Source organism: Massilia sp. Leaf139 (assembly GCF_001424165.1).
Classification (GTDB): Bacteria; Pseudomonadota; Gammaproteobacteria; order Burkholderiales; family Burkholderiaceae_D; genus Telluria.
This window is the reverse complement of sequence record NZ_LMOJ01000005.1, coordinates 1-44,769: the sequence shown is the minus strand read 5'-3', so window position 1 is coordinate 44,769 and position 44,769 is coordinate 1. Positions and strand designations below refer to the sequence as shown.

7 protein-coding genes are annotated in these 44,769 nt (G+C 67.2%); 1 reads left to right on the top strand and 6 read right to left on the bottom strand.

Annotated features, from left to right (window positions below):
- Nucleotides 1–736: 736 nt before the first annotated feature.
- The 6 genes from ASF77_RS24155 to ASF77_RS07845 form a co-directional block, all read right to left on the bottom strand.
- On the bottom strand, nt 737–1,096 hold the full coding sequence (locus ASF77_RS24155) for a hypothetical protein (RefSeq protein WP_156648797.1): 360 nt from the start codon (nt 1,094–1,096) through the stop codon (nt 737–739).
- A gap of 533 nt (nt 1,097–1,629) precedes the next feature.
- Entirely contained in the window at nt 1,630–35,841 is a 34,212-nt protein-coding gene (locus ASF77_RS07865) for a CARDB domain-containing protein (RefSeq protein ID WP_056337288.1), read from the bottom strand.
- A gap of 230 nt (nt 35,842–36,071) precedes the next feature.
- Entirely contained in the window at nt 36,072–38,063 is a 1,992-nt protein-coding gene (locus ASF77_RS07860; RefSeq protein WP_056337285.1) for a preprotein translocase subunit SecA, read from the bottom strand.
- Nucleotides 38,056–40,203: a biotin/lipoyl-binding protein gene (locus ASF77_RS07855; protein WP_056337282.1), complete on the bottom strand. Its 2,148-nt coding sequence runs from the start codon at nt 40,201–40,203 to the stop codon at nt 38,056–38,058. The genes ASF77_RS07860 and ASF77_RS07855 overlap by 8 nt, the downstream gene beginning before the upstream one ends.
- Nucleotides 40,204–40,209: 6 nt before the next feature.
- Entirely contained in the window at nt 40,210–42,087 is a 1,878-nt protein-coding gene (locus ASF77_RS07850; RefSeq protein WP_056337279.1) for an HlyD family efflux transporter periplasmic adaptor subunit, read from the bottom strand.
- Nucleotide 42,088: 1 nt separating this feature from the next.
- Entirely contained in the window at nt 42,089–43,456 is a 1,368-nt protein-coding gene (locus ASF77_RS07845; protein ID WP_162244840.1) for a TolC family protein, read from the bottom strand.
- Nucleotides 43,457–43,680: 224 nt separating this feature from the next.
- On the opposite strand from ASF77_RS07845, the gene ASF77_RS07840 reads away from it, so the two are divergent.
- Nucleotides 43,681–44,526 carry an efflux RND transporter periplasmic adaptor subunit gene (locus ASF77_RS07840; protein ID WP_082493651.1) on the top strand — a complete coding sequence of 282 codons (846 nt, stop codon included), beginning with the start codon at nt 43,681–43,683 and terminating at the stop codon, nt 44,524–44,526.
- The last annotated feature ends 243 nt before the right edge of the window (nt 44,527–44,769 follow it).

Here is a 44,769-nt window from a genome sequence, read left to right as displayed (position 1 = left end):
CTGAGCCAGGATCAAACTCTTCAGTTCAATCTCTGTTTGTTGGCATTGCTGCCATCCTGATTTCTCAGGAGTCGCTCACTCAAAATACTGACCGTCATCCCATTGCTGAGACAACGTATTTCTTTTGTGYGAACATTTGATAATTTAAGTAATCAGCTGAACTAGTCAGCTGGCACCTTCATCAAACGCCCACACTTATCGACTGTTAATTGTTAAAGAACTTATTCGGTACTGCATGCTACTTGTCGACAAATCGTTTTGTTTGTCAGCAGCAGAGAAGTGAGATTATGCAGCGTTTCGTTTGCGTCGTCAACTTCTTTTTTTCCACCGCGTCGCTCGTTGCAAAGAAATTACGAATCTAACTACTTGATTTCGTTAACGTTTTGCAGACAGCGCCGAAGCGGAGGCGAATTATAGCCAANTTCCACCGCGTCGCTCGTTGCAAAGAAATTACGAATCTAACTACTTGATTTCGTTAACGTTTTGCAGACAGCGCCGAAGCGGAGGCGAATTATAGCCAAGCTCGACAGGCTCGCGCAAGCCCTTTTGTTCATGGGTTTACGTCTGACGGGAAACGACCGAGCGCTGCAAGCTTGTGTGCGAACTCGTCTGCGCACTACCAGGCGATACCCTTGCGCCCCAGCTTTCGCCACGTCTTTCCGCCGTCATCAGACCGGTGGATCGCAAGTCGCGTAACGACGAAGATAGCCCCATGCAGTCCAGCCTGTATGTCTACTCAGCTACCGTAATCGATGGGAGGATTCATGTGTTCTGCAAGCTTACCGTCTACGCTTCGGTACAAGGCCGGCTGCTGGCCTGGCACATTTTTCTCAGCTGCGAAGAAATATACGGTGTCCTGCAAGACGCGTTCCATACTAAATGTGTGCCAGCTCTCCGGAAGGCCGAACGTTTGACGCCGCCAAGTGCGGCCGCCATTGACGCTCATTCGGATCGACAAGTCCGATGTCGAACTCTCGATTGCCGTAGCAAACAAGACACCGCGTGATCCAGACATCGCTCCAATCATGCGGGTGTCTTCGTCCGAGGCAGTCGTCGCACCGCAGTAAAGGCGACTGGCAATTGGAAGTGCATTCATGCCCGTGTTTTTCCAGCTCCTGGCGCCATCCCTGCTGATAGCAGTGCTACTGGTATCACATTTGTATAAATTGCCCTCGCGGTCTACGCCGTGTACATCCTCTGAGATTCCCAGGCACGTCCAGACGGCACCGAAATCACGCGGTTTGCAGATCTGCCTACTGGATCGAGTCCGCTGTTCAGCAGCTTGCGGAAGTCCGGCGTGTCTGCGATCGGTTTCAGTGCTGTCCACCATCGCTGCTACGGAAGAATCCAGCAGGCTCAGCTCCAACTACTAGTGCGCCTGACGGTTCCACATAAAAACTGCTGAATAGTGGTTGCTTTGGACGCTCTGGCGGCATAGCGCGGGTCTCGACAGTAGTTGAGATCATCAATAAACAGGCAAAGCTGGTACGAGAAAACATTGCAAATCCAGATAAAGAGATAAACATCAACAAACAACGAACCGCTGGATGAGAAAAGGGCTTCCCTTAAATCAGACCGTGCATCATTTGAGCAGTTACCCAAATGATGCAGCTTGCCTTACCGCCTGTGTCAAGGCAGCTCTGCTGCAGGTTGCTGACCGAGTGTCACCGTCAAGCCCGTCAAACTGCCCAAATCCTCCCCTTCCAGACCAGCCCCCAGGAAGTCGACCACCCAGTACTCGTCCGTACCCGCACTTTCGTCGTCCGGATCGCGCGGCAGCTGCAGCGAACCAGACCAGTCGATCACCGGCAATTCGGAGATCGACACGGCTTTGATTTCGCTGCCGTTGGTGACGTAGACGGTCTGCGGCGCCGGTGCGCTTTCCGTCACCGAGCCGGCGGACACGACCGACTCGAACGACGCAAGCGATTCGAGCGACTCGACACTGCTCTCCACCGACGCGCTCGCCTCGAAGCCGTTTTCCGTCGTCGCCGCCAGCCCTGCCGCCATCGTGGCCTCGTCGAATTGCGAAGTGATGGTGATGCTCGCGCTCGACGGGAACAGCAGCGACAGCAGCGGCTTGACCGACACCACCAGGTCGCGCGTGGTCGTCGCCTGGGCGCCGGTCGCGCTTTCGGTGGCAACCGCTTTCACCTTGAGCGTCATGCTGCTCGCGCCGAAGAGCGGCGTGACGATGCACAGGTTATTCAGCTTCCAGTTCGTCACGTCGACCGAATTGACCGACGCCGTGGCCGTGAAGCTGCGGTAGCCGTCGGTCAGGCGGGTGCCCGCCGGCAGCGCCTGGATCAGCAGCGCCAGCTGTTCGGAGCCGTCGGTATCGCTCAAGGCGGCCGACATCGCGGACAGCTTGATCGGCAGGCCGGCATAACCGGTGTTCAACGGCCACCCTTCGGTCAGCACGATGTCGTCGATCATCGCGCCGCGGCCATTCGCCGTGGTATAGCTTGGCTCGGTGACGATCCGGATCGTGCGCGCCCGGCCATTGCCGGTGAACTGGAAGGTCAGCGTCTCCCAATCGAGTGCCGTGCCCGAACCCGTGTCGCCATGCGCGCCCAGTTTCACGCCATCGACATAGACGGCGACGCGGTTCTGGTTGGCGTTGGTGCCTGGCTGGGCGGCATAGTCGAAGCTCAGCGTATAGGTCGCGCCGATCTGCGTCGTCACACTGCGTTCGATACCTAGCGTGTCGTGTCCGTTGCCGTTCCCGTCGTTCAGGCTCAACCAGTTCTTGCCGTTGCCGTCCCCTGCATACACGACGCTCGGGCCACCCTGGCCATCGGGCATCTTGTCGCCGCTGCTCCAGATTTCGAAGACCTGCCGGTTATTGCATTCGTCGATCAGGCTCCAGCCCTCGAGCTGGCTGGCCTTGACCAGGGCGAAGACCGGATTCCGGTTCGGCACACTCTCCCAACTGGTGCGGAACAGCTCGGACACGCCACCGCATCCGTCGTCCGCCGCACCGATCTGCACGATCGGCGCATCGGCCACCGGCACGATATCGATCGTCATCGTGGTCGCTGCACTGCGCAGCAGGCCGTCGCTGACCTGGTAGCCGAACTGCGCATAGTGCTGCTTGCGGTTGCCGATACCGATGCCGGCATAGGCGAGCGAACCCGAACCATTCGCCGCCGGGACGAAGCGCAGGCGGCCGGCCTCGATGTCGGCGCGGGCGATGCTCTGCCCGGCCGCCATCGCCGTCCAGCTGCTGCCGGTGAAGCGCTGCAGCTGGCCCTCGGCCGGCAGGGCAGCGATCACCAGCGCGAGTGCGTCGCTGGTGTCGGCGTCGCTTGCGCGGAAGTCGCTCCAGGCGAAGAAGTAAGGCGTGTCTTCGCTGCCGCTGACCGTCGACGCACTCGCCTGCGGCGCATCGTTGCTGCCGGTGACCGTCACCGTCACGCGTGCGGTGCTGGTTGCGCCTGCCGCGTCGCGCATCACATATTCAAAACTGTCGACCAGCTGCTCGCCCGCGGCCAGCTGCTGGAACTGGCCACCCATATCGTAGACGACCTTGCCGTCGACCAGGCGCACCTGCACGCCATGGGCCGAATTGCCGACACTGACGATCTCCTTGCTGTCGCCGGCGTCCGCATCGGTATCGTTGGCCAGCAGCGCGGCGCCATCGAGCACCAGGGCCGCGCCGTCTTCGACCGCGGCGGCACTGTCGGCCTGCGCCTGCGGGCCGTCGTTGGCGCCGCGGATCGCAATCGTCAGGCTCGACGGCGTATTGGCGATGCCGTCGGTGACCAAGTAGCCGAACACCTCGCTGACGACTTCACCCGAGCGCAGTGCCTGCACGGCGACCGAATCCCTGGCCAGCGTGTAGACATAGCTGCCGTCGGCGCTCATTGCCAGCGTGCCGAACTGGCCGACATACTCGCCAGGCGCGGCGACCGCCAGGACAGTGCCGGCGTCGGCATCGCTGTCGTTCGCCAGCAGATTGCCGCCGGCGACCGTGACGCCGTCTTCTTCCACCGCGGCCATGTCGGCCACGACCCGCGGCCCGTCGTTCGCGCCCGCTATGCGCATCGTGACGGTGGCGGTGCTGGTCGCGCCGGCGCCATCGGCGATGGTGTAGGTGAAGGTGTCGAGCGCTTCCTGACCGGCGGCCAGGTGCTGGAACAGATTGCCGACCGAGTAGACGATGCGGCCGTCGACCAGCGCCACCTGCGCGCCGGCCGCCGAGGCGCCGACCGCGACGATGACGCGGGTGTCGTCCGCATCGGCATCGCTGTCGTTGCCTAGCAGGGTGTCGGCTTCGAACACGACGTCCAGCCCGTCTTCCTGCGCGCTGCCGGTATCGGCCTGGGTCACCGGCGCATCGTTCACCGGATTGACCGTCAGGCGCACGGTCGCCAGGCTTGATTCGACGCGGCCGTCGCTGAGTCGATAGGTGAAGCTGTCCTCGCCGAACCAGTCGGCCTGCGGCACGAAGCTGAAGCTGCCGTCGGCGTTCACCGTCACCTGGCCATGGGCCGGGCCGTCGACGATCACCGGAACGAAGCCGGGCTGGCGCGCGTCGAGGTCGTTGGCCAGGGCGTCGATGACCGCTGGCGTGTCCTCGTCCGTGGAGACGACGTCGTCCATCGGCTGCGGCACGCCCAGGCGCAGGTCGCGCACAGTGACCTGGCTGCCGGTGGTGGCCGCCGTGTTGCCGAAGCCGATCAAGTCGAAGGACAGGGTGACGGCGGTGCCGGCGGCGACATGCGACAGGTCGACCAGGTAAGTGCGGCTGCCGTCCGCGTTCAGGACGCGGGTAATGCCCTGTGCCTTGAACTCGTCTCCGTTCGTCTGCAGGTTGAGGCTCGCATCGTTGCGGCTCAATCCGGTGCCGCCGAACAGCGACCGGCCGGTCGCCGCATCCAGCAGGGCGACCTCGAAAGCATCGTCCGGGCCTGCCTGGTCGTCCAGGGCGATGCCGTCCAGGGTGAAGCTCAGGAAGCGGTCGTGCTCGCCCAGGAGGAAGGTCTGGTTCAATCGGGTTTGATACGCCGTCGATTCGGACAAGGTTGCCGCGCCATCCGCGAAGGTAACGGCGCCGCGGGTCAGCCATCCGTCGGCCTTGCTGAAATCGGCATTGGTCAGCACCGCATTGCCGGCAACCTGGCGATCCGCCGCGGTGGCGCCCGGCGTGGCTGCCGATCCGCCCGAGGTGACGACGCTGCCGAAACCATAGGTCATTTCCCCAGCCCCGACAGCAGGCAAGCGGCGCTGCCCCGGCGTGACGGTGGCGGCCATGGCATCGGCCGCGTGATCCGAGTGCTCGAGTCCCAGCACATGGCCGAGTTCGTGGATCAGCACGCCGAGCAGGTCGATCTTGCCGGCCGCTTCGCCGCCCGCCTTGGCGAGGTACTCCAGCGATGTACCGGACTGCTCGAACTCTTCGTTCAAATCAGGCGTCCTGTCCATGAACCAGCCCCAGCCGCCAGCATCGGCCGACAGGGCGATGTTCCCGCCCTGCGTTTGCGCCACCGCGGTGCCCGCCAGTTCGCCGATGCTCCAGCTTGCTTGAGCGAGCACGCTCGCCAGGGCACCATGGTCGATCCAGAACTGCTTGGCCTGGGCAAACAGGGCTTCCACCGCATCGGCCGTCAGGGCAGCACCGGGGACGCCAGGGCCCTCGTTCTCGACCTGCTGCAGGTTTGGTTCGCTGCTGCCGAAGAACTTTTTGATGGAATCGATGACGCTGGCACCTTTGTCCATCGGTACCAGAATGTCGCTCTTGCGAACCGGAATGAGATCCAATGCCGCGATATTGCCGTCGGCATCCAGCTTCTTCTCAAACCCCAACAAGTTTTCGGACAGCACGCGCCTCGAATCATCCGCTGTCTTGGAACCAATGGTAAAGAAGATGTCCTTCGACAGCCAGTCCTTACCGAAGACCGAAGTGACCCGTGGGTCGTTCAATCCCTCGTTCTGCAGGAATTCGATGACCGCCTTCATGGTCGCTTCGTTTTCGAACTCGAGTACATGGCTGAAGCCCGGGTTCTGCCTGAGCGCGGCGCTCGTGCGGCCCAGCGAGTCGAGGATGGTCGCCTGGGCCGCCGCCTTGGCTTCGTCATCACCAGTCAATCCTCGATAGGCATGCCATGACTTCGCATCGATGGTCGTTTTCGACAGGACTTTGGAACCATCGGTGCCGCGGATATAGGCTGCGCCATCGCCCAGGCGGATGTGGTCGGCACCGCCGGTCTTTGGATTCTTGAACAACAAGGTGCGGGCCAGGAAGAACGACCCGTCCTTGGCGGCCAGGCCGCCCTCGACGCCGTGCTGGTACTTCACCCACGGGAGGAACTTGTTCGAGATTTGCTCGATGACCAGCAACATGCCCTTTGGTTGCGTCAACTTCGCCGTCATGGCGGCAACGTCCGAGTCGGTGGCATAGACCTCGATGTCGGGCGAGGTCAATTTGCCGTCGCGCTTGAATGGCTTGAACGCATTCTCGAAGCAGTTGGTGTTGTGTACCCAGATCCCTGCTTCGCCGACGTAATAGGTGTGGAAGTCCTCGACCTCAAAGTTGTAGACCGCCGTTTTGTAGGCCCACTTGTCGGCCGTCTCTTCGTCCTCGTAGCGCCAGTTGAAGTCTTCGACGCCAAGGAAATCGGCCGTGATGCCCGCACCGAACGTCTGTTCGATCCTGCCGTCACGCATGTCGATGAGGTCGCCCATCTCCTGGTCGCGCGGCGCGATGAAGCCGACGCCGTCGGTCTTGGTGCGCCAGATCGGATCGACCATCGAAATGCGCATGCGCTCGCCGCTTGCCAGTTCGACAATTGCGCCATATTGCAGCCAGTCGGCCCGCACCCAGCCGGTCGGCATGCCGGCATAGGTTTCCGGATCGCCGAAGATGTCGGCGACGTCGTAGCCATGCACGAAGAACGGGTGGTTGCCGGTGACGACCAGCGTCTCTTTGCGCGCCGGCTGGTTGGCCAGGGAGGTACAGCGCACCCGGAAGACGGCCTTGCTTTCGAACTGGACGGTACGCACGACGCGCTTGAGCGCCCGCTCGCCGGTCGCTTCCGGCTGCGACAGGATCCAGTCGCCGGTGTTGATTTGCTCGATCGGCACCAGGCCGTCCTTGGCGTGCACCAGGGTGCCGGCGGCAAAGCAGAAGCCTTCCTGATTGAGCAAGTCGGTAATGTCGTATTTCCCCGCGAGCTCGTCCTGCGCGTCCTGGATCACGCGCTTGTACAGGGCGTCGCCGGCATAATCGCCCGAACGCGCAGCCAGCATCTCTTCGTAGGTGCGCGTCGGCCTGCTGATGCTCAGCTGGGCTGCCGCGTTCGCATCGTCCATCGCGTTGCGCGCGCTAAGTACCAAGTCGTTCTTGAGACGTACCGCCTGCGCAGCCTGCTCCCGCAGAGAAGCCTGGCTGTTGAGCATTCCTGGCAGTTCGCTCGCCAGCGCGCGCTGCCATGCAAGCGCTTCCGCATCCGTCAGGGAGGCGGTCTTCGGCAGTGCGATCCGTTTCAGTCCCGGGGTCACAAGCGAACCGCTGGCATGATTCAGGATGCTGCCGCTGGTATCGGCCAGCGAACCAAGCAGCGGCGACGACTGGGCGATCGGCTGCACGATCCTGAATCGCGTCGGGTTGAGCGTGTTCGGGCTGTTCCAGATCACCTTGGCGGCGTTGCGCCCCTGACCGCTCATGAGGCCGCCAATCAGCGGAATCCCGGCGCCGAGTGCCGTGGCCACCGTCAATTCCGTCATGGCCGCCTTGTAGTAATCGCTGCCCAGCTTGCCGGGATCGGTGATCTGATAACTGATGATCTCGCCTTCTTTCATGATGATGGTGGTCAGCCCGGCTTCCGCCGCACCGTCGGCCACGGCGCCCCACATGCCGGGGCCCACGCGCGAAGCGGCGCCGCTCGCAATCCGCCCGCCCACGGCAATGCTGGCGATCGATGCCACACCGTCGACCGCGCTCGCCGTGTAATAGCTGGTGGTGCTGATCTTGCCGTCGGCGAACTGGTTATAGCGTTCGGACTGCTTGTCCAGGAAGCCCAGCGTGAAGAAGTTCCAGCCGTTGTAGAAGAGGCTCTTCGACAGGTGCTCGAAGGCCGAATAGGTGCCGTCTTCCTTTTGCTGCGCGATCTGCTTGTCGGTGATGCTGAACATGTCCTTGTAAATGTTCTCGCCATCCTTGGCTTCCCGTGGCGGGTAGACGATTTGCACCTTGCCGACCTGCGCGAAGCGGCCGGGAACGGCATACGCCCCGATACCGTAGGTCCAGCCGAAGTTCTGGCCGTCGCCACGCTGATCGTAACGCTGCGAGATCGCCGGCGTGCGTTGTCCCGCGACGCCCAGCTCGCCCGCGAAGCGGTCGATCGGCGTCGACGTTTTCTGCCCATCCTTTCGTGCATCGAGCGCGGACTGGATGAGGCCGGCGGTGTTCCAGACGAAGAGCGAGGTGAATATGCGGTCGCTTTGGAACGGATCGTTATACATCAGCACGTCGGCATACAGCTTGCCGTCGGCGCCCAGCGTCAAGTGGTCGACCGCGCCGCCGACGATCGGGGTAGTGGCGCCCAGATAGACCGGATTGCCGAACGGGTCTTCGATCACGCCGATCTTGCCGCCGATTTGCTTGCCCACGCTATCGAGGGAGCCGTGATGCGGATCGTTGAACTCGAAGTTGTAGTCGGCCACCAGCGCGTATTGCTTGCCGTCGTATTCGACGAGCACCGTGCCCTGCGCGCGCTGGATATCTTGCTGGAATTTACCTTTCCACCAGGACGAATTCGACAGTGTCGGCGTCAGCGTCAGGGTCGTGGTGCTGACCTTGCCGTCGAGGTTGCCGCGGGTGTCGACGCCGGCCTTGATGCCGACCAGGCCGGCATCGTAGTTCTGCGAGGCCGACAACAGGAATTCGCCATTGTTCTCACCGCTCGTGATGAAGCTGGCGAAGCGACCCTTGCCGCCCATCTTGTTCGCATCGACCGTGACCACGGTGCCGAGGTATTTCCCGTCCCGGTCGATCTTGCCCAGGTCGAGGATATAGACGTTCCCGGCCGGCGCGGTCGCCCCCTGCTTGTATAGAGAATCCGCGCCGAGCGGTGCGGTAAGCGCCAGGTACGAGCCATTGTTGATCGCCATGTCCTGGAAGCCGTAAGGCGCGGTTCCAGCGAACTTGACGGTCTGCCACTGCTCCAGGAACCGGCTTGCAAGCGCGTCGATATTGATGCGCAGGAGCCGGCCGCCGCTGGCGGCGTAGCGGTCGCCCTCGACCGCGTACAGCCAGCCGTCGGAGACGGCCAGGCTGCGCAAGGCCGTGGAGGACGTGGCGCCCTCCAGCACCATCGTGTGCACGATGTCAAGGGTCTGCATGTCGACCACAAAAATCTTGTTCCCCGTTCCCGCGACGAAGGCGAGCGTGCCGTCTCCGGAAAACACGATCTGTTCGGTGTAGCGGCCGTGGAAATCGATCGGATGGCCTTTTTCGTCCTTGGTGATCTGTCGGATCAGCACCTGGTTACCGGTGGCGTCGGTGCGATACACCCCGATCTGCGCCGCCGTGGTGATCAGCACATTGTTCGTACCCAGCGTCCATGACTGCACCGGAACGCTGTCGACCGCGATGCTGCCCGCCTTCTTGCCCTCGACCGCGAAATTGGCCTTGCGTTCGACATAGATGCTGTGCATCGACAGCGCCACGCCTTCCGGCAAGGTGATTTCCAGCTCGGTGGCCGAAATCACGGTGGTCTCGAAACCTTGCCAGACGAGACCACGCTCCGGCGCCGTCCCCGCCAGGCCTGGGCGATGCAACTGCTCGCCGCGCGGAACCAGCCACAGCTTCAGATCGAAATTGCCGGGTGCCTGCCCTTGCGGGATGAAATCGACGCCCGTGACCTTGAGCACCCGGGTTGCGGGGTTGTAGTTCGTGCCCGTGATGACCGGCGTCGCAAGCCGGCTCGGCGCCACTTGCGGGAAGGTCGTCGTGATGTTGGCCAGTTCGAATGCCGATGCGGGAATCTCTTTCTTGAACGCGCCTTCCAGCGTGTACTGGATGGCACTGACCGCATACGGCATGGTGCTGAGCAAGCCCAGCGCGCTGCCCGCCATGCTGGTCATCGGCGAAATCGCCATCAAGCCCATCTGCACCCAAATGGCATTGAAATTGACGGCGGCGCCGGCGATTTTCACCTCGCCGGTGTTCGGGTTGCTGTCGCCGGCGATTCTCGTCACGACGAAATCGCCGCCGCCGCCCTGCACGCCGGTGTAAGGCGGGCTCGCGGTACGGGCGACGCCATCGCTGCCGATGAAGCCGTTATCGACCAGCCACCAGGTATCGTGCAGACTGCCGTCGACATCCTGGATCGTGCCTTTGCGCCAGAACATGACCTCGGTGCCGGCGGCCAGCGGCTGCGGCTGTCCCGTCGCCGGGTCGAGCGGGCCATTGACCTGGATCGCCAGTTGCAGCGGCAGTGCCGATTCGGCGCCGCCGAGATCGATCCGGAAAGCGCCCAGGGCGTCCAGCAGCGCAGGCGCCGGCAAAGGCATTCCCAGCTCGTCGAACGCACGGGTGCTGACCGACACGACGGTGCCGGCCGGCAGCGCGCCAGGCGGCACCATCAGCACGTTGCCGTCGGCGTCCTGCGCGATCGCGCCGGCCTTGTCGCGCACGGTCGCAGCGCCCAGTTCGGGTTCCTGCACGCGCAGCACGATCTCGTGCTGCATGCCGCCGTTAATCACGCTGATGACGACCGTGCCGGCAGCCTTCGCCAGGATCAGGCCATCGGCGCTGACTTCGGCAATGGAGGAATCGCTGACGAAGTAACGCGTGCCCTGTGCCGCCGCCGAGATGTTGGTGCGATCCGGCAGTGTGACTTTCAACTGCCGTTGTCCCGCTGTCGGCAGGATGATCGCACGCGGGTACACGTCGACTTCGAAGCCGTTGGCATCGAGCAGCGGACGGTCTTCGAGCGTACCCACCGTGAACGCATTGACGCCTTCGATGCCGCGTGCGCGGTAGCTCACGATGGCGGTGCCTGCGACCAGCCCGCGTACGGTGCCGCCGTCGCCCACCTGGACGACGCCTGGATTGGTCGACGCGAACTGGACAAAGTCGCCGCTCAGCAGCACCCCGGTCTCGTCCTCGAAATCGCCGATGACGGTCATCACCGCGGTGCTGCCCGGTGCCAGCAGTGCAAAGCGCTCCATGCGCAGGCTGATCAGCTTGGCGCCGCTGACGTTGATCAGGATGTCGATCGGCGCGGCGCTGGCGTAGCCGTCGTCGGCCTGCAGGCGCACCCGCGCCTGGCCGCTGAATCCGGCCTCGGGCGTGAACCAGAGCGAAGCGCCATCCGGGCTCAGCCGAGCAGTGCCGTGTTCGCTCTCGAGCAGGCGCCAGAATACCTGGTCGCCTTCAATGTCGATCGCCACCGACTCCAGCCCAAGCTTACGTGCAAGGTCGGTATGGGTCTTGGCCGCCGCCGCGCCCGCAACCGCCAGCGGCGCCTGGTTGGCGCGCCAGCCGTAGTTGGCATACAGCACCTGGCGATCGGTCTGATCCACGGCGCCGTCACCGTTGAGGTCACCGCTTGCCTCCGCCAGCGCCCGGCTCTGCTCCCAGGCCGCCGAGTCGGCGCCATCGACCGCGCCGTCGCGGTTGAGGTCACCGGCCACCGTCACGCGCACCGAAGCGGCGCCGCTGCCGCTTACGCGGATCAGCTTGAGGCCGGCCTCGGAAACCCGTACCAGGATGGTCTTGACCGAGCCGTTCATGGCCGTGCCGATCACGGTCGCACCCGTCACCTCGACGGCGGCATCCGCCGCGCCGACCTCGATGGCGACGATGACCGCACCCTGCGCGCCCGGCACCTTGACGGTGGACGCGATTTCGCTCTCGCGCACGCTGAAGGCGAGCGTGGTCGTCGCGGCCGGCGTCAATTGACCGCTCCAGCGGTTGACATCGGCCCCGGCGCGCCAGTCGACCGCCGCGCCGAGATTGGCACTGATCGTGTCACCCAGCAGCACGCCTGACGCATCGTAGGCGTAGGCCGTGCCCATGCCGGCGGCGAGGATACTGCGCGCCAGCACCAGGCGGCCCTCGGCGTCATAGCGGTACACGATGGTATCGGTCACGCCGTCGTCATTGGTTGCGGCGACGCGCTCGATCCGGCCCTGCTGGTCGCGCAGGAATTCCACGCGCCCGTCCTGGCCGACAACGGCGATCCCCCCATCCGACACCAGCCACTGCACGCCGTCGGTAAAGACGACCGCGCCGAGCCGGCCCTGGGCGTCGAGCTGGTAGCGGGTGCCGTCCGGGCCCGTCAGCGTGTACGAGGCCGGCACCCAGGGCATGCCGCTGACCTGGCTGTACAGGCGGTTACCCTGGCGCTGCAATCCCTCGGGCGCATCCGGCCCCGCGAACAGCGCGTCGGAATGGGCTTCGAGGCGCCAGCCCTGGTCGGAAGTGAAGACCGGATAGTAGACCGCCGGCGCTCCGGGAACCGTGCTCAGCGTCTGTTTGCTGGTGGCGAGGGTGAAGCGCAGGGACTGCGGTGCGCCGCTGCCGTCGAAGGCGGCCGGCGCCTGCAGCCAGACCCGCGCGCCTTCCATCCACGGCAGCGTCATGCCTTGTGCATCCGTTCCGAGCTGGTCGGTACTGAGTCCGAAGTCGAGCAGCGGCATGCTCCAGTTGCCGAAATCGTCAGGCGCGCCATCCACGGCCACGCCCTGTCCGCCGCTGGTGCGCACCAGTGCCAGCGCATGGCCGCCCAGGGTGTAATGCGCATCGCTCACCTGATGCGATGCGATGTGCTTGTCGGCGCTGTCGATCACGATGCGGGCTTCGATCTCGGTGGTGCGCCCCACCAGATCCCATGCCGACAGGCGCAGCTGATACACGCCGTTGGCGAACAGCGCAGGATCGATGTTCGCCAGCGCCAGTGCCGCGTCGATGTTCTCCGCCGCGGCCGTCTGCTCGGCCAGCGTCGTCCATCGGCCGGAGTTGGCCGGCGCGATCTCAAGTTTATAGCCGAGCAACTGGCGTTCGGTCAGTTGCGCCGTGACCGGCATGGTGCGGTCGAACTCCACTGGCGCCGTGGCCACATTGGCGCCGCGCAGCGCTCCTTCCCAGACCAGGAAAGGCGCAGCCGTGTCGGCCGGATCCTTGACCCGCACGCTGTGGATGCGGGTCGCACTGAAACCGTCGACATCGACGGCGGTGACCTCGATGTCGAGCAGGCCGGCCCGCGTCGGCGTCAGGCGCAGGCGCCCCGCGCTGTCGAGCGCCACCGATTGCCATGCATCCTGCCCCATCCCATGCCCGATGCCGGCGCCACGCACGCGCACCGACAACGATGCGATCGCGCTGAAGCTGTCGGCGCGCACGGTCGCCAGCACCAGCTGGCCAGGTACGACCGGGGTGGATGGCGTTGTCGATACCAGGATCGCCGGCGCATTCGCGCCGGCGTCGGCCACACTGCGCAAGGTGAAGGTCTGCACCGCGGTGTTGCGGCCATCGCTGACATGGGCGGTGACGATGAAATCGCCGACCTGTCCAGGGCCCGGCGTCCAGTTCAAACGACGTGCCTGCGCGTCATAGCGTGCGCCTTCCGGCAAGCCGGTAAAGCCGACCGTCAGCGCTTCGGTCTGGGCCAGGCCGTCGTCATCGGTGGCGACGATGGCGCCGGCGCCGGCACTAGCGCCGCTGCCCAATTGCACCGGCAGGCTGAAGCTCTGGCCCACCACGATCGCGTGATTGCCGGCCGACAGGCGCGGCACGCGGTTGGCGTCGAGTACGCGTACCTGGACGGTACGCTGGCTGGCGGCGCTGCCATCGGTGGCGCCGAAGGTAAAGGTGAAGAGCTTGCTGTCCTCTCCGGCGTTGTCGACGGCGTCCTGGCCCGGCGTCCACTCGAAGTAGCCGGTGGCGGGATCGAAGAACACGCCGGCCGGGGTCGTAGTGTCATGCAGCAGCGCCAGGCGCACGGCATCGTTGTCGGCATCGGCCGCCGCGACGTTGAAGCCAAGCGTATCGCCCTCGTTCACCAGTTGCAGCGGCAGCGGCAGGATGGTCGGGGTCTGGTTGACGTTGGCGACGCTGATCTGGAACGTGCGCGTCGCGACGGCCGCGCCGTCGCTGGCCTGCAGGGTAAAGGTGTACAGCCCCGGCGTGGCGCCGCTGCCGCCCTGGGCGGCGAACAGCCCTGGCGTCCAGCGCAGGATCGCGTGCGGGGAACCGGCGGCCGGCACTTCCAGCACCATTCCCGGCGGCAGACCGGTTGCGGTCCAGGCCAGGACATCGAGATCGGTATCCAGCCCGAAGACGTCGATGCTCAAGGGCGTGCCCTCGGTCGCGCCGAGCGCCGTCATGCCGCCGCTGTCCGGCACCGCCTGGCCATTCGCCTGCGCGCCCAACAGCAGCGGCGCGGCGTTCTCGTTGCGCACCACCACGCGGATCGTGTGGCGTACCACGTTCGGCACGCGCGGCTGCGACGGATCGAGGGCGATGCCGGCATCCTGGGGCGGCAAGCCGCTGTCGGTGATCACCAGTTCGATGTCGCGTGCGCCAACGTCGCCGGCTTCCGGCGTCCAGTTCAGCAGCACCTTGCCGTATTGCGCCTGGCTGACGAGTTCAGCACCCAGCGGCAAGCCGTTCGCGGTGATGGTCAACGCGTCCTGGTCGGCGTCGTACACCCCGATCGGCAGACTGAAGGCCTGGCCGACCAGCGCCACCACCTGGTGCGGCGCGCTGACGACCGGCGCTTCGGTGACGCTACGGGCCGTGATCACAAAACTCTTGAATTCGGTCAGCACCTTGTTGGGGTCGCCGCCGCCATTGTCCTGCACCATTACGGTGATCGTGTAGTCGCCGCGGTCGCCCGCGCCAGGCGTGAAGCTGAGCATGCCCGTTCCGGTGCCCGGAACGGCGGACGGATTTTGGGTGTACGTGGCGAAATGCGGCAAGCCGATAAAGCTCAGCTGCAGCGGATCGCCGTCGGCGTCGAAGGCATTCACGGGAATGTTCAGCGTCGTGCCCTTGTCGACGAACGCATTGCTCAGGTCGCCGATTTGCGGCGCCCGGTTGGCGTCGCTGACCACGATCGGCAGCGTGATCGCGCTGATCGCCGGCGTCCCGGTACCGTCGCCGTCGTCGATCGCGGTTACGTGCACGTGATAGGTACCAGCCTGTTGGTAGCCCGGTGCCCACACGATTTCAAGCGTCTCGGCGTCGAAGCTGGCGCCCGCCGGCAAGCCGCTGACCTCGTAGCGGACACTTGGTGCGCTGCCGTCGGGGCCACTGGCCGGCAAGCCCGGCGCCAGGCGGAATTTCGGCTCGAATCCCGGGTTGTCCGGGTCAAAGGCGAACACGCTGATGCGCAGCGGCGCCCCTTCCAGCACCTGCCATGTCTCGGCCGGGACGAACTGAGGCGCGCCGTTCGCGTTCTGTACCTTCAGCACCAGATTGGCGCTGACGCTGGTCGTGACCGTGCCGGAACCCCCGGCCAGGGAATACGTGGCGTTCAGCGTCACTGGCACGACAAGGTCGCCGTGCTGCGCAAATCCCGGCGTCCATTCGAACCAGCCGGTTTCGCTGTTGAGCGTTGCGCCGGCGGGCAGCCATGGCGCCGAATAGCTCAGCTTGATCGTGGTGCCGTCGGCCTGGGACAGACCGCCAGGCATGCTGCCTGCCAGCTGCAGCGAGAACTTGTCGCCCTCGCGCAGGATCTGCGGGACGACCGGCGCCAGCCGCGGTGCGGCGTAGCCCTGTTCGACGACGATGGTGAAGTGCTCGCGCACGGTCGACTTGCCGTCGCTGACGACGACCATGATGTTCTCGTAGATGCCGGTCTGGTCATACCCCGGCGTCCAGGACAGCACGCCGGTGCCGGCGTTGTAGACCGCGCCGGACGGCAGGTTACTCACCAGCACCGTCATGCGGTCGCCATCGGCGTCGGCGGCGATCACCGGCAAGGCCAGCGCTTCGCCTTCGCGCAGGATTACAGTTGGCAGCGGATTGATGACCGGCGCATGGTTGGCGCCGGCGACCGCCACGGTCAGGCGGCGCAGGGCGCTGCCGCCGCGGCTGTCCAGCACCCGCACCACGATCTCGGTGTCGGCGCGGTCGCCTGCCGTCGGCGTCCATGTCAAGGTGGCGCGGCCGTGGTAGCCGTCGGCGGCCGCATGTACCTCAGTGTCCGCGCTCAAGCGCATTCCCGCGGGGGCCTGCACCAGTTCCCAGAACAGGCGGGTGCCGTCGCGATCGAGTGCGTCGAGTTCGGCCGTCCATGGCTGTCCAACGGCGGCGGTGGGCAGTGCCGCTTGCCAGAACATCTCGGCCGTCAGTTCAACCGCTTCCGCACCGACAGGCACGATGCTCATCACCGGCGGCAGGTTCGCCATCGGCACGGCATAGATGCCATGGCCGAGGTTGAACTTCACCAGCGGCGCCGACGCGGGATCGGATCCCAGCCAGGCTGCCGGCATCACGCTGACCGTCTGGTTCGCCAGCGTCGCGCCGGCCGCCAGACGGCCGCCCTGCGCCAACAAAGCGGCGCTCAGGTCGACGATCCACAGGTCGGACTGGACGCCGCTGCCCTGCGCGGCGCCATCGACGCGATCCTGGAAATACAGGCCCGGGTCGAGCAGCAGCATCAGCGGGCCGCGCAGATCGTCGGTGCCGATGTTCGTGATTTGCACGTCGTAGCTGATCGCGCCGGTCGCGCGGTCGGCCCTGGTATTGGTGAATGCCAGTTGCAGCTGGCTGCTCATGTCGAGCACCGCGGTGAACTGGCTGACGTAGGCCTGGCCGATCCGGGCCTGGGCTGCGCTGCGCAGGTTCGCTGCGATCTCGAGCTGATACTGGCCGGCCGCCAGGCCGCCCACATCGAGCACCGCGGTACGCGTCGCCGCGTCCCAGCTGACGCTGCGCGGCAGCACGATGACGCCGTTCATACCGATCGCCGTCAGCCGGAAATTCTCGGGATTGAGTACGCTCGACAAATCCGCGGAAGGATTGCCGTCGTTGGCAGCGCCCAGCCACATCGCCTGATCGAAACTCACCGAAATCTGGTTCACCGGCAGCGGCAGCAAAGCCCCATCCGGCACGCTGACCGCGGTCACGCGCGGCGCATGCAGCGGCGCCACCTCATCGATCCCCGCCGTCTGCGCCACCAGGATGCGGCCGTCGCGGGTGGCGACGATGCTCTCGCCGCGGGTGCCGCCCTTGGCCAGCTGCAGCACGCGGCGCGAGTTCAGTTCGATCATCCACAGCGCCGCGCCGTGCGCGGCCGAGACCAGGGCGGTATCGGCCACCGGGCGCTGCGCCAGGTTGCTCGAGGCCAGCAGCAGGCCGGCCAGCGGGGTGCCGGCCGCGCCGAAGGCGATGCTGTCGATGCTGCCGGCCAGGCGGTATTCGAGCTCCGCTCGGCCGCTGCTGCGGCCGGCCATCGGGAAGCTGACGATGTCGGTGCTCGTGCTTGCGATCGCGCCGCCGCTCCAGCGCACCCCCCACAGGCGGCCGTCCGGCGCGAAGGCCAGGTCGCCCATGCGTTCGTTGCTGAAGTGCTTCCAGGCCTTGGCCGGGTCGCTCTCGTTCGGGCGGAAGATTTCCACGCCATTGCCCGAGGTGACATAGATGTCGCCCGTGCCGGCCTGGATCGCCAGGGCATGCGTGAGCGGCTCCTGGCCCGGGCCGGTGATGCGGCGCAGGATCGCGCCGCTCTCGGCGTCGACCTGCAGCAGTTCGCTGCCGGTCATGACCCACAGCTGGCCGACGGCGTCGAGCGCCATGTCGAGCACCGGCGCGTCCAGCGTGAACAGCGGCGTGGTGCTGCGGCCGCCCTCCTTACTGAAGCGGAAGACCTCGTTGCGCAGGCTGCCGGCGCTGGCCAGGATGGACCCGTCGGCCAGTTCCACCAGCGCCAGTGCGCCGATGTCGCCGGCGCTCGCCATGAAGCCCTCGGCGAAGCCGCGCAGCATGAACGGGGCCAGCACGCTTTGCAGTTCGGCCGGCTGGGCCGGCGCGACGAAGCCCGGCAGCAGCTGGGTCGACTGCTCGAACAGGGCGTTGGCCGGATAGCTGCGGTCCGGCGCCGCCAGCGGCAGTTCCGGGGTTTGGGTCAGCGTCTCGTTGGCGCCGAGGCCGTCGAGCACGGCCTGGCGGCTGCCGTCGTCGGGCAGGATCGCGTTCGCGACCGAGGCCGCTTCGCTGTTGCCGGCCTTGTCGGTCGCCACCGCCAGGAATTCATAGGTTTTACCGGCCTCGCCGGTGAACACCGCCTGGGTGGTGCCGGCCACGACCTGGCGCAGCCAGATGCGGAAGTCGCCGCCATTTTCGGCGACGTACACCGTCACGTGCTGCACACCGCTGGCGTCGTCGACCGCGTGCCACTGCACGTCGAAGCTCGGCGCACCCTGGGCGTCGGTGCCCAGCATGGTGGCGGCGATGCTGGTGACCGGTGCGGCGGCGTCGAGCACATTGGCGACGCTGGCGCTGTCGATCGGCGGGGCGTCGTCGAAGAAGACCCGGGCCGAAGCCGAGATTGCGGCGCCGGAGGCGGCGCCACCATCGCTATGCACGGTGTAGCTGACGAAGCCATTCTTGGCCGCGCCGGCGCCGGCCTTGTTTGGCTCGTCCGACGGCGCCAGCAGGCCTTGCAGGCCGTCGCGCATCACCTCGCCGGTGTCGGGGTCGATCGCCTGCAGCAGCCAGGTGGCGACCCGGCTGGCGGCATCGATGCCCGCGCTCACGCGCAAAATAAATCCTTTGCTGGCGCTGAAATCGAAGTCGGCCTGGAAGCTGGCCTGGCCGGCCGGCACGTGGACGTTGATGTCGCCTAGTTTCAGGTCGCCCAGGCGCAGGCTGCGCGGATCGAGGGCGGCATCAAGTTCGGTGACGATGCGGATCTGGCCCAGCGCCTGGCCGGTCGGATTGGTGAAGGCCACGCTGTACGGCAGCGGTGTGGCGGCCGGCAGGTAGCTGCTGCCCTTGCCGTCCGGTGCGCCCTGCGGCCCCTGCATGCGCACCGTGCCCGCGGCGGCGGCGCTGTCCTGCGCCCCCTGCAGGTAGCGCACCAAGTTCAGGTCGGCCGCGTCGCGCGGGCGGAACTCGTCGTCCAGCACGCCGATGCGGCGCAGGTATTCGAGCTCGGTGCGGGCGCCGGCGAAGACGTTGAAGTTGACGAACTGCGTGTCGGCGCTCGCGCCGCGGTCGTAGTCGGCGCGGTCGGCCAGCACCGGCACCGGCACCGTGACTTCATTGCCGTACTGGTCGGTACGGGTTTCGTAGTACTCGACCGGCGCGTCGAGCGCCGCCAGGTCGCCGGCGTAGCGCGCGCTGTCGCCGTACCATTGCTGGACTTTCGAGAAGAAGCCGAGGATGTCGGCCTGGGTGCGGTAGCTGTCGCCGCCCTTGCTCAGCAGGATGCCGGCGGCCAGGGTCGCGTTCAGGCTCATCACCTTGGCGTGCTCGCGGATCGGCGGCGCCTGGTCGAGCGGACGCAGCATGCCGCCCGCCTCCAGCGCGCCGAGCCAGCCGGCCACCCAGCCGTCCTGGTCGGCCGCCAGCACCGCCAGGCTGGCCGGCGCGGCGGCATCGGCCAGGATCGCGGCGCGCAGCTGGCGCGCATACACGCTTTGCTCGGCGATGAATTCGGCGCGGGTCAGCGGCGTGGCCGCGCCGCTGACGTTGAAGCGGAACGGCATCGCCAGCGCTTCGAGCTTGCTGACGTGGACTTCTTCGTCCGTGGACAGGAAGCGGTCGGCCAGGCCTTCCGCGATCTTGTCGAGGTCGCGCACGCCGCCGGCCAGCAGGCCCTGCGCCTGCCAGTCGGGACGCGCCGCGTACAGCTTGTCGCGCAGGCCTTCGAAATCGTAGGCCAGCCACTCGGCCAGGCCCGGATAGGTCTGCACATTGAAACTGACGCCGGCGAAGCCGCCGGCGGCCAGGTCGAAGGCATAGCCCGGCGCCAGGTTGAAGCCGGCCGTGTTGGCGGCGCCGTCCAGGCTGGCCCAGGGCACATCGCGGCGTAGGGTGCCGTCGGTCGGGGTCGGCCCGTAGGCCTGGGTATTGCCGCCGGCGTCGAGCGTGACGCCGTCGGGCTGGCCGCCGACATTGGTGCCGAACACGACGTACGGCAGGTTCAGCCCGCCCAGCACGTCCTTGCTTTCTCCCATTTCGGGCACGCCGAAGTCGAAGCGCACGTAAGGCGTGTCGACGTTGGTCAGGCTTTGCAGCGTGACGCTGTAGACGCCGCTGGCGCCCGGCTCGAGTTCGCGCGGGCCGCCGATGCCGACCGTGACCTCGGCTTCGATGCTGCGCTCGACCAGGTAACGCACCGCCTCGGTGACGCGCTGGCCGTCCGGATTGATGACGGACAGGTCGTACAGGCCGTGCGGCGCCGCGCTCAGGTCGAAGATGGCGCGGATGTGGGTGGCGTCGAGCACCTGCCAGCGGGCCGGCTCGATTTCGGCCACGCCCGGGCGTCCCAGCTTGACCAGCGCGCCGGCCTTGAAGTGGGAACCGCGGATGTCGACCGTGACCCAGCGGTGGTCGGCGTCGCCGGTGCCGCCCTGGTCCGGCGTGACCGCCGTGATAGACAGCGGCAGCAGGTCGGCGCGCAGCGTGACCGGCGTGTTGGCCGCGCCCTGGCGCGATTTCACCAGCACGTAGTAGTCGCCGGCACGGGTACTCGCGACCAGCGCCTGCTGATCCGGCGCCACGGCGTCAGTATAGGCAGCGTCGAAGGCATACGCGGTCGGGACATCGCCGTAACGCACGTAGATTTCGTTGGCGCCGTCCTGGGCCAGGCTGTCCAGCGCGATGCGCAGCGTTTCGCCGGCGGCGACGCTGACTTTATAGACGCGTGCCTGGCCGCCCGAGAGCGTCGTCTGCAGCGGCGCGCCGACGGCGAGTGCCGGCACGCTGACCTGCAGCGTGGCGCCGGAGGCTTGCCGGTTGTTGGCTTCGCCCGGCGGCAGGTTCAGGCCGGTGGCGGTGTAGGCGATGCGGCCCTCGAACACCTCGTTGTACAGGTCGGGACGCACGACGATGCGCCAGTTGCCGTCCTTTAGCGGCGGCAGCATGGCTTGCAGCGTGGCGCTGTAGCTGGCGTTACCGGCCAGGTCGCCCACGTGTTCGACCTTGCCGAGCAGGATGTCGCCCAGATCCCAGGCGTTGTCGGCCGACAGGTAGAGCGCGTCCGTCCAGCGCCCGTAGGCGGTGTACTGCGAGCTGTTCTGGATCGTGTAGTCGATGCGCACCGGGTCGCCGACGGCGGCCTGGGACGGCAGCACCACCTGCGCCACGGTCAGATCGGCCGGCGGCGGGGTTTCGACCAGCATCGGCTGGGCGGCGGCGGTGGCGTTGTTCTGCTCCTTGCCGAATTCGCGCACCTGGCCGGCGTCGCCGCTGCCAAAGGCGCGCGCCGGATCGGCCACCACAAAGACGTAATACGCCCCTTCCAGGTCGCGCGGCGCCGTCAGGCGCAGGCTGGCGTCATAGCTGGCGCCGGCGGCCAGGCCGCCCGTGTGGGCCAGGTAGCCCACATAGCGGTCCTGGTTGACGTCGAGGAAGCGGTCTTTCGACAGGTAGACCAGGTCGTTCCAGCTGCGGCCGTCGGCCGGGGTCGCACCGCCGGCGTTGAGCACCTGGTAGCGCACCTCGAAGGCCTGGCCGGCCAGTACCGACGGCGGCGCGGTCACGTGCGCCACCTGCAGGTCGGGCGGCGTGGCCAGCGTGATCGGCAATGCGATCGCCTTGACGTTGTTGCCCTCGTCGCGGAATTCGCCGACGCTGCCGGCGCCGCTGCCCTCGAGCACGTACAGGCCGTCGCGGATGGTGCTGGCGATCAGCGGATCGGTGTCGCGGAAGGTGGCGGTATCGGCCTTGACGATGATCTGGAAGTCGCCGCCGATCGATTCCGGCAGGGTGAACGTCGCCGAGTTGGTGTACGACTCGCCTGGTTTCAGGTACGGCGGGGCGCCGGCGCCGACGGCAGTCTGGCGCACGCGCAGCAGGGCTTCGGCCTGGCTGCCGCGGTCGACCAGCGGATAGTCGGCGTCGTCGAGCGAACCGTCGCGCGACAGGTAGACGCCGTCGAACCAGGCATTGGTGCGCACCTCGCGCGTGCCGCGGTTGGTGACCGTCCAGGTGACCGTGATCTGCTGGCCGGAAGACGGGTTCGGATCCGAGACGGTGACCGTATCGACCTGCAGGTCGGGCTCGCGGTAGGTGACGTTCAGGGTGGCGCGGCCGAGGTTGTTGTCGTTGCGCGCGCCCTCGAAGACGCTGTTCTCGTACAGCCCGAGCGCCTGGTCGTTGGTGCCGCTGCGCGCCAGTTCGGCCTGCGGCGCATAGGCCTGCGGGCCGGTCGGCGCCATCGCGTCGGTGATGACGTAGATGTAGTACGGGCCGTCGGTGCCCTGCGGCAGACGGATCTTGGCCGACGCGTTGTAGCTGGCGCCGGCGGCCAGGCCCGCCGCGTTCGCGTGGATCACCGAACCCATGACGGTGGCGCGGCTGGCGATGAAGGTCGGATCGGGGCTGAAATAGACGGTGTCGCGCCAGCTGCGGGTGCCGGCCCAGACGTCGGCGCCCAGGTTCGTCACCGTCCAGCTGACGGTGGTTTCCTCGCCCGAGAAGCTCTCCGGCTCGGTGCTCACGGCCGTCACCTGCAGGTCGGCCGCGGCGACGGCCGGATTGGTGGCGCCGGCGCGGGCGTTATTGTCCTCAATGAGTTCGCGCAGGTTATTGTTGGCGTCGCTCTTGACGATCAGGTAGCGGCCCGTCACCGACGGCGCCAGCTGCACCATCTGTTCGACGGTATAGCGTTCGCCGTTGGCCAGGCTGCGGTTTTGTTCATACGTGCCGATCAGCCAGCTTTCCTTGGCGCTGGCCAGATCCGGGCTGTCGGCCAGGTAGACCCGGTCGGTCCAGCTGCCGGTGAACAGGTCGCCGCGGTTCTGCACGCTGTAGCTGAAGCTGTAGGGCGCGCCGCCCGTGGCTTGCACCGCGGGCGTGACTTCGCTCACCACCAGATCCGGCGGCGCGATGCCGAGGATGGCGATGGCGCGCGCCTTGAAGTTGCTGCTGTCGGCGGTGTTCGGATCGTCCGGATTGGCCGTCGCGGAGGACGACTCTTCCAGGATGGCGTCGTAGGTGTCGCTCCAGACCGTGAGGAAGTAGGAGCCGGACAGCGTGCCTTCGGGGATGACCACCTGGGCGGTGCCGAGGTAATCGGCGCCCACGGCCAGGTTGCCGGTGTGCTTGAACGAGCCGAGCAGGATGTCGCCCTTGGAGGCGCCGGGACGGGTCTTGTCGCGCGCCAGCCAGACGGTGTCCGTCCAGCTGTCGACACTGGCGGCCTCGCCGCGCGTACCGGCGCTGCCGCGGTTGGTCACGGTGTAGCGCACCTCGATGCTGGCGCCATGCACTGCCTGGTCCGGCGCCACCACGGCGCCCGTCACAAGATCGCCGAACGGCACCGGGTCGATCAGGATCTTGGTCGCCTTGGCGTTGTTGGCCTCGTTCGGATATTCGTCGAGGCTGTTGTTGGCGTCAGCCACCACGATCAGCCAGGCGTCGCCGCGGTAGCGGATCGGGATGTCGACCGCCAGGGTCTCGGTCGAATAGCTCTCGGTCGGCGCCAGCGCCGAGCCGTTGTCGAAGCGGCCGAGCAGGACGTCGTCCGCGCTCAGGGTGCCGTCCAGCGACAAATACACCTTGTCCTGCCAGCGGCCGGTGGCGGCCACCGCGCCCATGTTCTGCACCGTGTAGCGGATGGCCGCGCTGGTACCGGCGGCCACGTGTTCGGGCGCCACCACGGCGCCGATGCGCAGGTCGGGGCGCGCGTTCAGGCTCACTTCGGTGCTCTCGCCCGAGACCAGGGTGTTGTTGGCCTTGGCCGCGGCGTGTTCGTAGAGCGTGTTGGTGGCGTTGGTGACCACCCGGATCCGGTACAGGCCCTCGATCTTGGCCGGCAGGCGCACCTGCTCGGTACGGGTGTAGCGGATGCCGCTGTCGAGCCCACGGTCATAGGTGAAGCTGCCCAGCACCACCGGGGTGCCGCTGCCGTCCGCGCGCACCAGCGTCACGGTATCGATCCAGCTGCCCTCGGCGCGCGCCGCGCCTTCGTTCAGCACCGTCCATGAGAGGTCGACCAGCGATCCTTCCTGCGCGGTCGGGTCGAGCACGGCCGCCGCCTCGACCACCAGGTCGGGAGACAGCGAGAGCTGCACCGGAATGCCGAGCGAGCTGCCCTGGTTGTTGTTCCCGTAAATGAACTCGAAGGGGCCGCCGGTCTTGACGTTCAGGTAGAACGTACCCTCGATCCCTTCCGGCAGGGTGACGCTGACGCTGCGCGTGTACTGGTCGTTCACGCCGAGCTGGCCGATATGGCTGGCCGAGGCGAACTTGGCGACGACGTCGCTGCCGTCGGCATTGCGGCTGAGCCAAACGGAGTCCGACCAGGAGCCGCTATTCGTGATGCCGATGCCCTTGTTTACCACCGTCCAGCTGACTTGCAGCGGACGGCCGCTGGCGGCGACGCCTTGCGTGGTGACGGCGGCGACCTGCAGGTCGGCATACGGGATCGGCATGACGTCGACCGTGTGCGCGGCTTGCGCCGTATTGTTCTCGGCGCCGTTTTCGAACACCTCGCCCTTGCTGTCGGAGACCACGAACAGGCGATAGCGCCCGCTGGTGGCAGCCGCCAGCGCGATGCGTTCGTTGCGGGTGTAGCCGGCGCCCGCTTCCAGGGCGCCCTCGTGGCGGAATTCGCCGATCACGCGGTCGTCGCCGTTGCCGAGGATGGCGTCGCCGGACAGGATCACGCGGTCCGTCCAGGCGCCGGTCTTGCCGGCGCCGGTGCCCTGGTTGACCACTGTCCAGGAGACGTCGAGCGTGGCCGGATCGTCGATCACGATCTCGGGCGCATTCAGCGCCGTCACGGCCAGGTCGGCGTAGGGCGCGAGCGTGACAGTGAGACCGTCGAAGCGGCTGTTGTCGGCGCGCGAGCCCTCCGCCAGCACGGAACTGGCATTGGTCGTGACGAGCAGCTGGTATTCGCCCGAGAAGTCGAGCGGCACCATGAATTCGGCCGCGGCGTCGTAGCTGGCGCCGGCCGCCAGCGGGCCGGCGTGCGCGACTTCGGCCATCAGGCGCGTGACGCCGCCGCCGACCAGATACACGCGGTCGACCCAGGCGCCCAGCGCCAGGTTGCCGCCGTTGGCGACCTGCCAGGACAGGCGCAGGTTCTCGCCCGAGCGCACCAGGCCGGGGCCGGTCACTTCGGTCACCGCCAGGTCGGCATGGGCCACCCGCACCAAACCGCTTGCCGCGGCCTGGTTGTTGGTCTCGGCATTGCGTTCGTAGACGGTGTCGTCGCTGTCGGTGCGCACCACCCAGCGGAAGCTGCCCTGCGTGACGTTCGCGGGCACCTTCACGCTGACGCTGCGCTGCACCGATGCGCCGGCGTCGAGGTCGGCCGCGATCCAGTTGTCGGCCATGAGCAGCAAGTTGCCGGCACCGGTGTCGAGATAGACGCGGTCGCGCCATGGCGCGCTGGCCGCGGTCTGGCCGCCGTTGGTGGCGGTGTAGGTGATGGTGACGGTCTCGCCCGGCAGCACGGCGGTCGGGCCTGCGACGTTCGACACCGTCAGGTCGCTGCTCGGCGAGAGCGTGACGCGCAGCAGGCTGGCGCTGGCGCCGACGTTGTTGCCGGTGCGTCCGGTCTCGGTGACGTTGCGGGTCGAGTTGGTGTCGACCAGGACGTAGAAATCGCCCTGCAGGTCGCGCGGCAGGGTTAGCGTGGCGCGCGCGGTATAGCTGCCGTTCGGGCCCAGCTGGCCGGCATGGGTAATCGAGCCGGCCAGGATGATGTCGTCGGCGCTGAGGGTGGCGTCGCGCGACAGGATCACGCGGTCGTTCCAGACGCCGAGGTCGGTCAGGGCGTTGCCGAGGTTGCGTACCTGCCAGCTCAATTCGATGCTTTCGCCGGAGAGCGCGCGGTCGGGCAGGCTGACCGATTCGACGACCAGATCCGCGAACGGGGTCGCCAGTTCGATCGGCGCCAGCGCGCTGAGGTTGTCGGCGCGGGTATCCGGCTCCACCACCTCGAAGCCGCTGTCCGAGCGCACGCCGAGGTAGTACTGCCCTTCCGGCTTGAACGGCAGGTTCACCGTGACCGTGCGCGCATAGCTCTCGCCCGGACGCAGGGTGCCGCTGTGGCGGAAGGTGCCGATCACGATGTCGTCGGCGTCGCCGAACACGGCATCGGTGCTGAACACGACCTGGTCGTTCCAGGCGCCGGAGGTGTCGGTGGCGCCGTCGTTGCGCACGCTCCACGACAGGCTGAGCGGCTGGCCGCCGACGCCGGCCGGCGGCGCCTCGAAGCTGGCGATGCGCAGGTCGGCATACGGTTTCGCCGCCGACTGCGTGTTCAAGGTGGCGCTGTTGTTGTACTCGGCGTCGCCCGCCGGGTTGGTTTCGTACAGGGCGCTCTGGCCCGCGCTGTTCTGGTCGGCGGTGATGCGGATCTCGATCTCGCCCGCGCCGCGCACGCCTTCCGGCAGGCGGAAGTTGAACTGGCGCAGGCGGAATTCGCCGGCCCCCAGCAGGCCCGCGCCCGGTTGCGCCGGGTCGTAGGCCAGGCTGGTGTCGAGCAGCTTGTCGCCGGTGCTGCGGTTGGTGATGACGATGCGGTCGTTGAAGCCGGACGGCGCCGGGGCGCTGCCCCCGTTCCAGGTCTCCCAGCTGATGGCCAGCAGCGCGCCGGCCTCGATCACCTCGGTGCCGACCTGCAGATTGCGCACCGCCAGGTCGGGGCCGGACACCGCGGTCAGGCGCCGCACGTTGTTCGTGTCGCCGCTATCGAGCGCGTTGTTCTCGACGATCTCGGTGCCGTAGTCGCTGGTGACGACGAATTCGTACTGGCCGGCGCCGATCGCGCCGAACGGCCAGTCGAAAGTGAAGGCGCGGTCGACGACGGCGCCGGCGGCCAGGCCGCCCGCATCGTAGCGCAGGTCGGCATTGGCCAGCACCTGGCCGGTGGTCAGATTGCGCACCAGGACGTGATCCGTCCAGGCGCCGTTCACGGCGCCGGTGCCGGCATTGTTGATGCGCCAGTTGACGGTGACGGGCTGGCCGCCGCTCCAGCCGCCGGCCGGTTCGACCGCCAGGCTGGCCACCTGCAAATCGGGATACAGCGCCAGCGTGGACGGCAGACGCACCGTGCTGCTGTTGTTCAGTTCGGCGGCACCGCCGGCGCCGCGTTCGGTCACGGTATTGCCGACGTCGGCGCTGACCTGGAAGGACAGTTCGCCGGCGCCGCGGTTACCGTCCGGCAGGGTGATCACGATCTGGCGCTGGCGCGCGGCGCCCGGCGCCAGCGGTTCGGTGCCGAGGTCGCTGTAGCTGACCAGGTAGTTGCCGATGATTTCGTTGCGCGCCACGTTGCGGATGATGAGGCGATCCTGCCAGGCGGTGTCGGTGGCGCCGTCGCCCGCATTGAAGGTGTCCCAGGTGAGCGTTACCTGCCCGCCCGAGACGAGGGCGTCGCCGGCCGGCACGATGGTCAGATTACGCACCTGCAGGTCGGGGCCCGGCTCGGCGCCGATGCCGCTCAGGACGATGGCCGCGCTCGGCGGTACTGCGGCGACGCTGAAGTTGTAGTTCGTGCTGCCCGTCGTATTGTAGATGCGCCCCTCGATCATCAGCGTGTAGGTGCCGGTGAATGCCAGGGTCACCGGGCCGACGTCGTTGCTGATGTGGGTGCTGTTGAAGACGACGCCGCCGTACGGGTCGAGCAGGCGCCAGTAGGTCTCGCCGCCGGTGTAGCTGCGGTGATCGAAATAGTATTGTTCGCCGGCGTTCGCGGTGAACTTGTACAGGTCGGTCTCGTTGCCGGGGTTGAGCTGACTGCTGACCAGGGTGCCCGGTGTCAGCACGGTGGCCTGGGCGATGTCGGACAGGCGCAGGCTGTAGTTGGCCACGGTGTCGCCGGTGCCGTCGACGGTCAAGGTGTATTCGCCGGCCGCCAGGTCGTAGACCGAGGGCGTGCTGCCGAAGTCGATCGTGTCGGTGCCGCTGAAGGTGCGCGCGGAGACGACGGTGCCGCGCGGGCCGGTCAGCGTCCAGGTCAGGTTGCTGTTATACGTCAGCGAGTCGATGTAGACCGAGGTCGCCTTGTCCAGCGTGAAGGTGTGATAGTCGAGCTGGCCGGCATGGTCGATCCGGCCGGTGACCGGAACGCCCAGGGTCATTGCGGCCCGGTCGTGGCTGACCGGCTGCAGGTTGAAGCTGTAGCTGCTGGTACCGGTTCCATACACGCGGCCTTCGATCAGCAGCGTGTAGGTGCCGGTAACGCCCAGGGTCAACGGGCCGACGTCGCTGCTCATGGAAGTGCGGTCGAACACGACGCGTCCGTTCGGGTCGAGCAGGCGCCAGTAGATGTCGCCGCTCATGCTGCGCGCGTCGGCGAAATAGCGTTCGCCGGCAACGGCATTGAACTGGTACAGGTCGGTCTGGGTGGCGGGCGCAAGCTCGCCGCTGACCAGGGTGCCCGGCACCAACTGCGCGGCCTGGGCCACATCGGCCAGCACGAAGCTGTAGCTGCCGACAGTTTCGGCATTGCCGGCCACCGTCAGGGTGTAGTCGCCGGCGGCCAGGTCGAGCACGGGCGAGCCGGTACCGAAATCGTAGGAGTCCGACCCGTTGAACGCGCGAGCGGCGACGACGGTGCCGCGTGGGCCCGTCAGCGTCCAGTTCAGGCTGCCGTTGTTGGTCAGCGAATCGAAATAGACCCGGGTGGCCTCGGTCAGGGTGAAGTTGTAGAAGTCGCGCTGGCCTGAATGATCGACCGCGCCGGCGACCGGCGTGCCGACCGCCAGCGTGCCCTGCTGGTCGGTGACTTTCTGGACGTTGAAGGAATAGGTCGTGCTGCCCGTGGTGTAGGCGCGGCCTTCGACCATCAGCGTGTAGGCGCCGCTGTAGGCGAGCGTCAGCGGCCCGAGGTTGGTGCTGAACCCCGTGCGGTCGAAGACGACACGGCCGAACGGGTCGAGCAGGCGCCAGTAGGCGTCGCCGCCCGTGTTGGTGCGCGAGTCGAAATAATAACTTTCGCCGGCCTGGGCGTTGAACTGGTACAGGTCGGATTCGTTGGCGGGGCTTAATTGGGCGCTGACGAGGGTGCCGGGCGTGATCGCGGTGGCCTGGGCGGTATCGCTGACGCGGAAGCTGTAGCCGCCGGTGCCGGTGCCGTCGACCGTGAACACATAGGTACCGGCCACCAGGTCGTAGACCGGCGCGCCGCCGAGGTCGTACGAATCGGTGCTGTTAAAGCCGCGGTTGCTGACCACCGTGCCGCGCGGGCCGGCCAGCGACCAGCGCAGGCTGCTGTTGGTGAAGGAGTCGACGTAGATGCGGGTGTCGGCATCGAGCGTCAGCACGTAGTGATCCTTCTCGCCTGTCGTCGACACCACGCCGGAGACGATGCTGCCCAGCGCCAGCGGGGTGCCGGCCGGCAGCGCCGTCACCGGCACGTTGCCGCGCGGGTCGACCTGGAAGCTGTAGGCCTGGGTGCCGGTGCGCACGGCCCGTCCTTCGACCAGCAGCGTATAGGTGCCTGCGAACTGCAGGGTGAGCAGGCCGATGTCGGTGCCGAAGGCGGTCACGCTGCTCACCACGCGGCCGTACGGATCGACCAGGCGCCAGTAGGCATTGCTGCCGATGGCGCTGCGCGAATCGAAGAAGAACTGGTCGCCGGCGGCGGCGTCGAACCGGTACAGGTCGGTCTCGGCGGCGGGACTCAGTTCGCCGCTGACGAGGGTGCCGAGTGCCAGCTGCGTGGCCTGGGCCGCGTCGAGCAGGCGCAGGCTGTAGGCGCCGAGGGTATCGCTGTCGGCATCGACGGTCAGCGTGTACTCGCCCGCCACCAGGTCGAGCAGCGGCGCGCCGGTATAGTCGCCGGAGTCGGTGGCGTTGAAGTAGCGCGCCGAGACGACCGTGCCGCGCGGGCCGCTCAGGCTCCAGTTGAGGGTGCTGCTGCTGCTCAGCGCGTCCAGGTAGACGCGGGTGGCCGCATCCAGGGTGAAGCGGTAGAAGTCGCGCTGGCCGGCGTGGGCGATGTCTCCCGCGACGGCCGCGCCCAGCGCCAGCGCGGCGTCGTCGTTGCTTACCGGCTGCACGTTGAAGCTGTAGGCCTGGGTGCCGGTGCGGCTGGCGCGGCCTTCGATCAGCAGGGTGTAGACGCCGCCATAGGTCAGGGTCAGGACGCCGGCATCGCTGCCGAAACTGGTCGCGTCGACCAGCACGCGGCCGTTCGGATCGATCACGCGCCAATAGGCATTGCTGGTGGAGGCGTTGCGCGAATCGAAGTAGAAGCGCTCGCCGGCGGCGCCGCTGAACTGGTACATGTCGGTGGTATTGGCCGGGCCGAGCGTACCGGCAATCGGGGTGCCTGGCACCAGCGGCGTGGCCTGGGCCACGTCGAGCAGGCGCAGGCCGTAGGCGCCGGTCGTGGCCGAATCGGCATACACGGTCAGCGTGTAGTCGCCCGCCATCAGGTCGTACACGGTCGCACCCGAGATGTCGCCCGAATCGGAGGCGCTGAAGCTGCGGCCCGTCACGACATTGCCGCGCGGGCCGGCGAGCGTCCAGTTCAGGTTCGAACTGCTGGTGAGGGAATCGAAATAGACGCGCGTTGCCTCGTTCAGGGTGAAGCGGTAGAAGTCGCGCTGGCCGCTGGCGTCGATGGCGCCGCTGATCGTCGCGCCCAGTTCCAGGGCGGCGTTGTCGTCGACGACCTGCTGGACGTTGAAGGTGTAGCTGGCGGTGCCGGTCTGGTAGACGCGGCCTTCGATCAGCAGCGTGTAGACCCCGGTGTGGGCCAGCGTCAGCGGCCCGACGTCGCCGCCAAGACCGGTCATGTCGAAGGCGAGCTGGCCGTACGGGTCGATCAGGCGCCAGGTGCCGGTGGGGCTGGTGCGCGAGTCGAAGTAATAGCGCTCGCCGGCCTTGGCGCTGAACTGGTACAGGTCGGTTTCGCTGGCCGGCGTGAGCTGGCCGGTGACCGGGGTGCCGGGCGTGATCGGAGTAGCCTGGGCCAGATCGGACAGGCGGAAGCCGTAGTTCGCGACCGTCAGGCCGACGCCGTCGACCATCAGCGTGTACTCGCCCTCGACCAGGTCGAACACGTTGGCGCCGCTGAGCTCGTAGGAATCGCTGCTGACGAAGGTGCGGTTGCCGACCACCGTGCCGCGCGGCCCGGTCAGGGTCCAGGTCAGGTCGCTGCTGGCCGTCATCGAGTCGAAGTAGACGCGGCTGGCCGCGTCCAGCGTGAAGCGGTAGAAGTCGCGCTGGCCGCCCTGCGAGATCGCGGCATTGACCGCCGTGCCGAGGGTGAGCTGGGCGACGTCGTCGCTCACGCGCTGGGCATTGAAACTGTACTGGGTGGTACCGGTGGCGCCGATGCGTCCTTCGAGCAGCAGCGTATAGGTGCCGTTCGCGGCCAGGGTGACCGGGCCGGCATCGCTGGCGAACGAGGTGCGGTCGAATACGACGCGGCCCCAGGTGTCGAGCAGGCGCCAGTACAGTTCGCCGCCCGAGCTGCTCAGGCGGTCGAAGAAGTACTGGTCGCCGGCCTTGCCGTCGATCTGGTAGAGCGCCGTCGCGTTGGCCTGGTCGAGCTGGCCGCTGACGACCGTATTGGACGCGATGCGGGTCGCCTGCGCCGTATTGGCCAGGCGGAAGGCGTAGGGCGTGGCGAGATCGCCCACGGCGTCGATCGTCAGCGTGTATTCGCCGGCCACCAGGTTGAGCAGCGGCGAGCCGGCGAAGTCGTTCGAATCGGTGGCGTTGAAGCTGCGTGCGGCCACCGGCGTGCCGCGCGGCCCGGTGAGCGTCCAGTTCAGGTTCGGGTTGCTGGTCAGCGCGTCGAAATACACCTGGGCCGCCGCATCGAGCGTGAAGGTATAAAAATCGCGCTGGCCGGCGTGCGCGATCGCGCCCGTGGTGACGGCGCCGATGGTCAACGCGGCGCTGTCGTCGCTGACCTGCTGCAGCTGGAAGCCGTAGCCGGTAAGGCCGGTGGCGCCGGCGCGCCCTTCCACCAGCAGCGTGTAGACGCCGTCGTGGGCGAGCGTGAGCGGGCCGCTGTCGGCATTCAGCGCGGAGCGCTCGAACACCACACGGCCGAACGGATCGAGCAGGCGCACCCAGGCGTCGCCATTGCCGGACTGCGTGCGCTGGTCGAGGTAGTAGCGTTCGCCGGCGGCGGCCACGAACTTGTACAGGTTGGTGGTATTGGCCGCGTCGAGCTGACCCGTGACCGGTGTGCCCGCCGTGATCGTGGTGGCCAGCGCGGTATCGAGCAGGCGCAGGCCGTAGGCGCCGACGGCGTCGTCGGCGCCATCGACGATCAGGGTGTAGTCGCCGGCGACCAGGTCGTAGACCGGCGAGCCGGCCGTGAAATCGTAGGAGTCGGAGGCGTTGAAGGCGCGTGCCGACACCACCGCGCCGCGCGGCCCGACCAGCGTCCAGTTGACGTTGGTGTTGGCGCTGAGCGCGTCGAAGTAGACCTGTCTGGCGTCGCTCAGCGAGAAGCGGTAGAGGTCGCGCTGCCCGGCGTGGGCGATGCTGCCGGCGATGCTGGTGCCGATCGTCAGCGCGGCCGCGTCGTCGCTCACGTTCTGGACGTTGAAGCTGTAGTTGGTGCTGCCGGTGGCGTTGACGCGGCCCTCGACCAGCAGGGTGTAGGCGCCGGTGTGTGCCAGCGTCAGCAACCCGATGTCAGTGGCCAGCGCGGTGGCATCGGCGACCAGCTTGCCGTACGGGTCGAGCAGGCGCCAGTAGGCCTGGCCGCCGGTGGCGGACAATGCATCGAGGTAGAACTGCTGTCCGGCCTGGGCGTCGAACTGGTAGACATCCGTTTCGGACGCGGGGCTGAGCTGTCCGCTGACGGCGGTGCCGGGCGTGAGACGGGTGCCGGCGGCGATGTCGAGCGCGCGGAAGCTGTACGGGAGGACGCTGCCGTCGACCGTCAGTACATAGGTGCCGGCCGCCAGGTCGAGGATCGTGGCGCCCTTGGCGTCGACCGCATCGGTGGTGGCGAAGGCGCGGTTGCTGACCACGGTGCCGCGCGGGCCGGCCAGCGACCAGCGCATGCCCGTATTGCTGATGAGCGCATCGAGCACGATGCGGGTGTCGGCGTCCAGCGTGAAGCTGTAGCGGTCCTGCTGGCCGAGGACGGTGGGCGCCCCGGACACGGTGCTGCCCAGCGCCATCGGCGTCGTGCTCGGCAGCGCCGGCGGCGTCGCCTGGCCGCGCGCCTCGACATTGAAGGTATAGGCGGTGCTGCCGGTGGCGCCGGCATTCCCCTCGATCATCAGGGTGTAGATGCCATCGCGCTGCAGCGTCAGCGGGCCGACATCGGTGCCGCTCAGGTTGCTCGGCCCGAACACGGCATTGCCGTAAGGGTCGACCAGGCGCCAGGTCGGCGCGATGCCGGACACGCCCTGCGCATCGAAGAAGTACTGCTCGCCGGCCTTGGCAGCGAAACGATACAGGTCGCTTTCGCTGGCCGGACTGAGCGTGCCGCTGACGGGCGTGCCGACGCTCAGCATGGGGGTATAGGCCAGGTCGAGCAGGCGGAAGCCGTAGTCGCCCACGGCGTCGCCGTTGCCGTCGACGACGAGGCGGTAGGCGCCCGCCGCCAGATCCAGCAGCGGCGCCGGCTGGGTCAGGGAACTGGCGTAAGGCACCTGGGTGGCGATACCGGCGGCGATGCTGTACGAGGTGCCGGCAGCCGGCGTGAACTGGCTCAGGTAGGTGCTGCCGTCGGTTACGCCGCCGGTGACGCCCGACGATGGGATCGAGACCAGATCCAGCATGGCCTGGTCGCTGCCGCGGTAGAAGGTGACCTCGTAGACCAGCGGCGTCGCCGCAGGCGAACTGCTGTAGTTATAGCCTTCCACGCGCAGCTTGAAGGCGTCGCCGATGTGCTGGGTGTAGAGCTTGAGCAGGCGGCGGTCGCCCGGCAGGATGTGGATGCCCGGCTGCGCCGGACTGCTTGCACCGTTGCCGATCTGGCCCGAGCCGCTGTTGAAGGTGATGAAGGCATTCGAGCTGACGAACAGGTTCGCATACTGCTGGCCGAGGAAGCTGATGTCGAACGGTGCCTTGACCTGGACGAAGCCGTCGTCCATGTCGCCCTCGTAGGCCAGCGTCATGCCTTCCGAACCGAGAATGCGGTTCTGGGTATTCAGGAAGTTGCTGCTGATGACTTCGCCGCGCGGGCCGGTCAGCGACCAGCCGATGTTGCCGTTCGCGGTCAGCGAATCGAACACCACCTGGGTCGCGGCGTCGAGCGTGAAGTCGTAGACATCGCGCTGGCCGGCGACGGCGATGCGGCCGTCGATGGTCGTGTCGAGCGCCAGCGTGGCGGCATCGTCGGTGACCTTCTGGGCGCTGAAGCTGTAATTGGCGCTGCCGCCGGCGCTGACGCGCCCCTCGACCAGCAGCGTGTAGGCGCCGCCGTAGGGCAGCGTCAGCACGCCGACGTCGGTGCGCAGCGTGGTGCGGTCGAACACCAGCTTGCCGTAGGGGTCGAGCAGGCGCCAGTAGACGTCGGCGCCGGCGCTGGCGGCGCCGTCGAAATAGAAACGGTCGCCCGCTTCGGCCATGAGGGTATAGATGTCGGTCTCGCGCGCCGGATCGAGCGTGCCCGCGACGGTCGCGCCAGCCGCGATCGGCGTACCCTGGGTCAGGTCGGACAGGCGGAAGTCGTAGCCGCCGGTGGCATTGCCGCTGCCGGCAATGGTCAGCGTGTAGTCGCCGGCGACGAGGTCGACGATCGGTGCGCCGGTATAGTCGGCCGAGTCCGAGGCCGTGAAGCTGCGCGCCGACACCACGGTGCCCTGCGGCCCGGTCAGCGTCCAGTTCAGGTTGGCGTTGTTGGTCAGCGCATCGAAATACAGCTTGCTGGCCTGCTCCAGGCTGAAGGTATAGCGGTCGAGCTGGCCCGGCAGGGCGACGGCGCCGCTCACGCCCACGCCCAGGTTCAGGGTGGTCGTCTCGTCGACCACCTTGCGCGCGCTGAAGCTGTAGTCGCGGGTGCCGGTGATGTCGATCTGGCCTTCGATCAGCAGCGTGTAGCTGCCGGTCAGCGCCAGCGTCTGGTTGACCATGCCGTCGCTCATCCGGGTCGGGCCGAACACGGCCACGCCGGCCGGGTCGTACAGGCGCCACCACAGGCTGCTGTAATTGGTCGTCAGCTTGTCGAAGGCGAAGCGGTCGCCGGCCACCGCGTCGAAGCGGTAGACATCGGTCTCGCTGGCGGGGCTGAGCTGGGCATTGACCACCTCGCCCGGTGCGATCTGCGCCGTCTTGACCAGGTCGATCAGGCGGAAGTTGTAGGCGCCCGTAGTATCGCCCACGCCATCGACGGTGAGCGTGTAGTCGCCCGCGATCAGGTTCAGGAAGGGGCTGCCGGTGGCGCCGTTCGCGTCGGAAGCGCTGAAGCTGCGGCTGGACACCTCGACGCCGCGCGGGCCGCTCAGCGTCCAGTTCATGTTGCCCGAGTTGGTCAGCGCGTCGAACACGATGCGCGCGTCCTGGGCCAGATTAAAGGTGTAGCGGTCGACCTCGCCCGGCACGTCGAGACTGCCGCTGATGTCCAGCGCCGGCACCGGATCGGCCGCCATCATCACGCGCGGCTCGATGGCCTCGAAGCGGATCGAACGCGGCACGGCGGCCGGCGCCGGGCGCTGTGGCGCTGTCTTGCGTACCAGGGCCTTGCGCACCGCGCCAAGCAGCGGCCGGAGCAGGCCCGGCTGGTTGTTGTTCAGGGGGGCACTTGCTTTCGATTCTGGCTTGGACATGGAGAACGTGATGAAAGATTGGCGGGGCTGATTCGGCTGACCCGGCTGATCCGGGGGTGCGGCGCGGTGTTATCGGTTGATTTCGCTCACAAGCGGTTAACTTTCCGTTGTGAAATTTATACCGTCATTACGTTACCTCAAAACATTACTGTGGGCAACAAATTAATTGAACGAAAACAATTTTTGATAAGCTTTTTTGCTAACTATGCGGCACGCGTGAACGCGGCGAATCAGCTCGGCGTGCCGGAGAAGGCGAGCAGGGATTGCAGCTTGCGATCCTGCTTGATGGTGGAAAGGCGGATGCGCGCGTTGTAGCGCTCGGCGACTCCCTGGGCATGGCGCACCAGCAGGTTCAGGAGGCGTGGGGAAAGGCTGCCGCAGCGGCGCGCGGCGGGCAGCATGGCGGCGCGCAGCAGCGGCGCGAAGCGAATAAACAGTTCGTCGTCGAGGCTGACATAGGCCTCCACGGTGCCCGGCTGGCCCTGGCGTGCGCAGCGCCCGAACAGCTGGCGGTCGACCCGCGCCGACTCGTGGAATTCGGTCAGGATCACATGCAGGCCGCCCAGCGCCAGCACGGCCGGGTCGGGCCGGATGTCGGTGCCGCGTCCGGCCATGTTGGTGGCGATGGTAATCCGGCCCGGCAGGCCGGCCTCGGCCACGGTGTCGGCTTCCGCCTTGTCCTGGCGCGCGTTGATCACCGCGTGGGCGATGCCGCGCGCGTCGAAGTCGCGGCTGAGGCGCTCGGACGCCTCCACCGAACGGGTGCCGATCAGCACCGCGCGGCCGGCGGCGCTGAGCTCGGCAGCGCGCGCAGCCACCGCCTGCCAGCGTGCTTCCTGGGTCAGCCAGCAGCGGCTGGGCAGGCGCACACGCTTGCTCGGCACGTGGGTCGGCACCTTGAACACGGCGATGTCGTACACGCGCCGCAGTTCGGGCGTGATCTCGGCGGCGGTGCCGGTCATGCCGCACAGGAGCAGATAGCGCCCGAGGAAGCGCTGGTAGGTCATGCGCGACAGGGTCATGCGCTGGCCGCTGATCTCGCAGCCCTCCTTCGCTTCGATCATCTGGTGCAAGCCGCGCTCCCAGGCACGGTCGGGCATCACGCGCCCGGAGAACTCGTCGACGATCTGCACCTTGCCTTCGGCCAGCAGGTAATGCTGGTCGCGCTCGTAGCACCAGAGGGCGGTGAGCGCCTTCTCGATCAGTTCGCGGCGCCACAGGGTCGAACTCCACACGCCGTCCAGGGCCGCCGTCAGTTCGACCGTTTTCTGCTCCCCCGCCGGCGTCACCCAGATCTCGCGGTGCTCGTTGAGTTCGAAGTGTTCGCCGCGCACCAGCTGGCGCGCGAGCGCAATGCCCGTGTGATACAGCTCGCCGCCATGCTCGTCGGGCACGGTCTTCGAGATGATCAGCGGCGTGCGCGCCTCGTCCACCAGGATGCTGTCGGCCTCGTCGACGATGGCCACGTGCAGGCCGCGCAGCAGCAGTTCCGGGTTCTGGCCGGCGCGGTACAGGCCGCGCAGGCGGTGCTGGCTGGCGGGCACGCCGCCGGTGGCGATGCGGTCTTTCAGATAATCGAACACGATTTCCTTGTTCGACACGTAGACCACCTCGGCCGCGTATTCGGCGCTGCGCTGGGCCGGCGTCATGCCCTCCCCCACCACGCCCACGCGCAGGCCGAAAAAGCCGTACAGGGGCAGGTTCTGAGCGGCGTCGCGGCTGGCGAGGTAGTCGTTGACGGTGATGACGTGGACGGCGGCGCCGGCCGCGGCGGCGGTGCAGGCGGCCAGGGTCGCCACCAGGGTCTTGCCTTCTCCGGTTTCCATCTCTGCGATCATCCCCTGCAGCAGGGCCCATCCGCCGACCAGCTGCACGTCGTGGTGGCGCATGCCGAGCGTGCGGCGCGAGCCTTCGCGCACGGCGGCAAAGGCGCGCGCCAGCAGCGGATCGGCGAAACCCTGCTTGCGCATGGCGACGCAGGTGGCCTGCAAATCCGCCACCAGCGCCGCATCGTCGAGGCCGCGTAGCGCCGGCTCGGCGGCGGCGGCCAGCGCGATGAAGCGGCGCACCCGCGCGCGCTGGGCGCCGAAGGATGGCAGGCGCGCGGCTAGCGCGCGCAGGTGTTCTTCCAGCACCGGCTGGCGCTCGTCGAGGCGCTCCAGGTAGACGCCATCGGCCACCCGCAGCGCGCGGCCGTTGAGCAGGGCGCCGACGTTAGACACGGAACTGGCTCAGGAACAGCTGGCGCAGGCGTCGGTACCACTGCTGCGCCAGCGGCTCCGCGGCGTGCTCGAAGCGCACGAACACCCGTCCGCCGAAGCTGCCGGGCACGGCTTGCTCAGGCAGGCGCAGGTCGATATAAAACACCCGCTCCAAGGTTTTCACGCCCTTGTCGTCGCCCGGGTCGACCGCGATGGTGCCGCCGCCCTGCGGCCCCAGCGCCGCGCTGGGCAGTTCGGCCAGGCCGCCCGGCACTTCGCGCAGCACCGCCGCCGGCCAGATGCGCCGGATGTCGTCGGCAAAGCGCAGCTCGGCGCCGCGCAGGCTGCTGCGCACCAGGCCGATGTTGTCCTGGGCGACCGCCACGCGCGCCACCAGTGCGCCCCGTTCCAGCGTATAGCCGAGCATCTCGCCCTGCTTGAAATACCGTCCCGGCATGTCCTGGGCATTCGGGACGGTCAGCACACCGCCGCTGCGGCTGTGCACCGTCAGGCGCGCATAGCGTTCGGCGATGCGCGCCAGTACCCGTTCTTCCTGCGCCAGCTGCTGGCGCGCCAGGTCGGCCTGGACGGGCTCCGTAAACTGCACCGCCTGGTAGCGCGCGGCCGCCTCGCGCGCGCGCGCACGCGCCACCGCCAGTTCGGCCTCCAGCTGCGGGTCGTCCAGCTGCAGCACGGCGGTACCGGGCGCTACCCGGGTGCCGGGTGCGACCAGCCATTCGCGCACATAGCCGTCGACGCCGGCGCGCAGCATGGCCTCGTCGGGCAGCCAGACCACGCCTTCGGCGCGCGTGAGCAGCGGCGCCGGCACCACGCCCAGCAGCACGGCCAGCAGCGCCAGCGTGCCCAGGGTCAGGCGCACGGCGCGCTCGCGGCGGCCGTGCAGGGTCGGGCTTTCGAGCAAGTGGCGCGCGCCCTTCCAGAGCGGCACCACGAACAGGCCGATCGCGCTCCACAGCGCCAGCAGGACGCCGAAGATGAACCAGGCGCCGGCCACGAACAGGATCACCGAGATCGTCACGAACACCTTGTAGCACCAGGAGGCGACCGCATAGAAGGCCAGCCAGCGCTGCTCGGCCGGCGTCTCTTCGCTGGCCTCGATGCGGCGCGCGCCGAACAGGTAGCGATCCGACAGCGCCGTCAGGTGGCGCGTGGCGCGCTGGCCCAGGTTCGGGATCTCGATCAGGTCGGACAGGATGTAGTAGCCGTCGTAGCGCAGCAGCGGATTGCCGTTCACGATGACCGTCGAGACGCCGGCGATCAGCATCACGTTGAAGCACACGGCGCGCACCGCGCCCGGTTCGACCAGCACCCACAGGTACATCGCCAGCGCGGCGACGAAGACTTCGACCAGCATGCCGGCGGCGCCCACCAGCGCGCGCCGCCGCTTCGAGCGGAAGGTGGACGCCGCCGAGGCGTCGACATAGGGCGTGGGCGCGAACAGCAGGAACATCAGTCCCATCTCGTGCACCGTGCCGCCCCAGACCTTGGTGGCGAAGCCGTGCCCCAGCTCGTGCAAGGCTTTCACGAAGGGGAAGACCAGCACCAGCACCACTAGGTTGTCCAGCGCCAGCACCTGATCCGACAGATTGCCCGTCAATTCCTTCCAGTGCTGGCCGGCCAGCACCAGCGCCGGCAGCACGGTTGCCAGCCACAGGGCGGCGCCGCGCCAGCCGAACAGCCAGGCCAGGCGCGGCGCCCAGCGCGCCAGGAAGCGATCCGGATTGACCAAGGCGATACGCAGGCTCATCGGATTGGTGAGCCACTGCTTCCATTTCTGCTTGCGGCGCTTGCTGTAGCGCTCGAACAGCTCGGCCGCATCGGGAGTCACGTCGCACTGGAGCAGGTCGCCCGAGTGCAGCTGCATCAGCAGTTCGACCACTTCGTCCTGGGTCGGGATGCTGTCGCCGCCGGCGAGGCTCGCCTCGTCCCACAATTGCTGGACGGTGCGGCTGCCGTCCATGCGGCATACCAGCGCGTGCGCGGCGGGACTGAGGCGGTGATAGCGCGCGCCGGCGCTGTCCTGCAGGACGTACCAGCGCTTGCCGCGGTAGGTGTGCGGATAGAAGCGCGCGTGCGGCAGCAGGCGCGGACGCAGGGCGGCGGCGTTATGCCATTGCTGGCTGAAGACGGAGCGTCCCATGGCGCGTCAAGGCCACCAGGTCCAGACCGCCAACCGCAGCCAGTCGGTCAGGTCGTGGGTCAGCACCCACCACAAGGGCCGCTGCCCGGTCTCGACCTTGCCCACGCCTTCCATGCCGGGGCGCAGGTGGGCCGGCGCCTGCGCCAGGCGCGCTTCGACGCGGAAGAAGTTGCGGCCGTCCTGGGCGGTGGCGACCGGCGTGATCTTGCTGACGCTGAGCGCGACCGGACCGCCCACTACACCGGAGATCATCAGCTTGCCTTCCTGGCCGACGCGGATCTGGCGCATGTCGCGCTCGTCGACCTGCAGGATCACGCGGTAGGCGTACAGGGGCGCGATCTCGAACAGCTTTTCGCCCGCCTGCACGGGCGAACCCGTGAGCTGGCTCAGGTCGCCCGAGATCAGCACGCCGTCGAAGGGCGCGGTGATCGCGGTGCGGCGCAGGCGGTCGCTCGCCAGGGCCAGCTGGGCCTCGGCCTGCTGCAGCTGGGCGCCCAGGATCTGCACTTCGGCCAGTTCGTGGCGCGCCATCGCGTCGCGCCATTTGCGGCTGTACTGTTCGCGCTCGCTGTTCCACTTCTGCTGTTCGAGGCGCAGCTCGCGGTCGTCGAGCCGCGCCAGCACTTGCCCCTGGCGCACGCTGTCGCCGGCGCGTGCGAAGCTGGCGGCGACAAAGCCCTCGAAGGGCGCCACCGCGGCACGCTGCACCTCGCCTTCAACGACGGTCTTGGCGGTGACGCGGTAGTCGATGTCGACCAGGGCCAGTACCAGCACCGTCGCCAGGGCGAGTACGGCGCCGCCCTTCCACAGCAGGTAGCCAGGGCCGGCCAGGCGCTCGAACAGCTTGCGCGCGTCGGCGCCCAGGCGCGCGACGTGGCCCCGTTCGGCGTCGCGCTTTTGTTCGATCACGGCCGCCAGCAGGCCCGCCAGGGTGCCCAGCCAGCTGCGCTCGGCCGCATCGAAGGGCTGATCCTTGTCGCGCTCGAGCGTAAGCACACCGATGCATTTCGCGCCCAGTACCAGGGGCACCGACAGCACCACGTGTGCGCCGCTCTCGCGCACCAGGCGCGCGTGCGCCGAATCCTCGATGGCGACGGCCAGCGCGTCGGCCAGCGCCGGACGCCGGTAATCGAGCGGCGCCAGGGCGTCGAGCGTGTCTTCCATCGCCTGCGCATACAAGGTCATGATGCTGGCGTTCTTTTCGAACCAGGCCGCATTCGACAGCGCCGCCACTTTCACCGTTGCGCCGGACTCGCCGGCCAGGCCGATGGCGACGCGTGTGCAGGCGGCCGCGCCGGTCAGCTGGTTGGCGAGGTCGAACAGCACCTGCTGCAGGCGGCCGCTGCGCAGCGCCGTGGCCACCGATTCCATCAGGGCGCCGATGCGCTCGGCCTTGCTTTCGAGTTCGCCGCGTTCGCGCCGCTGCACCAGGTCGTGCAGCCAGGCCACGCCCCAGTGCAGCTGGCGCAGCAGCGCGTGCACCTCGGCTTCGGGGCGCGGCGCCGCCTCCAGCACGACGGCGCCGACCATGCGGCCGTTGACTTCCGCCGGATAGGCCACGTGCAGGCGCTGGGCCTCGCCCTCGCCGCTCGGCTCGACCACGCCGCGGCCTTCGGTCAGGGCGCGCTCGGCCGCCTTGCCCAGGCCGGACAGGTCGCGTTTGATGCCGGGCCAGAGCGCCAGCGGCAGGAAGGTGTTCGCTTCCGGCGACTGCATCAGCACGACGGCGGCGCTGACCTGGGGCAGCTGGCGGCACAGCAGGTTCAGCCAGGCCTGGCAGAACTGGGCGTCGGTGCCGCGCGCGGCAAAGGCGCGCCACAGCTGGGCCTCGGTGGCGGGTGCACTGGCACCCTGACGAACCTGCTCGGCGCTATGGACGGTCATCTCATTTACTCCCTTCGGCGGGGGGCTGGCCCGCCAGGCGCAGCGGCGTGGCGCTGTCGTCGGTCAGCCAGGCATCCATGGCGACCACCTCTTCCACCGAGAGGCGCCCGGCGCTGGCCAGCAGCTTGAAGCGGCTGGTGATGATTTCGTAGCGCGCGCGCTGCAGGTCGCGCAGCGCGGCCAGGTGCTGCTGGCGCGCCTGCAAGACCTCGAGCGCGGACTTGAGCTCCTTGTCCTGTCCGGCCTGTACCGCCTGCAGGCTGAGTGTGCTGAAGGTGAGCGCCTGCTGCGAGGCGGCGCGGTGCGCTTCCCCGGCGCGCCAGCCGAACCAGGCCTGCTTCGCGGCGGTGCGCACGTTGCGGCGCGCGAGCTCCAGGTCGTGGCGCGCCTGGTCGCGCAGGGCCACCGCCTCGGTCACCTTGCCGGCGGTGTTCCCGCCCGAGAAAATCGGAATCGAGATTTGCAGGCCGATCGAGCGCTGGGTGATGTCGTAGCCGTTCTGGCCGGGGAAGGTGCCGGCGCCCTGGCCGTTGTTGCTCAGGTTACCGACGAGTTCGACCGTCGGGCCGTGCGCCAGGCGCTGCTTGGCGATTTCGTGGCTGGCGGCATCGAGCGCCTCCTTGGCAGCCAGTACCAGCGGGCTGCTGGCCTCGGCCTGGGTCAGCCATTCCTCGAGCGTGGTTTTCTGCAGGCCGACGGCGACGAAGCGCTCGGACAGGGCCGGCGGGCGGAACTGGGGCTGCGGGCCGATGATCTGTTCGAGCGCGGCCAGTTTGATTTCGAGCTCGCCCTCGGCCACCACGTGCTCGGCCTCGGCCTGCTCGTACTTGTAGCGGGCTTCTTCCAAGGTCGGCGCGCTGGCCAGTCCGACCTGCACCGCGTAGCTGAGCTGATCCCATTGATACTTGTTGGCGGCGCTCTGGCCTGCCGCATACAGGACGGCGTCGCGTGCCTGCATCAGGTCGAACCAGGCCTGGGTCAGGCGCAGCAGCATGTCCTGTTCGGCCGCGGCGTATTGGTGGCTGACCTGGGCGACGGCGGCCTTGGCCTGGTCGAGCGCATACAGGTTGGCCGGACGCCACAGGGCGTAGTTCAGGTTGAGCTGGGCGTTCTTGCTGAGGAAGCGATCCTCGTCCACAGGAATCGGGCCGCCGCGGGTGACGTATTCGCGCGAGTTGCGGTTAGTGGCCACATTGATCGACAGCTGGGGGAGCAAGGCGCTGCGCGCCTGGGTGACGCGGCCCTGCGAGGCGGTGACGCTGGAGCCGGCGGCGAGCAGGGCCGGGTCGCTCTGGCGTGCCAATTGCACCGCCTGGTTCAGGGACATGCCCAGTGCGGAACTCGCCGCCAGGACACCGATTGCCGTCACTACCGCCCGCCACACGCCCATCATTCTCACGACCCAAGATCAACGTCAAAATCGGTCGCACCGTGAAGGAAATCAACCATTTGCCTGTTCATTATGTATTTTAGTGTAGCATAATCAATCTTCTTCCAAGGAAATTAATTCCGAATTAGCAACAGCGTGACATCCACGCAACTTGCTCATGGAATGATTCATTGACTGGCTTGTTGATTAGCTGATTACGACCGATGACTTCCCGTTTATTGCCGGCGCTGCCGCTCGGCTTGCTCCTTTCGATGACCCATGCCGGCGCAGTCGCCGCCGGCCCTTACGATTGCCTCCTCGAGCCGACCCAGACGGTCGAAGTCGGCAGCCCGGTGGTCGGTTTGCTCGATAAAGTCCTGGTGCGCCGTGGCGACCAGGTAGCGAAGGGCCAAGTGGTGGCCACCCTGGAATCGCGCGTGGAGACAGCGACGGCCGCGCTGGCGCACTATAAATCGAACATGGCGGCGCCGACCCGGTCGGCCGAGAACAAGATCGAATTTGCCAAGAAAAAATTCCAGCGCCGGCGCGATATGTCGGCCCAGAATTTCATGTCGGGGCAAGAGCGCGACGAAGCGGAAAGCGAGATGAAGCTGGCCGAGAGCGAACTGCAGCTGGCGAAGGAAAACAAGGAAATGGCGAAGCTGGAGTGGCAGCAGCAGACCAGCCAACTCAGCCTGCGCACGATCCGTAGCCCGTTCAATGGCGTGGTCGTCAACCAGTTCGTCTATCCTGGCGAGATTGTCGAGCCAGGCGGCCAGAAAAAGGCAATTCTCAAACTGGCCCAGCTCGATCCGCTGCGGGTGCACGTGATTCTGCCGATCGCCGCTTTTGCCAAGGTCAAGCCGGGTCTGAGTGTGGACGTGCTGCCGGAAGCGCCGGTTGGCGGCCGTTATGTCGGCAAGGTCAAAACGGTCGACAAGGTGATCGATGCGGCCAGTGGTACCTTTGCGGTATTCCTCGAGATTCCGAATCCGAAGCTGGAACTGCCGGCGGGCTTGAAATGCCGGGCGCAGTTTCCAATCGAGATCGACAAGCCGGTCAAACGCTGATCGACGGACAAATCGGATGAGAAAACAAAACCCCGTCGGGCATACCGACGGGGTTTTTTATATGGGAAGTGCAAACCTGATCAACACATGTTTATTTCATCAAAACATATGTCGAGCATTTGAATAAAAGCTTGAGACGAAAAAAAACCCGCTGATCGTAATCAGCGGGTTTTTCCCTTATAACTAGCCTGACGATAACCTACTTTCACACTGGTTGCAGCACTATCATCGGCGCAAAGTCGT

Excerpts from the sequence above, each read along its gene's own strand:
- ASF77_RS24155 (WP_156648797.1), bottom strand. The coding sequence starts at position 1,096 with ATGAATGCACTTCCAATTGCCAGTCGCCTTTACTGCGGTGCGACGACT.
- ASF77_RS07865 (WP_056337288.1), bottom strand. The coding sequence starts at position 35,841 with ATGTCCAAGCCAGAATCGAAAGCAAGTGCCCCCCTGAACAACAACCAG.
- ASF77_RS07855 (WP_056337282.1), bottom strand. The coding sequence starts at position 40,203 with ATGGGACGCTCCGTCTTCAGCCAGCAATGGCATAACGCCGCCGCCCTG.
- ASF77_RS07850 (WP_056337279.1), bottom strand. The coding sequence starts at position 42,087 with ATGACCGTCCATAGCGCCGAGCAGGTTCGTCAGGGTGCCAGTGCACCC.
- ASF77_RS07840 (WP_082493651.1), top strand. The coding sequence starts at position 43,681 with ATGACTTCCCGTTTATTGCCGGCGCTGCCGCTCGGCTTGCTCCTTTCG.